Annotated in this window: 48 protein-coding genes, 1 tRNA gene and 1 pseudogene (1 of these 50 only partly in view); 20 read left to right on the top strand and 30 right to left on the bottom strand. The window is 73.4% G+C overall.

Annotated features, from left to right (window positions below; genetic code table 11):
- The first annotated feature begins 259 nt into the window (after positions 1-259).
- Positions 260-2,548, top strand: a complete 2,289-nt coding sequence (locus STTU_RS26130; protein WP_007828431.1) for an FdhF/YdeP family oxidoreductase — start codon at positions 260-262, stop codon at positions 2,546-2,548.
- A 40-nt stretch (positions 2,549-2,588) separates the two neighbouring features.
- On the opposite strand, the gene STTU_RS26125 is transcribed toward STTU_RS26130, so the two are convergent.
- Positions 2,589-3,539 (bottom strand): aldo/keto reductase, encoded by a 951-nt coding sequence (locus STTU_RS26125; protein WP_007828430.1) that lies wholly within the window; start codon positions 3,537-3,539, stop codon positions 2,589-2,591.
- A 203-nt stretch (positions 3,540-3,742) separates the two neighbouring features.
- Here STTU_RS26125 and STTU_RS26120 point away from each other — a divergent pair, with 203 nt between their 5' ends.
- The 6 genes from STTU_RS26120 (at position 3,743) to STTU_RS26095 (ending at position 10,485) form a co-directional block, all read left to right on the top strand.
- Positions 3,743-4,216: a PaaI family thioesterase gene (locus STTU_RS26120; protein ID WP_007828429.1), complete on the top strand. Its 474-nt coding sequence runs from the start codon at positions 3,743-3,745 to the stop codon at positions 4,214-4,216.
- A 555-nt stretch (positions 4,217-4,771) separates the two neighbouring features.
- Entirely contained in the window at positions 4,772-5,998 is a 1,227-nt protein-coding gene (locus tag STTU_RS26115; RefSeq protein ID WP_043256396.1) for a branched-chain amino acid ABC transporter substrate-binding protein, read from the top strand.
- A 146-nt stretch (positions 5,999-6,144) separates the two neighbouring features.
- A complete protein-coding gene (locus tag STTU_RS26110) occupies positions 6,145-7,074 on the top strand; it encodes a branched-chain amino acid ABC transporter permease (RefSeq protein ID WP_007828426.1) in 930 nt (309 codons plus the stop codon).
- A 5-nt stretch (positions 7,075-7,079) separates the two neighbouring features.
- Positions 7,080-8,873 (top strand): branched-chain amino acid ABC transporter permease, encoded by a 1,794-nt coding sequence (locus tag STTU_RS26105; RefSeq protein ID WP_007828422.1) that lies wholly within the window; start codon positions 7,080-7,082, stop codon positions 8,871-8,873.
- Between the two features lie 5 nt (positions 8,874-8,878).
- A complete protein-coding gene (locus tag STTU_RS26100) occupies positions 8,879-9,772 on the top strand; it encodes an ABC transporter ATP-binding protein (protein WP_007828421.1) in 894 nt (297 codons plus the stop codon).
- Positions 9,769-10,485, top strand: coding sequence for an ABC transporter ATP-binding protein (locus STTU_RS26095; protein ID WP_010261231.1), 717 nt, complete (start codon positions 9,769-9,771; stop codon positions 10,483-10,485). The genes STTU_RS26100 and STTU_RS26095 overlap by 4 nt, the downstream gene beginning before the upstream one ends.
- A gap of 109 nt (positions 10,486-10,594) precedes the next feature.
- Here the strand turns inward: STTU_RS26095 and STTU_RS26090 are convergent, their stop codons facing one another.
- A complete protein-coding gene (locus STTU_RS26090) occupies positions 10,595-11,269 on the bottom strand; it encodes an ANTAR domain-containing response regulator (RefSeq protein ID WP_007828417.1) in 675 nt (224 codons plus the stop codon).
- A 95-nt stretch (positions 11,270-11,364) separates the two neighbouring features.
- Here STTU_RS26090 and STTU_RS26085 point away from each other — a divergent pair.
- Together STTU_RS26085 and STTU_RS26080 are read left to right on the top strand one after the other, a co-directional pair.
- Positions 11,365-11,439: transfer RNA gene (locus STTU_RS26085), tRNA-Leu, on the top strand.
- A 98-nt stretch (positions 11,440-11,537) separates the two neighbouring features.
- A complete protein-coding gene (locus tag STTU_RS26080) occupies positions 11,538-12,296 on the top strand; it encodes a helix-turn-helix domain-containing protein (protein WP_043256394.1) in 759 nt (252 codons plus the stop codon).
- 105 nt (positions 12,297-12,401) lie between these two features.
- Here STTU_RS26080 and pyk read toward each other — a convergent pair whose 3' ends face one another.
- A complete protein-coding gene (pyk, locus tag STTU_RS26075; RefSeq protein ID WP_007828413.1) occupies positions 12,402-13,838 on the bottom strand; it encodes a pyruvate kinase in 1,437 nt (478 codons plus the stop codon).
- 240 nt (positions 13,839-14,078) lie between these two features.
- Here pyk and STTU_RS26070 point away from each other — a divergent pair, with 240 nt between their 5' ends.
- Positions 14,079-15,875, top strand: a complete 1,797-nt coding sequence (locus STTU_RS26070; protein WP_043256391.1) for a bifunctional metallophosphatase/5'-nucleotidase — start codon at positions 14,079-14,081, stop codon at positions 15,873-15,875.
- A 104-nt stretch (positions 15,876-15,979) separates the two neighbouring features.
- Here the strand turns inward: STTU_RS26070 and STTU_RS26065 are convergent, their stop codons facing one another.
- The 3 genes from STTU_RS26065 to pepN all read right to left on the bottom strand — a co-directional run bounded on the left by STTU_RS26065 (position 15,980) and on the right by pepN (position 21,716).
- On the bottom strand, positions 15,980-17,353 hold the full coding sequence (locus STTU_RS26065) for a lysine N(6)-hydroxylase/L-ornithine N(5)-oxygenase family protein (RefSeq protein ID WP_052862424.1): 1,374 nt from the start codon (positions 17,351-17,353) through the stop codon (positions 15,980-15,982).
- A gap of 168 nt (positions 17,354-17,521) precedes the next feature.
- Entirely contained in the window at positions 17,522-18,910 is a 1,389-nt protein-coding gene (locus tag STTU_RS26060) for a pyridoxal phosphate-dependent decarboxylase family protein (protein ID WP_043256389.1), read from the bottom strand.
- Positions 18,911-19,223: 313 nt separating this feature from the next.
- Complete coding sequence (pepN, locus tag STTU_RS26055; protein ID WP_007828401.1) at positions 19,224-21,716, bottom strand: aminopeptidase N; 2,493 nt, start codon at positions 21,714-21,716, stop codon at positions 19,224-19,226.
- A gap of 114 nt (positions 21,717-21,830) precedes the next feature.
- Between pepN and STTU_RS26050 the strand changes: the two genes are divergently transcribed.
- Positions 21,831-22,022 (top strand): hypothetical protein, encoded by a 192-nt coding sequence (locus tag STTU_RS26050; RefSeq protein WP_078519047.1) that lies wholly within the window; start codon positions 21,831-21,833, stop codon positions 22,020-22,022.
- Positions 22,023-22,156: 134 nt separating this feature from the next.
- Here STTU_RS26050 and STTU_RS26045 read toward each other — a convergent pair whose 3' ends face one another.
- On the bottom strand, positions 22,157-22,474 hold the full coding sequence (locus tag STTU_RS26045; RefSeq protein ID WP_010261206.1) for a chorismate mutase: 318 nt from the start codon (positions 22,472-22,474) through the stop codon (positions 22,157-22,159).
- A gap of 50 nt (positions 22,475-22,524) precedes the next feature.
- Between STTU_RS26045 and STTU_RS26040 the strand changes: the two genes are divergently transcribed.
- Positions 22,525-24,249 (top strand): glycoside hydrolase family 35 protein, encoded by a 1,725-nt coding sequence (locus STTU_RS26040; RefSeq protein WP_007828395.1) that lies wholly within the window; start codon positions 22,525-22,527, stop codon positions 24,247-24,249.
- 54 nt (positions 24,250-24,303) lie between these two features.
- Here STTU_RS26040 and STTU_RS26035 read toward each other — a convergent pair whose 3' ends face one another.
- From STTU_RS26035 to STTU_RS26010, 6 genes are all read right to left on the bottom strand, one after another.
- A complete protein-coding gene (locus STTU_RS26035) occupies positions 24,304-25,056 on the bottom strand; it encodes a S1 family peptidase (RefSeq protein WP_007828394.1) in 753 nt (250 codons plus the stop codon).
- Positions 25,057-25,264: 208 nt separating this feature from the next.
- The gene (locus STTU_RS26030) at positions 25,265-26,929 is read right to left on the bottom strand and encodes a DEAD/DEAH box helicase (RefSeq protein ID WP_007828392.1); all 1,665 of its coding nucleotides are present in this window, start codon (positions 26,927-26,929) and stop codon (positions 25,265-25,267) included.
- Positions 26,930-27,071: 142 nt separating this feature from the next.
- Positions 27,072-27,278 carry a cold-shock protein gene (locus STTU_RS26025; protein ID WP_008748518.1) on the bottom strand — a complete coding sequence of 69 codons (207 nt, stop codon included), beginning with the start codon at positions 27,276-27,278 and terminating at the stop codon, positions 27,072-27,074.
- Between the two features lie 461 nt (positions 27,279-27,739).
- The gene (locus tag STTU_RS26020; RefSeq protein ID WP_043256384.1) at positions 27,740-29,203 is read right to left on the bottom strand and encodes a glutamate synthase subunit beta; all 1,464 of its coding nucleotides are present in this window, start codon (positions 29,201-29,203) and stop codon (positions 27,740-27,742) included.
- Positions 29,196-33,833, bottom strand: coding sequence for a glutamate synthase large subunit (gltB, locus tag STTU_RS26015; RefSeq protein ID WP_420713566.1), 4,638 nt, complete (start codon positions 33,831-33,833; stop codon positions 29,196-29,198). Before gltB ends, STTU_RS26020 begins: the two co-directional genes overlap by 8 nt.
- A gap of 481 nt (positions 33,834-34,314) precedes the next feature.
- Complete coding sequence (locus STTU_RS26010; protein WP_007828382.1) at positions 34,315-35,103, bottom strand: VIT1/CCC1 transporter family protein; 789 nt, start codon at positions 35,101-35,103, stop codon at positions 34,315-34,317.
- A 480-nt stretch (positions 35,104-35,583) separates the two neighbouring features.
- Here STTU_RS26010 and STTU_RS35075 point away from each other — a divergent pair.
- The 7 genes and pseudogenes from STTU_RS35075 to STTU_RS25975 form a co-directional block, all read left to right on the top strand.
- Positions 35,584-36,402: pseudogene (locus STTU_RS35075) on the top strand (ADP-ribosylglycohydrolase family protein); the annotation flags it as partial.
- Between the two features lie 433 nt (positions 36,403-36,835).
- Positions 36,836-38,167, top strand: coding sequence for an ADP-ribosylglycohydrolase family protein (locus STTU_RS35070; protein WP_063894622.1), 1,332 nt, complete (start codon positions 36,836-36,838; stop codon positions 38,165-38,167).
- A complete protein-coding gene (locus STTU_RS25995) occupies positions 38,164-39,363 on the top strand; it encodes an ADP-ribosylglycohydrolase family protein (RefSeq protein ID WP_052862423.1) in 1,200 nt (399 codons plus the stop codon). The genes STTU_RS35070 and STTU_RS25995 overlap by 4 nt, the downstream gene beginning before the upstream one ends.
- The gene (locus STTU_RS25990) at positions 39,360-40,901 is read left to right on the top strand and encodes an ADP-ribosylglycohydrolase family protein (RefSeq protein ID WP_043256379.1); all 1,542 of its coding nucleotides are present in this window, start codon (positions 39,360-39,362) and stop codon (positions 40,899-40,901) included. Before STTU_RS25995 ends, STTU_RS25990 begins: the two co-directional genes overlap by 4 nt.
- On the top strand, positions 40,898-41,797 hold the full coding sequence (gene rbsK, locus STTU_RS25985; RefSeq protein ID WP_043256376.1) for a ribokinase: 900 nt from the start codon (positions 40,898-40,900) through the stop codon (positions 41,795-41,797). Before STTU_RS25990 ends, rbsK begins: the two co-directional genes overlap by 4 nt.
- Entirely contained in the window at positions 41,794-43,101 is a 1,308-nt protein-coding gene (locus STTU_RS25980; protein ID WP_043256374.1) for a CaiB/BaiF CoA transferase family protein, read from the top strand. The genes rbsK and STTU_RS25980 overlap by 4 nt, the downstream gene beginning before the upstream one ends.
- Complete coding sequence (locus STTU_RS25975; RefSeq protein ID WP_086021159.1) at positions 43,098-43,958, top strand: HpcH/HpaI aldolase/citrate lyase family protein; 861 nt, start codon at positions 43,098-43,100, stop codon at positions 43,956-43,958. The genes STTU_RS25980 and STTU_RS25975 overlap by 4 nt, the downstream gene beginning before the upstream one ends.
- Positions 43,959-44,088: 130 nt before the next feature.
- Here STTU_RS25975 and lgt read toward each other — a convergent pair whose 3' ends face one another.
- From lgt to hisI, 11 genes are all read right to left on the bottom strand, one after another.
- A complete protein-coding gene (gene lgt / locus STTU_RS25970; RefSeq protein WP_043256372.1) occupies positions 44,089-45,105 on the bottom strand; it encodes a prolipoprotein diacylglyceryl transferase in 1,017 nt (338 codons plus the stop codon).
- A 157-nt stretch (positions 45,106-45,262) separates the two neighbouring features.
- Complete coding sequence (locus STTU_RS25965) at positions 45,263-46,045, bottom strand: DsbA family protein (RefSeq protein WP_043256370.1); 783 nt, start codon at positions 46,043-46,045, stop codon at positions 45,263-45,265.
- Positions 46,046-46,398: 353 nt separating this feature from the next.
- Positions 46,399-47,226, bottom strand: coding sequence for a tryptophan synthase subunit alpha (gene trpA, locus STTU_RS25960; RefSeq protein ID WP_009064296.1), 828 nt, complete (start codon positions 47,224-47,226; stop codon positions 46,399-46,401).
- Positions 47,223-48,521 (bottom strand): tryptophan synthase subunit beta, encoded by a 1,299-nt coding sequence (gene trpB / locus STTU_RS25955; RefSeq protein WP_007828370.1) that lies wholly within the window; start codon positions 48,519-48,521, stop codon positions 47,223-47,225. Before trpB ends, trpA begins: the two co-directional genes overlap by 4 nt.
- Before the next feature lie 133 nt (positions 48,522-48,654).
- A complete protein-coding gene (trpM, locus tag STTU_RS36270; protein ID WP_399048001.1) occupies positions 48,655-48,942 on the bottom strand; it encodes a tryptophan biosynthesis modulator TrpM in 288 nt (95 codons plus the stop codon).
- Between the two features lie 7 nt (positions 48,943-48,949).
- Positions 48,950-49,759, bottom strand: a complete 810-nt coding sequence (trpC, locus tag STTU_RS25945; protein WP_010276994.1) for an indole-3-glycerol phosphate synthase TrpC — start codon at positions 49,757-49,759, stop codon at positions 48,950-48,952.
- A gap of 187 nt (positions 49,760-49,946) precedes the next feature.
- Entirely contained in the window at positions 49,947-50,369 is a 423-nt protein-coding gene (locus STTU_RS25940; protein ID WP_007828366.1) for a DUF2752 domain-containing protein, read from the bottom strand.
- Positions 50,370-50,522: 153 nt separating this feature from the next.
- The gene (locus STTU_RS25935) at positions 50,523-50,747 is read right to left on the bottom strand and encodes an HGxxPAAW family protein (protein WP_007828364.1); all 225 of its coding nucleotides are present in this window, start codon (positions 50,745-50,747) and stop codon (positions 50,523-50,525) included.
- A gap of 91 nt (positions 50,748-50,838) precedes the next feature.
- The gene (locus tag STTU_RS25930; RefSeq protein WP_007828362.1) at positions 50,839-51,513 is read right to left on the bottom strand and encodes a TIGR02234 family membrane protein; all 675 of its coding nucleotides are present in this window, start codon (positions 51,511-51,513) and stop codon (positions 50,839-50,841) included.
- A gap of 7 nt (positions 51,514-51,520) precedes the next feature.
- The gene (locus STTU_RS25925; protein WP_007828360.1) at positions 51,521-53,026 is read right to left on the bottom strand and encodes an anthranilate synthase component I; all 1,506 of its coding nucleotides are present in this window, start codon (positions 53,024-53,026) and stop codon (positions 51,521-51,523) included.
- A 37-nt stretch (positions 53,027-53,063) separates the two neighbouring features.
- Entirely contained in the window at positions 53,064-53,429 is a 366-nt protein-coding gene (gene hisI / locus STTU_RS25920; RefSeq protein WP_007828358.1) for a phosphoribosyl-AMP cyclohydrolase, read from the bottom strand.
- 77 nt (positions 53,430-53,506) lie between these two features.
- On the opposite strand from hisI, the gene STTU_RS25915 reads away from it, so the two are divergent.
- The gene (locus tag STTU_RS25915; protein ID WP_007828356.1) at positions 53,507-54,142 is read left to right on the top strand and encodes a TIGR03085 family metal-binding protein; all 636 of its coding nucleotides are present in this window, start codon (positions 53,507-53,509) and stop codon (positions 54,140-54,142) included.
- Between the two features lie 55 nt (positions 54,143-54,197).
- Here STTU_RS25915 and hisF read toward each other — a convergent pair whose 3' ends face one another.
- The 6 genes in view from hisF to hisB are tightly spaced (at most 7 nt apart) and all read right to left on the bottom strand, a layout consistent with a single transcriptional unit that may run on beyond the window.
- Entirely contained in the window at positions 54,198-54,959 is a 762-nt protein-coding gene (gene hisF / locus STTU_RS25910) for an imidazole glycerol phosphate synthase subunit HisF (protein ID WP_009064312.1), read from the bottom strand.
- Complete coding sequence (locus tag STTU_RS25905) at positions 54,956-55,360, bottom strand: Rid family hydrolase (protein ID WP_043256365.1); 405 nt, start codon at positions 55,358-55,360, stop codon at positions 54,956-54,958. Before STTU_RS25905 ends, hisF begins: the two co-directional genes overlap by 4 nt.
- Entirely contained in the window at positions 55,357-56,088 is a 732-nt protein-coding gene (priA, locus tag STTU_RS25900) for a bifunctional 1-(5-phosphoribosyl)-5-((5-phosphoribosylamino)methylideneamino)imidazole-4-carboxamide isomerase/phosphoribosylanthranilate isomerase PriA (protein WP_007828344.1), read from the bottom strand. Before priA ends, STTU_RS25905 begins: the two co-directional genes overlap by 4 nt.
- Before the next feature lie 2 nt (positions 56,089-56,090).
- Positions 56,091-56,732 (bottom strand): imidazole glycerol phosphate synthase subunit HisH, encoded by a 642-nt coding sequence (gene hisH / locus STTU_RS25895; protein WP_007828342.1) that lies wholly within the window; start codon positions 56,730-56,732, stop codon positions 56,091-56,093.
- A gap of 7 nt (positions 56,733-56,739) precedes the next feature.
- Positions 56,740-56,898 carry a hypothetical protein gene (locus STTU_RS35065; protein ID WP_010277019.1) on the bottom strand — a complete coding sequence of 53 codons (159 nt, stop codon included), beginning with the start codon at positions 56,896-56,898 and terminating at the stop codon, positions 56,740-56,742.
- On the bottom strand, positions 56,895-56,900 hold the end of the coding sequence (hisB, locus tag STTU_RS25885; RefSeq protein ID WP_043256363.1) for an imidazoleglycerol-phosphate dehydratase HisB. Its footprint extends 588 nt past the window's final position; only the last 6 of its 594 coding nucleotides appear in the window; its start codon lies off the right edge, out of view; its stop codon occupies positions 56,895-56,897. The genes STTU_RS35065 and hisB overlap by 4 nt, the downstream gene beginning before the upstream one ends.

The following is a 56,900-nucleotide window of genomic DNA, read 5'->3' as shown; positions in this document are numbered from 1 at the left end:
CCGACAGCCCGGACCGCGCGACGCGGACGGCGGCGGCAAGGGGACGCGGCGGAGCCCTCCGGCACAGGGGCGCCCCCGTCCGCGTACCGCCGCCGGAACAGCGCCGCCGGCCGCGGAAACGCGCCGCCCCGCCCCGGAAAAGCGCCGCCCCGCCCCGGAAAAGCGCCCTCCCTCCGCGGAAAAGCCCAGCCCCGGCCCCGTACGTCCCCCGCCCGCCGTGCGAGGATCGAAGCGGTACGTACGAGCAGCGGAGGGACCCATGGCGACGAAGCCGCCCGCGAGCGACCCGGCCCAGGACGCACCGCGCGTCACCGCCCCGCGACACACCGCGGCCGGGCTGCCGGCCGTCGGGCACTCGCTGCGCATCGCGCAGCAGCAGATGGGGCTCCGGCGCACCGCGCTCACGCTCCTGCGGGTCAACCAGAAAGACGGCTTCGACTGCCCCGGCTGCGCCTGGCCCGAGGGCGACAAGCGGCACACCGCCGAGTTCTGCGAGAACGGCGCGAAGGCCGTCGCGGAGGAGGCGACGCTGCGCCGCGTGGGCCCGGACTTCTTCGCCGCGCACTCCGTCGCGGACCTCGCGGAGCGCAGCGGCTACTGGCTCGGCCAGCAGGGCCGCCTCACCGGGCCCATGCACCTCGCCGAGGGCGCCTCGCACTACACGCCCGTGAGCTGGGACGAGGCTTTCCGCATCGTCGCCGAGGAGCTGACCGCGCTCGGCTCGCCCGACGAGGCCGTCTTCTACACCTCGGGCCGCACGAGCAACGAGGCCGCGTTCCTCTACCAGCTCTTCGCCCGCGAGTTCGGTACGAACAACCTGCCGGACTGCTCCAACATGTGCCACGAGTCGAGCGGTTCCGCGCTCTCCGAGACGATCGGCGTCGGCAAGGGCAGCGTCTCGCTGGAGGACCTCCACCGGGCCGACCTGATCATCGTCGCGGGCCAGAACCCGGGCACCAACCACCCCCGGATGCTCTCCGCACTGGAGAAGGCGAAGGCGGGCGGCGCGAAGATCATCAGCGTCAACCCGCTGCCCGAAGCCGGACTCGAACGGTTCAAGAACCCGCAGACCCCCAAGGGCCTCGCGAGCGGCACCGCGCTCACCGACCTCTTCCTCCAGATCCGCATCGGCGGCGACCAGGCCCTCTTCCGCCTCCTCAACAAGCTGATCCTGGAGACCGAGGGCGCGCTCGACGACTCCTTCGTCGCGGAGCACACGCACGGCTTCGAGGACTTCGCGAAGGCCGCGCGCGAGGCCGACTGGGACGAGACCCTCGCCGCGACGGGCCTCGCCCGCGCCGACGTCGAGGAGGCGCTGCGCCTCGTCCTCGCCTCCGAACGCACCATCGTGTGCTGGGCGATGGGCCTCACGCAGCACAAGCACTCCGTGCCCACGATCCGCGAGGTCGTCAACTTCCTGCTGCTGCGGGGCAACATCGGCCGCCCCGGCGCGGGCGTCTGCCCCGTGCGCGGGCACTCCAACGTGCAGGGCGACCGCACGATGGGCATCTTCGAACGCCCCGCGCCCGCCTTTCTCGACGCCCTGGAGCGCGAGTTCGGCTTCGCCCCGCCCCGCGCGCACGGCTACGACGTCGTCCGCGCCATCCGCGCGCTGCGCGACGGCGAGGCGAAGGTCTTCCTCGCGATGGGCGGCAACTTCGTCGCCGCATCGCCGGACACCGACGTCACCGAGGCCGCGATGCGCCGCGCCCGCCTCACCGTGCACGTCTCCACGAAGCTCAACCGCTCGCACGTCGTCACCGGGGCCCGCGCGCTGATCCTCCCCACGCTCGGCCGCACCGAGCGCGACGTCCGGGCGGGCGGCGAGCAGTTCGTCACCGTCGAGGACTCCATGGGCATGGTCCACGCCTCGCGCGGACGCCTCGCCCCCGCGAGCCCCGCGCTGCTCTCCGAGCCCGCGATCGTGGCCCGCCTCGCCCGCGCCGTGCGCCCCGCTTCGCCGCTGCCCTGGGAGGAGTTCGCCGCCGACTACGGGCGCGTACGGGACCGCATCGCCCGCGTGGTCCCCGGCTTCGAGGACTTCAACGCGCGCGTCGCCCACCCCGGCGGCTTCGCCCTCCCGCACGCCCCGCGCGACGAGCGCCGCTTCCCCACCGCGACGGGCAAGGCCAACTTCACCGCCGCGCCCGTCGAGTACCCGCGCCTGCCGGCCGGGCGCCTCCTGCTCCAGACGCTGCGCTCGCACGACCAGTACAACACCACGATCTACGGGCTCGACGACCGCTACCGCGGCATCACGAACGGCCGCCGCGTCGTCCTCGTCCACCCCGAGGACGCGACCGCGCTCGGGTACGAGGACGGGGCGTACGCGGACCTCGTGAGCGAGTGGCGCGACGGCACCGAGCGCCGGGCGCCCGGCTTCCGCGTCGTCCACTACCCGACAGCCCGGGGCTGCGCCGCCGCCTACTACCCCGAGACCAACGTCCTCGTCCCGCTCGACGCGACGGCCGACACGAGCAACACGCCCGCGTCGAAGTCCCTCGTGGTACGCCTCGAACCGTCCCGTACGGACACGCCCGCCGACTGAGCGGGCGCGTCCGTACGGGGGCGGCGGCGGGCGGGGGCCGTCAGGCGGAGGCCGTGTCCAGGGCCTGGAGTTCGTCCCCGGTGAGCCGCAGGTCCGCGAGGGCCACGAGGGCGGGGACCTGCTCCACCGTGCGCGCGGAGGCGATCGGCGCGGCCACCGTGGGCTGCTGGGCGAGCCAGGCGAGGGCGACGGTGGCGAGCTCCGTACCGTGCGCCGCCGCGATCTCCTTCATGGCGGCGAGGACCTTGGTGCCGCGCTCGGTACCGGCGTAGCCGCCGGCGAGCCCCGGTACGTCGCGCGCGTACCGGCCCGTGGTCCCCGGCTCGTACTTCCCGGTGAGGAAGCCGGAGGCGAGGGCGAAGTAGGGGACGCAGGCCAGTCCCTCGCGGGCGACGAGGTCGCGGCGCTCGCCCTCGTAGGTGTCGCGCGAGACGAGGTTGTACTGGGGCTGGAGCACCTCGAAGCGCGCGAGGCCCTCGGCGCGGGCGAAGCGCAGCATGGCGTCGAGCCGTGCCGGGGAGATGTTGGACGCCCCGAGCGCCCGGGTCTTCCCGGCCCGTACCAGCTCGTCGAACGTCGTGACGATGTCCTCGACGGACACGGACTCGTCGTCGAAGTGCGCGTAGTAGAGGTCGACGTGGTCGGTGCCGAGCCTGCGCAGCGAGTCGTCGAGCGCGGCGCGGATGTTGTCGGGGGCGAGGCCCTTGCGCTCGGGGTGGTCGCCGACCTTCGTGGCGACGACGATGTCGTCCCGGTTGCCGCGTGCGGCGAGCCAGGCGGCGATGATCCGCTCGGACTGTCCGGGGTCGTTCCCGGGGAACTGGTACATGTACGAGTCGGCGGTGTCGACGAAGTTCCCGCCCGCGGCGGCGTAGGCGTCGAGCACGGCGAAGGACTGTTCGCGGTCGGCCGTCCAGCCGAAGACGTTGCCGCCCAGGCACAGAGGGGCTGTGGAGAGATCGGACGCGCCCAACTTCTCGTGATCAAACATCTCTTCATTAAACACGTCCGCGCTTTTCCGGCCGGGGCGCCGCTCGGGCGGGGGCGCGACAGGTTCCGGGGCGCCGGGCACGTGACCAAGCGCACTAAGCGTTCGCTCAGCCCACCTGATAGGACAGAACCGCGCGCGGCACCCGCCGCGGGCGGCGTGGCCGCGCGGGCCACGCGGCAGACGCGACAGAAACGGAGCCGCACATGGGCGAGCACCGCGGTGTGAAGTTCCCCCAGGAAGTCCTCGACCGCTTCAGCAGCCTCGGCGTCGACCTCCCCTCCTACTTCTCGGCGGGCCACCTCGGCACCCGTATGGGCATCGAGGTCGTGGAGGCCGCCCCCGAGAAGGTCGTCGGCACCATGCCCGTCGAGGGCAACACGCAGCCCTACGGTCTCCTGCACGGTGGCGCCTCCGCCGTGCTCGCCGAGACCCTCGGCTCCGTCGGGGCCATGCTCCACGGCGGCCCCGAGAAGGTCGCCGTCGGCGTGGACCTCAACTGCACCCACCACCGCGGCCTCTCCAGCGGCCACGTCACCGGCACGGCGACCCCCGTGCACCGGGGCCGCTCCACCGCCACGTACGAGATCGTCATCACCGACGAGAGCGGCCGACGCGTCTGCTCGGCCCGCCTGACCTGCCTCCTGCGCGACGCTCCGCGACCCCCCGCGACCGCCTGAACACCGCACCCCGCCGCGGCGGGCCCGCCCCAACACCGGGTGCGGGCCCCGCCGTTCGCATTTCCGCACCCGTACACCGCCCACCGGACACCCGACCCCGGAACCCGGCCCGCACCGGCCCGCGGGGCGCCCGTTTCGCGCCCGCCGTTCGTCACGTTGCGTAACACGTACGCAATACGGCCCGCACACCCCGTTCACGCACCAAAACGACCCCCAACCGCCACCCCGGGCACCACGGGACAGACCGCCGCCAGTACCAAAACCCCTTTAAGTTGCTTACACATGCAGGGAGTTCTCAGAATGCGGAACAAACACCCCCCACTCCCGAAACCCCACCCCCTTCTCGCATAACAAGACAGTCACATCCTGTCCGCTCCCCACCCCACACCCCTTCACCTGCGCTTAGAGTCACGGCCAGTCACCATTACGCCGGGCAGCACCACCCCGAGCACCACCGCACCACCGAGCACCACCGTCCTGCCCGGCGCGATCGACACGGCACCTCCAGCGAGGAGGCCGCGCCAGGGAAAGGACCCATCCGTGCGACACCGTTCCTTGCTCATCCTCACCACCGTCCTGACCACCGGGGCACTCACCCTCAGCGCCTGCGGCTCGCGCGACGACGACTCCGGCGACGACAAGGGCGGTTCGAGCGGCGGCAAGAAGACCACCGTCGTCATCGGCGTCGACGCACCCATCACCGGCGACCTCTCCGCCCTCGGCCTCGGCATCCGCAACTCCGCCGAACTCGCCACCAAGATCGCCAACAAGCAGGACCTCGTTCCCGGCTTCCAGTTCAAGATCCAGGCGCTCGACGACCAGGCCCAGCCGACCATCGGCCAGCAGAACGCCACCAAGTTCATCGGCAACAAGGACGTCCTCGGCGTCGTCGGCCCGCTGAACTCCAACGTCTCGCAGTCGATGCAGAAGCCCTTCAACGACGCGAAGCTCACCCAGGTCTCCCCCGCCAACACCGGCACCGAGCTGACCCAGGGCGACAACTGGAAGAGCGGCGACAAGAAGCGCCCCTTCGCCTCCTTCTTCCGCACCGCGACGACCGACCAGATCCAGGGCTCCTTCGCCGCCAAGTACCTCCACGACACGGCGAAGATCAACAAGGTCTACCTGATCGACGACCAGAAGACCTACGGCGCCGGCCTCGCCGCCTCCTTCAAGGACACCTTCACCAAGCTCGGCGGCAAGATCGTCGGCGCCGACCACATCAACCCCGACGACCGCGACTTCAACTCCGTCGTCGCCAAGGTCAAGAAGACCGGCGCCAAGGCCGTCTACTACGGCGGCGAGTACCCCGCCGCCGGCCCCCTGAGCCAGCAGCTCAAGGACAGCGGCGCCAAGATCCCCCTCATGGGCGGCGACGGCATCTACGCCGCCGACTTCATCAAGCTCAACAAGAAGGCCCAGGGCGACCTCGCGACCTCCGTCGGCGCCCCCGTCGAACAGCTCGACTCGGCGAAGAAGTTCATCTCCGACTACGACGCCGCCGGCTACAAGGACGGCTACGAGGCGTACGGCGGCGGCACCTACGACGCCGCCTGGTCCATCATCGAGGCCGTCAAGAAGGTCGCCGCCGACAACGACGGCAAGCTCCCCTCCGACGCCCGTGCCAAGGTCCTCGAAGCCATGAGCACCGTCAAGTTCTCCGGCGTCACCGGCGACATCTCCTTCGACGAGTACGGCGACACCACCAACACGATGATGACCGCCTACCAGGTCGAGGGCGGCAAGTGGGTGCCCAAGAAGAGCGAGGTCTACAAGCCGTGACCCGCTGAGGGGCCCCACCCACGGCCCCCGAGCGCCCGTCACCCCGCCCCACCCGCCCGGCACCGGGCACCCCACCACGCCGCGCGGGATGCACACAGCGTCCCGCGCGGCGCACCCTTATCCGACCACTCCACGGAGGCCCTGCGGTGCACGAACTGCCGCAACAGCTGGCCAATGGACTCATCCTCGGCGCGATGTACGGACTCATCGCGATCGGCTACACGATGGTCTACGGCATTGTCCAGCTCATCAACTTCGCCCACGGCGAGATATTCATGATCGGAGGATTCGGCGCCTACACCGTCTGGACCCTCCTGCCCGACGGCTCCTCGCTCGCCGCCGTCATCCCCCTCATGATCCTCGGCGGCATCCTCTGCTCCGTCCTCGTGGGCACCGCGGCGGAACGCTTCGCCTACCGCCCCCTGCGCGGCGCCCCCCGCCTCGCCCCCCTCATCACCGCCATCGGGCTCTCCCTCTTCCTCCAGCAACTCGTCTGGGCCTTCTACCCCGACGCCAAGTCCGACATCTCCTTCCCCCAGTTCCACGGCGACCCCTTCCACGTCCTCGGCGCCACCGTGCAGCGCGGCGACCTCTTCGTCATCATCGCCGCGCCCGTCTGCATGATCGCCCTCGGCTGGTTCGTCAACCGCACCCGCTCCGGACGCGGCATGCAGGCCACCGCCCAGGACCCCGACACCGCCAAGCTCATGGGCATCAACACCGACCGCATCATCGTCATGGCCTTCGCCATCGGTGCCGCGTTCGCCGCCGTCGCCGCCGTCGGCTACGGCCTGCACAACGGCCAGATCGGCTTCCGCATGGGCTTCATCATGGGCCTCAAAGCCTTCACCGCCGCCGTACTCGGCGGCATCGGCAACCTCTACGGAGCCATGCTCGGCGGACTCGTCCTCGGCATCGCCGAATCCCTCGCCACCGGCTACATGGGCGACGTCCCCGGCATGGACCTCTTCGGCGGCGGCGCCTGGAAGGACGTCTGGGCCTTCGTGCTCCTCATCGTCGTCCTTCTCATCAGGCCCCAGGGTCTCCTGGGCGAACGCGTCGCGGACAGGGCGTGAACACCATGACCGACACCCAGCTGCTGAAACTCCCCGCCCCCGCCGCCCGCTACGGCACCCTCGCGGGCGCCCTCATCGCCTTCGCCGGCACCTTCCTCTCCTGGACCTACACCGAGGAATTCCCCGGCAACCTCACGGTCAACGGCTATCCAGGCGGCCTCCAGCTCATCACCCTCACCGGAGCTCTCCTCACCGCGCTCCTCGCCCTCGCCGCCCTCGGCACCCCGGGACTGCGCTGGCTCACCCCCGGCGGCCCGCACAGCGCCGTACGCCTCATGGCCCTCGGCACCCTCACCGCCACCCTCTACACCGTCATCGCCATCGCCGTCGAACTCGACGGGCTCATCGCCCTCGACCCCGGCGCCTGGATCTCCCTCGTGGGCTCCCTCGTCGCCGTCGCCGCCGCCTTCGGCCTCCCCGACGACACCCCCTACGACCCCCAGCCCGGCGACACCGCACTGGCCCGCCTCACCCACACCCTCAAGGCCCCGGCCCCCCGCGCACCGAGCCGCACCCTCCCCGCCTGGGCCGACATCCTCCTCATCGCCGTCGCCTTCGGACTCGCCCTCTACGTCTTCACGTACGGCATCGACATCGACAGCGCCAACTCCGAACTCTTCATCGGCTACCTCATCCTCGTCGCCCTCGGCGCCCTCTCCCTGGCACGCGCCGGACTCTTCCGCCGCCTCGCCGGCCTCACCGCACGCCACCGCTCCGTCAGCCTCGCCGCGATGTTCGTCGCCGCGATCTGCTTCCCCTTCACCCAGGACAACGACACCTACGCGCTCATCGGGACCAACATCCTGATCTTCGCCACCGTCGCCCTCGGCCTCAACGTCGTCGTCGGCCTCGCCGGACTCCTCGACCTCGGATACGTCGCCTTCCTCGGCGTCGGCGCCTACACCGCCGCACTCGTCTCCGGCTCGCCCCAGTCCAGCATCGGCGTCCACTTCCCCTTCCCCCTCGCCGTCCTCACCGGCGCCGCCGTCTCCCTCATCTTCGGCGTCGTCATCGGCGCACCGACCCTGCGCCTGCGCGGCGACTACCTCGCCATCGTCACCCTGGGATTCGGGGAAATCTTCCGGATCACCATGAACAACCTCAACGGCAACAGCGGCCCCGACCTCGTCAACGGTTCCCAGGGCGTCCCCAACATCCCCGACCTCGAACTCTTCGGGTTCAAGTTCGGCGAGGCCCACGACGTCCTCGGACTCCCCCTCGGCAGGTCCGGCAACTACTTCCTGCTGATGCTCCTGTTCACCGCGATCGTCCTCCTCGTCTTCCACCGCTCCGGGCAGTCCCGCATCGGCCGCGCCTGGGTCGCCATCCGCGAGGACGAGACCGCCGCCTCCGCCATGGGCATCAACGGCTTCCGCCTCAAACTCCTCGCCTTCGCCCTCGGCGCCACCCTCGCCGGACTCGCGGGCACCGTCCAGGCCCACGTCAACTACAGCGTCACCCCCGAGCAGTACCAGTTCGCCGGGACCGCCCCGCCCAACTCGGCCTTCCTCATCGCCGCCGTCATCCTCGGCGGCATGGGCACCATCACCGGCCCCCTCATCGGCGCCGCACTGCTCTTCCTCATCCCGGAGAAGCTCGAATTCATGCAGAAGTACCAGCTTCTGCTCTTCGGCCTCGCCCTCATCCTCCTCATGCGCCTGCGCCCCGAGGGCATCGTCCCCGACCGCCGCAAGCAGCTCGAATTCCACGAGAACGACCAACTCGCCGTGCCGGAACAACGCCTGACCGGGGAGAACGCACCCGAGGCCGCGACCGGCGTCACCAAAGCGGGGGCCTGACCACCATGACCACCACGACGACAACCCCCGCCCCCACCGGCACCGCGGTCCTCGAAGCCACCGGCGTCACCATGCGCTTCGGCGGCCTCACCGCCGTACGCGACGTCTCGCTCACCGTCAACACCGGCGAGATCGTCGGCCTCATCGGCCCCAACGGCGCCGGGAAGACCACCTTCTTCAACTGCCTCACCGGGCTCTACGTCCCCACCGAGGGCCGCGTCGCCTACAAGGGCACGACCCTCCCGCCCAAACCCCACCTCGTCACCAAGGCCGGCATCGCCCGCACCTTCCAGAACATCCGGCTCTTCGCCAACATGACCGTCCTGGAGAACGTCCTCGTCGGCCGCCACACCCGCACCCGCGAAGGGCTCTTCTCCGCCCTCCTGCGCGGCCCCGGCTTCCGGCGCGCCGAAGCCGCCTCCACCGCACGCGCCATGGAACTCCTGGAGTTCATCGGCCTCGCCCACAAGGCGGACCACCTCTCGCGCAACCTCCCCTACGGTGAGCAGCGCAAGCTGGAGATCGCCCGCGCCCTCGCCAGCGACCCCGGACTCCTCCTCCTCGACGAACCCACCGCCGGGATGAACCCCCAGGAGACCCGCGCCACCGAGGAACTCGTCTTCGCCATCCGCGAGCAGGGCACCGCCGTCCTCGTCATCGAGCACGACATGCGGTTCATCTTCAACCTCAGCGACCGCGTCGCCGTCCTCGTCCAGGGGCAGAAACTCCTCGAAGGCACCCCCGACATCGTCCAGGCCGACGAACGCGTCATCGCCGCCTACCTCGGCACCCCGATGGACACCGCCCCCGAGGACGAGGCGCTCGCCGAGGTCCAGGCCGCCGAAGCCGCGGCCACGAAGACCGAGACCCCCCGCACCACGAAGGAGGACGGCAAGTGACCGCGCTCCTCGAAGTCGACAACCTCCGCGTCGCCTACGGCAAGATCGAAGCCGTCAAGGGCATCAGCTTCACCGTCGAGGCCGGGCAGGTCGTCACCCTCATCGGCACCAACGGCGCCGGCAAGACCACGACCCTGCGCACCCTCAGCGGACTCCTCAAACCCCTCACCGGCACCATCACCTTCGACGGGCAACCGCTCCACAAGTACCGCGCCGACCAGATCGTCGCGCTCGGCCTGGCGCACTCCCCCGAAGGCCGCCACATCTTTCCCCGCATGACCATCGAGGACAACCTCCGCCTCGGCGCCTTCCTCCGCAAGGACACCGAAGGCATCGCCAAGGACATCCAGCACGCCTACGACCTCTTCCCCATCCTCGGGGAACGCCGCAGGCAGGCGGCGGGCACGCTCTCCGGCGGCGAACAGCAGATGCTCGCCATGGGCCGCGCCCTCATGTCCAAGCCGAAGCTCCTCATGCTCGACGAACCCTCCATGGGCCTCTCGCCGATCATGATGCAGAAGATCATGACGACCATCCGCGAACTGCGCGAACAGGGCACCACGATCCTGCTCGTCGAGCAGAACGCGCAGGCCGCGCTCTCCCTCGCCGACCAGGCGCACGTCATGGAGATCGGCACGATCGTCCTGAGCGGCACGGGCTCCGACCTCCTCCACGACGAGTCCGTCCGCAAGGCGTACCTCGGCGAGGACTGACCCGCCCGCGGCGGTACCCGCGCGGGCTGCTCGCCGGTACGCGAAAGGGGCGCCCACCACGCGGTGGGCGCCCCTTTCGCCGTCCGTGCCCGCGGCGGCGTACGGGCGGCTACTTGTCCTTCTGCTCCTTTGCCGCCTTCTTCTCCGCCGCGTCCTCGATCACGGCCTCGGCGACCTGCCGCATCGACATCCGCCGGTCCATCGACGTCTTCTGGACCCACCGGAACGCGGCCGGCTCCGTCAGCCCGTACTCCGTCTGCAGCACCGACTTCGCCCTGTCCACGAGCTTGCGCGTCTCCAGCCGCTGCGAGAGGTCCTCGACCTCCTTCTCCAGCGCCCGCAACTCCGTGAACCGCGAGACCGCCATCTCGATCGCCGGGACCACGTCGCTCTTGCTGAACGGCTTCACGAGGTACGCCATCGCGCCCGCGTCCCTGGCCCGCTCCACGAGGTCGCGCTGCGAGAACGCGGTGAGCATCAGCACGGGGGCGATGGACTCCTCGGCGATCTTCTCGGCCGCCGAGATCCCGTCGAGGACGGGCATCTTCACGTCCAGGATCACGAGATCCGGCTTGTGCTCACGCGCCAGCTCCACCGCCTGCTGCCCGTCCCCGGCCTCCCCGACGACGGTGTACCCCTCCTCCTCCAGCATCTCCTTGAGATCGAGCCGGATGAGCGCCTCGTCCTCGGCGATGACGACACGGGTGGTGAGGGGCGGCACATGCGACGACTCGCCGTGGGCGGCGGCGGCAGCGGAAGACGACTCGGGCTCGGGGGCGCTCACGGGGGCTCCTCTATAGGGCAGGGGACTGCTGGAAACAGGGTACCTACGTGGGGTAGCCTTACGGCCAGTGGGGCGAGGGAGCCTTCGACCCATAAGCCCCGGTAGTCCAATTGGTGAGAGACAATGGATTCAAAACCCATCCAGTGTCGGTTCGAGTCCGACCCGGGGTACGTGTCTCGCTGAGCGAAGCCCGATCGAGGTTCACTCGATCGGGCTTTTTCATGCCCTTTTTCTCTTTCGCCCGCACCGGGCACCGCATTGTTTTTCCATGTACGCCCGAGCAGTCCGCACCCATGCCTTGGCCCTCGTGGATCAAGGCCGCAGCATCAACTCCGTGAGCAAACAGACCGGCATATCCCGCTCCTCGCTCCGCGGTTGGCGCGAGCGGGGCGAGCCGGTACGGGCGGCGGCGACCTGCTGCCGCTGCCAGGACCTCCCCACCGCGCCGGCCGACCCCGCCGCCTACTCCTACCTGCTCGGCCTCTACCTGGGCGACGGCTGCCTCAGCCGCTCCGCCAAGGGCGTCCACACCCTCCGTATCGCCTGTGCCGACGCCTGGCCCGGTCTCCAGGACGCCTGCGAGGCGGCCCTCCGCGCCGTGCTCCCGCAGAACAGCGTGTGGCGCACGCCGTGTGCGGGCTGCACCGCCGTCTCCAGCAGCAGCAAACACTGGGCCTGCCTCTTCCCCCAGCACGGCCCGGGAAAGAAACACGACCGCACGATCAGCCTCGCCGACTGGCAACAGGACGTCGTCACCGAATTCCCCTGGGAATTCGTGCGCGGCCTCGTCCATTCCGACGGCTGCCGCGTCACCAACTGGACTGTACGGACGGTGAACGGGGAACCGAAGCGGTACGAATACCCGCGCTACTTCTTCACCAACAAGTCGGCGGATATCCGTCGGCTGTACTGCGCCACTCTCGACGAACTCGGCGTCGCATGGAAAGCGGCCAACAAGTACAACATCTCCGTCGCCCGCAAAGCCTCCGTCGCCCTCATGGACGCTCACATCGGTCCCAAGTACTGAGACCGGTACCGGAGCAGCGACCGGGACGGCTGTCGGGAGAGGTGCCCGGGGGAACGGCAAAGGGGGTGACCGCGAGCCCGGTCACCCCCGCCTCGCCGCTCTCGGCTACTTCGGGGCGTCGTCCTCGCCGATGTGGTGCACCCGCACCAGGTTCGTCGTGCCCGCGACGCCCGGAGGGGAGCCCGCCGTGATCACGACGACGTCGCCCCGCTCGCAGCGGCCGAGCTTCAGGAGCATGTCGTCGACCTGCTCGACCATCGCGTCCGTGGAGTCCACGTGCGGCCCGAGGAACGTCTCCACACCCCAGGAGAGATTGAGCTGCGCCCGCGTCGCCGGGTCGGGGGTGAAGGCGAGGAGCGGGATCGGGGAGCGGTAGCGGCTCAGGCGGCGGACCGTGTCGCCGGACTGCGTGAAGGCGACGAGGAAGCGGGCGCCGAGGAAGTCGCCCATCTCGGCCGCCGCGCGGGCGACCGCCCCGCCCTGGGTGCGGGGCTTGTTGCGGTCGGTGAGGGGCGGCAGTCCCTTGTCGAGGATCTCCTCCTCGGCGGCCTCCACGATGCGCCCCATGGTGCGGACGGTCTCGACGGCGTACTTCCCGACGCTGGTCTCGCCGGAGAGCATGACGGCGTCGGTGCCGTCGATCACGGCGTTGGCGACGTCGGAGGCTTCCGCGCGGGTCGGCCGGCTGTTCTCGATCATGGAGTCGAGCATCTGGGTCGCGACGATGACCGGCTTGGCGTTCCGCTTGGCGAGTTTGACGGCCCGCTTCTGCACGAGCGGCACCGCTTCGAGGGGCATCTCGACGCCGAGGTCGCCGCGGGCGACCATGATGCCGTCGAAGGCGTCGACGATCTCCTCGATGTTCTCGACGGCCTGCGGCTTCTCGACCTTGGCGATGACGGGGAGGCGGCGGCCTTCCTCGCGCATGACGCGGTGGACGTCGACGATGTCGCGAGCGCTGCGGACGAAGCTGAGGGCGATGACGTCGGCGCCGGTGCGCAGGGCCCAGCGGAGGTCTTCGATGTCCTTCTCGGAGAGGGCGGGGACGGAGACGGCGACGCCGGGGAGGTTGAGGCCCTTGTGGTCGGAGACCATGCCGCCCTCGACGACGGTGGTGCGGACGCGGGGGCCTTCGACGGCGGTGACCTGGAGGCAGACCTTGCCGTCGTCGACGAGGACGCGTTCGCCGGGGGTGACGTCGGCGGCGAGTCCGGCGTAGGTGGTGCCGCAGCTGGTGCGGTCGCCCAGGTAGCCGTCCTCGGTGGTGATGGTGAAGGTGTCGCCGCGTTCAAGGAGTACGGGGCCTTCGCTGAAGCGGCCGAGGCGGATCTTCGGTCCTTGAAGGTCGGCGAGGATGCCGACGCTGCGGCCGGTCTCCTCGGCGGCCTCGCGGACGCGGTGGTAGCGCTCCTCGTGTTCGGCGTAGCTGCCGTGGCTGAGGTTGAAGCGGGCCACGTCCATTCCGGCTTCGACCAGGGCTTTGATCTGGTCGTAGGAGTCGGTGGCTGGGCCCAGGGTGCAGACGATTTTCGCTCGGCGCATGGTCTGAGCCTAGGGCTTACCGGTGGGTAGGGGGCTGGGCGGGGGTGACGAGCCAACGGCCTCTGGGTGCACGGGATTTGACAAATGTTGAATGAGCGGGTGCGGCCTCCGATGAGCGGGGGGCGGGGTGGTGCCGGTGGTGGTCATCTGATCGCAACGTGGCGGGGGTGTTGCGGGATTGGCGTTTCGGGCCATCATCTACGCGCGTTGTTCCGGATTCTGGACGAGAGGGTGTGCGTGATGAGCGTGGAGCGCAGGGTGTTCCTGGGGGCTTCGGCGGCGACCGGGGCGGCGGTGGCGCTGGGCGCGGCGGCGCCGGCGGAGGCCGCGAAGGGGGGTGGAGGGGGCAGGGAGCCGCGGCGGTACGGGTTTTCGGTACTCGGGACGACGGATCTGCACGGCAATGCGATGAACTGGGATTATTTCACCGATAAGGAGTACGACGACGCGCAGCACAATGACGTGGGCCTCGCGAAGATCTCGACGCTGGTGAACCGGCTGCGGAAGGAGAAGGGCCGGGGGAACACGCTGCTGATCGACGCGGGCGACACGATCCAGGGCACGCAGCTCTCGTACTACTACGCGCGGATCGACCCGATCACGGCGCGGCGGGGTCCGGTGCACCCGATGGCGAAGGCGATGAACGCGATCGGGTACGAGGCGGCGGCGCTGGGGAACCACGAGTTCAACTACGGGATCGAGGTGCTGCGGAAGTTCGAGGAGCAGTGCGATTTCCCGTTGCTGGGCGCGAACGCGGTGGACGCGCGCTCGGGGCGGCCCGCGTTCCGTCCGTACGTGATGAAGCGCTTGCGAACGCCGCACGGGCGGGATGTGCGGGTGGCGGTGCTCGGGTTGACGAATCCGGGGATCGCGATCTGGGACAAGGTGAACGTGCAGGGGAAGCTGAAGTTCCCGGGGCTGGAGGAGCAGGCGGCGTACTGGGTGCCGAAGCTGCGGTCGATGGGCGCGGACGTGGTGCTGGTGGCGGCGCACTCGGGTGCGGACGGTTCCTCGTCGTGGGGTGATCAGCTGCCGTACGTGGAGAACGCCGCGGCGCGGGTGGCGGAGCGGGTGCCGGGGATCGACGCGATCCTGGTGGGTCACGCGCATGTGGAGATCCCGGAGCGGCGTGTGGTGAACGCGGAGTCGGGGCGTGAGGTGGTGCTCTCGGAGCCGTTGAAGTGGGGGCAGCGGCTGTCGGTCTTCGATTTCTCGCTGGTGTGGGAGCGGGGGCGGTGGTCGGTGGAGCGGGTGGCTTCGCGGGTGCTGAACTCGAACGAGGTCGAGGAGGACGTACGGATCACGCGGCTGCTCGCGAAGGAGCACCGTGAGGTGGTCGCGTACGTGAACCAGGTGATCGGTTCGTCGGTGGTGGAGATGTCGACCGCGGAGGGGACGTACAAGGACGTTCCGATGGTCGATCTGATCAACCATGTGCAGGCGGAGACGGTGCGGGGCGCGCTGGCGGGCGGGGAGTACGCGGAGCTGCCCGTGCTGTCGCAGGCGTCGCCTTTCTCGCGTACGGCGCGGTTCCCTGCGGGGGACGTGACGATCCGGGACGCGGCGGGTCTGTACACGTTCGAGAACACGCTGGAGGCGCGGCTGATCACGGGTGCGCAGTTGAAGGAGTACCTGGAGTACTCGGCGAAGTTCTTCGTGCGGACGGCGGTGGGGGCGCCGGTCGATCCGGCGGCGCTGACGAACGCGGACGGGACGCCGGACTACAACTACGACGTGGTGTCGGGTGTCGCGTACGACATCGACGTCTCGAAGGAGGTGGGCGCGCGGATCGTGGGCCTGTCCTTCGGGGGTGCGCCGGTGGCGGACGACGCGCGGTTCGTGCTGGCGGTGAACAACTACCGGGCGAGTGGCGGCGGGAACTTCCCGCACGTGCCGACGTCGACGCAGGTGTGGGCGAATTCGGAGGAGATCCGCAACACGATCATCGCGTGGGTGCGGGAGGCGGGGACGATCGATCCGGCTGATTTCGCGGGGGTGGACTGGCGGTTGGTGCGGGAGGGCGTGCCGGTGTTCTGAGCCGGAGTGCCGGTGTCCGGTCAGGGAGGCCGGTGTTTCTGAGCCGGAGTGCGTGCGGCCCCGGGGGTTTCTCTCCCCCGGGGCCGTTCGCGTGTGCGGCGTGTTCAGGGCTGTTCGTTGAGGCGGACGAGGTGGTGCGGGCGGGGGGTCGGGGCGGCTTGGGGGGTGAGGCCGAAGGTGGTGAAGGCGGTGCGGGTGGGGAGGGGGTAGGGGGTGGTGCCGGTGAGGGCGTTGAGGATGGTGGCGCTGCGGTGGGCGGCGAGGCCGAGGTCGGGGGCGCCGACGCCGTGGGTGTGGCGTTCGGCGTTCTGGACGTAGACGTGGGAGCCGGTCGCGGTGATGGCCTCGTCGAGGTGGAGGCGGTAGTGGGCGTCGACGCGGGGGCGTTCGGCGTTGTCGCGGCGCAGGTAGGGGTCGAGTCCGGCGAGGAGCTGGTCGAGGGGGCGTTCGCGGTAGCCGGTGGCGAGGACGACGGCGTCGGTGGTGAGGCGGGAGCGGGTGCCTTGTTCGCGGTGTTCGAGGTGGAGTTCGATCTGTGTGGTGGCGACGCGTCCGGCGGTGCGGACGCTGACGCCGGGGGTGAGGGTGGCGTCGGGCCAGCCGCCGTTCAGGGTGCGGTGGTAGAGCTCGTCGTGGATGGCGGCGATGGTCTCGGTGTCGATGCCCTTGTGGAGTTGCCACTGCCGGCCGGTGAGCTGGTCGCGGGTGGCCTCGGGGAGGGCGTGGAAGTAGCGGGTGTAGTCGGGGGTGAAGTGTTCGAGGCCGAGTTTCGAGTACTCCATGGGGGCGAAGGCGGGGGTGCGGGCGAGCCAGGTGAGGCGTTCGTGGCCGGGGGTGCGGTGGCGGAGGAGGTCGAGGAAGATCTCGGCGCCCGACTGTCCCGAGCCGATGACGGTGATGTGCCGGGCGGTGAGGAGTCGTTCGCGGTGGCCGAGGTAGTCGGCGGAGTGAACGACGGGGACGTGGGGGGCTTCGGCGAGGGGGCGCAGGGGTTCGGGGATGTGGGGTGCGGTGCCGACGCCGAGGACGAGGTTGCGGGTGTGGGTGCGGCCGAGGGCGTGGGCCTCGCCGTCGGCGTCGAGCTGGGTGTAGTCGATCTCGAAGCAGGAGCGGTCGGCGTTCCAGCGGACGGCGTCGGCCTGGTGGGAGAAGTGGAGTCCGGGGAGGTTCTCGCTGACCCAGCGGCAGTAGGCGTCGTACTCGGCGCGGTGGATGTGGAAGCGCTCGGCGAAGTAGAAGGGGTAGAGGCGGTCGTTCGCTTTGAGCCAGTTGAGGAAGGTCCAGGGGTTGCCGGGGTCGGCGAGGGTGACGAGGTCGGCGAGGAAGGGGACTTGGAGGGTGGTGCCGTCGATGAGCTGGCCGGGGTGCCAGTGGAAGGCGGGGCGTTGCTCGTAGAAGGCGGTGCGCAGGGGGGCGGTGCCGGTGGGGAGGTGGTGGGCGAGGGCGGCGAGGGAGAGGTTGAAGGGGCCGATGCCGATTCCGGCGAGGTCGAGGGGGGTCTCGGTGGGGGTGGGGGCGGGCGGTTCGGGGGCGGGGGCGGTCTCGGGGGGGTTCGGGTTCCTCGGTGGCGGCGGCGGGTTCCGCGGCGCGGGGCGGGGGGACGGCGGGGGTGTCGTGGTGGCTTCGGAAGGGGCGGGGCTGGAGGTTCATCGGGGGGTGTGTCCTTCCACGAGGTCGAGGAGGGCGGTGAGGTCCTGGGGGGTGGTGTGGGGGTTGAGGAGGGTGGCCTTGAGCCAGAGGCGTCCGTCGGCGCGGGCGCGGCCGAGGACGGCGGTGCCTTCGGTGAGGAGGGTGCGGCGGAGCCGGGCGAGGTCGTGGTCGGTGGCGTGGGCGGGGCGGAAGAGGACGGTGCTGAGGGTGGGGGGTGCCCAGAGGTCGAGGTGGGGGCGGGCGGTGATGAGGGCGGCGAGGGTGCGGGCCTGGTCCTGGACGGTGTCGACGAGGTGGGCGAGTCCTTCGCGGCCGAGGGTGCGGAGGGTGACGGCGACCTTGAGGATGTCGGGGCGGCGGGTGGTGCGCAGGGAGCGGCCGAGGAGGTCGGGGAGTCCGGCGTCGGTGTCGTCGTCGGCGTTGAGGTAGTCGGCCTGGTGGGTGAGGGGGGTGAGGTCGTGGGGGTCGCGGGTGGTGAGGAGTCCGGCGGCGACGGGCTGCCAGCCGAGTTTGTGGAGGTCGAGGGCGACGGTGTGGGCGCGGTCGAGTCCGGTGAGGTGGTGGCGGTGGGTGGGGCTGAAGAGGAGGGGGCCGCCGTAGGCGGCGTCGATGTGGAGGCGGGCGCCGGATTCCTCGCAGAGGTCGGCGAGTTCGTCGAGGGGGTCGATGAGTCCGGCGTCGGTGGTTCCGGCGGTGGCGGCGACGAGGAGGGGGCGGCCCCGGTGGGTTTCGAGGGCGGTGCGGAGGTCGGCGGGGTGGAGGCGCCCGGTGGGGGTGGGGATGCGGTGGGCCGGGGGGAGGCCGAGGAGCCAGGCGGCGCGGGGCAGCGAGTGGTGGGCGTTGGCGCCGTGCAGGAGGAGCGGGGCGCGGTCGGGCGCGGCTTCGCGGGCGAGGAGGACGGCGAGTTGGTTGGCCTCGGTGCCGCCGGTCGTGACGAGGGCCTGGGCGGCGACGGCCTGGGGGTAGATCTCGGCGGCGAGGGTGTGGGTGACGTGCTCTTCGAGCGCGGTCGCGGCGGGGGCCTGGTCCCAGGAGTCGAGCGAGGGGTTGAGGGCGCTCGCGGCGAGGTCGGCGGCGGTGGCGACGGCGAGCGGGGGGCAGTGCAGGTGGGCGGCGCAGTGCGGGTGCGCGGGGTCGGCGGCGCCCGCGGCGAGGGCGGTGACGAGGGTGGCGAGGGCGGTGTGCGGGTCGGTGCCGGTGTCGGGGAGTACGGGGGTCGCCGCGGCGTGGAGCGCGGTGGCGACGGGCGCCGGGCCGCCGGCGGGGAGGGGGCCCTTGCGCTGGTGGGCGCCGTCGGTGAGGGCGGTGAGGACGGTGTCGAGCAGGGGCCGCAGGGCCTCGGGTCCGTGCGGGCCGCCGGACAGCGGCGGGAGGGTGCGGGGCATGACGGCTCGTCCTTCGGGTCTGCGGGTCGGCGGTCAGCCTGCCCGGCGCTGCGCGTGCGAGGTCCACAGAGCCCAACGAACGGAACCCGAAAGGGGTATGGGGGCGAGTCGAATCCGCCTCGGGACGGGTTCGGTCTGATATAGGGACGGGGGTGGCGGGCCGTGCCCGCCCGACGTCCCGGCCCGCCCCCCTCCGCCACGAAAGCGGGGCCGCACAGGAGCACCTTCCCGCTCCCGTACAGCCCCGCTCCCCCGCGGCCGGCCCCTGCGTCCGGCCCCGTACGGTCCGCTCGGCGCGGACCGTGACCGTCCCTCAGTCCTTCGCCCCCTCCCGCACCCGCAGTGCGCGGCGCATGTCGTCGAGCTGGTCGGCGAGGGCGCGGCGCAGGGCCGGGGTCGCCTCGGTGGCCGTGCGGAGGGTTTCCTCGCCGAGGGCGAGGTGTGCGGGGGTGACGGCGCTCGTGGGGAAGGCGGTCTTGCCCGCCGCCTGGGCGAGAGCGGGGCCGCGGCGGGCGGCGAGGGCGAGCGCGGCCGGGTAGTAGCGGTCCACGTAGGGGGCCAGGAGGGCGGCCTGTTCGGGCTGCCAGAAGCCCTGCGCGGTGGCGGTGAAGAGGTAGTTGGAGAGGCTGTCGTCCTCGAAGAGGGAGCGGAACGCGGCTTCCTTGGCCTCGGGGACCGGCAGCGCGGCGCGGCAGCGGGCGGCGCCCTCGTGCCCGGTGGCGCTGGGGTCGCGGTCGAGCGCGGCGGCGATCGCGGCCTCGTCGGTGGCGCCGAGGACGGCGAGGCGGGTGAGGAGCGTCCAGCGGAGTTCGGGGTCGAGGGCGGGCCCGCCGGGGACGGTGCCGTTGTCGTACCAGTCCTGGAGGGTCTCGGGGCGCGTGGCGAGGTGGAGGAGGTTGCGCACGGCGGTGAGGCGCAGCGAGGGGTTGTGGCCGTCCTCGGTGCGGCGCAGGAGGTCGCGGCACGTGTCGCCGAGGAGGGCGAGGGCCTCGGGGCGCCGCTCGGCGGTCGTGTACTGGTCGGCGACCTGGGTGTGGGCGAACTGGAGGACGCCGCGGACGACGGCGGCGTCGTCCTCGTGCGGGAGGTGGGCGCGGACGACGGCGAGGTAGTCGGCCGGGGCGAGGCGGTTGTCGCGAACGGCGTTGCGCAGGGCGGTCCAGACCACGGCGCGGCTCAGGGGGTCCGTGATGCCGGAGAGGTGTGCGGTGAGGGTGGCGTGCGAGACGTCGTCGAAGCCGGTCTTGGCGTAGGTGTGGTCGTGGTCGTTGAGGAGGACGAGGGCGGGGCGGGGGGCGTCGACGGTGACGGTCGTGGGGGTGCCGGGGGTGAGGTCGAGCCAGGTGTCGGGGCGGCGGCGGGGGGTGCCCTCGGGGTCGAGGTCCCACAGGCCGAGGCGGACGCGGTGGGGGCGGGTGCCCTCGTGGCGGACGGTGAGGCGGGTGCCGGTCTCGTCGGGTTCGGGGGTGAGGGTGTCGACGCCCGTGGTGCGCAGCCAGGACTCGGCCCAGGCGTGGACGTCGCGTTCGGTCGCGGAGGCGAGCGAGTCGAGGAAGTCGGCGAGGGAGGCGTTGGCGAACTTGTGGCGGGCGAAGTGGGTGTTGATGCCCGCGAGGAAGTCCTTCTCGCCGAGCCAGGCGACGAGCTGGCGGAGCGCGGAGGCGCCCTTGGCGTAGGAGATGCCGTCGAAGTTGAGGAGGGCGGCGGCGGTGTCGGGGACGTCGTCGGGGGCGACGGGGTGCGTCGAGGGGCGCTGGTCGGCCTCGTATCCCCAGGTCTTGCGGGAGACGGCGAACTCGGTCCAGGTGTCGGCGAAGCGGGTGCTCGCTTCGGCGAGGGTCTGGTAGCCCATGTACTCGGCGAAGGACTCGTTGAGCCAGATGTCGTCCCACCAGCGCAGCGTGACGAGGTCGCCGAACCACATGTGGGCCATCTCGTGGGCGATGACCATGGCGCGGGTCTGGCGTTCGGTCTCGGTGACGGCGGAGCGGTAGACGAACTCGTCGCGGAAGGTGACGAGTCCGGGGTTCTCCATGGCGCCGGCGTTGAACTCGGGGACGAATGCCTGGTCGTAGGAGTCGAAGGGGTAGGGCTCGGTGAACTTCTCGTGGTAGCGGTCGAAGAGGGCGCGGGTGACGTCGAGGATCTCCTCGGCGTCGGCGTCGAGGTGGGGGGCGAGGGAGCGGCGGCAGTGGATGCCGAAGGGGAGGCCGCGGTGCTCGGTGCGTACGGAGTGCCAGGGTCCGGCGGCGACGGCGAGGAGGTAGGTGGAGATGAGGGGGGTGGTCGCGGCGGTCCAGGTGCCGTGGCCGTCGTGGGTCGTGACGGTGTTGGCGAGGACGGTCCAGCCTTCGGGGGCGGTGACGGTGAGGTCGAAGACGGCCTTGAGGTCGGGCTGGTCGAAGGCGGTCAGGACGCGCTGGACGTCCTCCATGAAGAGCTGGGTGTAGAGGTAGGTCTCGCCGTCGCTGGGGTCGGTGAAGCGGTGCATGCCCTCGCCGGTGCGCGAGTAGCGCATGGTGGCCTCGGCGGTGAGGGTGTGCGCGCCCGCGGCGAGGCCGGGCAGGGGGTAGCGGTTGCCGTCGAGGCGGGCGGGGTCGAGCGGGGTGCCGTCGAGGGCGATGCTGTGGAGCGTGTCCGGCTTCAGCTCGACGAAGGTGTCGCCTTCGGTGCGGGCGGTGAAGTGGATGGCGGTGGCGGAGCCGAAGGTCTCGGGACCCTGGGTGAGGTCGAGGCGGACCTCGTAGCGCTGGACGTCGAGGAGGGCGGAGCGGGTGTGCGCTTCGTCGCGCGTCAGTACGGACATGGGGACATGCTGCCGGAGAGGGGTGGGGGTGCGGGCGGCAGGGCGCGGCATGGTGGCGCGCGGGGGTGGGGAGGTCTACTGTGCGCGTCCGGCTGTGTGGGAGGAGTGAGCGGTGTGACGGTGGTGGAGCTGTTCGGCGGTCCCCTGGACGGGAAGCGGCACGAGGTGGAGGGGGAGCCGGGGGCGGAGCTGCGGTTCTCGGCGGTGCCGAAGTGGGAGGGGGCGCGGGAGGACGAGGCGGTGACGATCGTCTACCGGCGGGAGGAGGGCGTGTACCGGTACGTGGAGTCGGTGCCGGGGGCGTAGGGGGTACGGGGGCGGAGCGGCGTCCACGCGCGGCCCACCCGAGCCGTGCGCCGCGGCCCACCCGAGCCGTACGGCTCCGCCCCGCCCGCCCGGACGCCGGGGCCCGTGCGCCTCGCCCCCGCCCGCCCCGTGCCTCAGCTCTTGCCGCCCGCTTCCTCCGCGATGCGCTCGTGGTGCCGGATGACCTCCGCGACAATGAAGTTGAGGAGTTTTTCCGCGAAGGCCGGGTCGAGTTTGGCGCTTTCGGCGAGGCGGCGGAGGCGGGCGATCTGCTGGGCCTCGCGGGCCGGGTCGGCCGGGGGGAGCTGGTGGGCGGCCTTGAGGTGGCCGACCTGCTGCGTGGCCTTGAAGCGTTCCGCGAGCATGTAGATGACAGCGGCGTCGATGTTGTCGATGCTGTCCCGGAGCCGGAGCAGTTCGGCGCGGGCGTCCTCGGCGTTGCTGGTGGTCATGGACACGGAGCCTACGGTGGCCGGGGCACCGGGGCGGACAGGGGTAGGCGATGTTCGAGATCGGCGAGCGGGATTTCCTGGTGGACGGGCGGCCCGTGCGCTTGCTTTCAGGGGCTTTGCACTACTTCCGGGTGCACGAGGGCCAGTGGGCGCACCGGCTGGGGATGCTGCGGGCGCTGGGGCTGAACTGCGTCGAGACGTACGTGCCGTGGAACCTGCACGAGCCGGAGCGGGGCCGGTACGAGGACGTGGCGGCGCTCGGCCGCTTCCTGGACGCGGCGGCGGAGGCGGGCCTGTACGCGATCGTCCGCCCGGGGCCGTACATCTGTGCCGAGTGGGAGAACGGCGGGCTGCCCGCGTGGCTGCGGGGCCCGCTGCGGACGCGGGACGCGGGCTTCACCGAGCCGGTCGCCGCGTGGTTCCGGCGGCTGTTGCCGCAGGTCGTGGAGCGGCAGGCGGACCGGGGCGGTCCCGTGGTGATGGTGCAGGTGGAGAACGAGTACGGGAGTTTCGGCTCGGACGCGGTGTACCTGGAGTGGCTGACGGGGCTGCTGCGCGAGGTGGGGGTGACGGTGCCGTTGTGCACGTCGGACGGTCCCGAGGACTGGATGCTGTCGGGCGGCACGGTGCCGGGGGTGCTCGCGACGGTGAACTTCGGCTCGGGGAGCGAGGAGGCGCTCGCGACGCTGCGGCGGGCGCGGCCCGAGGGGCCTTTGATGGTCATGGAGTTCTGGTGCGGGTGGTTCACGCACTGGGGGGACAAGGAGGTGGAGCGCAGGGACGCGGCGGACGCGGCGGCCGAGCTGCGGGCGATCCTCGACGCGGGCGCGTCGGTGAACCTCTACATGGCGCACGGCGGTTCGAACGGCGGCTGGGAGGGCGCGAACCGGCTCGGCGAGTGGCACGACGGGGCGTACACGGCGACGACGACCTCGTACGACTACGACGCCCCGATCGACGAGGCGGGCCGCCCGACGCGGAAGTTCCACCTCATGCGCGAGGTCTTCGCACCGTACGCGGACGGGCCGCTCCCGGAGCTGCCCGCCGCTCCCCCGGCGCTCGGCGCGGAGGTGTCCGTGCGGCCCGCCGCGTGGGCGCCGCTCGGCGCGGTCGTGGACGCGGTGGGTGGCGGGGAGCGCGAGGCGGCGTGGGCCCCGTCGTTCGAGGACCTGGGCGTGGACCGGGGTCTGGTCCGTTACCGGCTGCGCGTCCCGGGTCCGCGCGCGCCGCGCCCGTTGCGGCTGCCGGAGATACGGGACCTGTGCGAGATGTACGTGGACGGGGTCCGCGTCGCGCCGGGCACGCCGGTCGGGGGCGGGGCCGAGGTCGAGCTGTGGGTGGAGTCCCTGGGGCGCGTCAACTACGGGCCGCGCGTGGGCGAGTCGAAGGGCCTGCCCGGCGGTGTCCTGCACGCGACCCAGTACCTGCACGGCGTCCGCGCGACCCCGCTGCGCCTGCGGGACCTGGACGCCGCGCTGCCCGCGCTGCCGTTCACGGCGCCGCCCGCGCCGGGGGCGCGCGGCCTGCACCTCGCCGTGTTCACGGCCGCCGCTCCGGGTGACGCCTGGCTCTCGCTGCCGGGCTGGGGCCGGGGCTTCGTGTGGCTCAACGGCGTGTGCCTGGGCCGCTACTGGTCCGAGGGCCCGCAGACCGAACTGTTCGTCCCCGGGCCGGTGCTGCGCGCCGAGGGCGGGAACGAGCTGCGGGTCCTGGAGCTGGCGGGCCCGGAGGGCGAGGAGGCCGGGGAGGTGCGGCTGCGGCCGGTCGAGGGCTGAGCGGGCGGGGCGGCCCCGTACCCCCGAGGGGCCGGGAGCCCCGCTCCCCCGGCGTCACAGCGTCTGCGCCGCCTTCGCGATGTCCTCGCGGAAGTGGCTCAGTTCGGTGTAGACGCCGGGGGTGCGGGCGCGTCCGCAGCCCTGGCCCCAGCTGACGATGCCGATCTGGACGGGTTCGCGCGAGGGGCCGGGGCGGAAGAGGGGCCCTCCGGAGTCGCCCTGGCAGGCGTCGGCGCCGCCCCGGGGCCTGCCCGCGCACAGTTCCTCGGCGGGGACGAGGTCCTTTCCGTAGGCGCGGGCGCAGGTGCGGTCGTCGACGAAGGGGACGTCGACGCCGCGGAGTCGGCGCACCTCGGTGCCGTTCTCGCTCGTGGCGCCCCAGCCGGCGACGGTGAAGGTGCCTTTGTCGTAGCGCGTGGACGGGGTGAGCGGGAGGGTGGGGAGGTCGACGGGCGCGGCGAGTTTGAGGAGGGCCCAGTCCTTGCCCGCTCCGTCGTAGCCGGGGGCGAGGACGGCCTTCGTGCCGCGCACCCTGAGCGCGTCGGGGCTGTCGAGGTCGGTGCTGCCGAGGGTCGCGGTGACCTGGTCGGGGCTGACGGTGCCGTCGAGGCAGTGCGCGGCGGTGAGGACGAGGTCCTCGGCGTAGAGGGAGCCGCCGCAGCCCATCGAGAGATGGACCGCCCAGGGGTAGGCGCCGGGGGCCGCCTCGGAGCCGCCGATGACGGGGCGGGGCGCGGCGTGGGCGGCGGTGCCGGCGAAGGTGAGCGCGGCGGCGGCGAGGACGGCGCCGAGGGTGCGGTACGGCAACGGGGGCCCTTTCGCTGGGGGTGCTCCGGTGACGGGGGTGCCGGTGGGGAGCCTGCCCAACGAGACGGGCGCGGATGCGTGACGGGCGGGACGCCGCAGGGGCGCCCTGCAGGGTGATCCCGGGACGCGGAAGGGGTGCCTCGACGTGTTCCCGGGACGCCGCAGGGGCGCCCCGGGATGGTCCCGGGGCGCCCCTGCGAAGGCTCGTTCAGCTTGCCTGCGACCGCGGGCCGCGTCCCCGGCCGCGTCGGCTCGCACCGCCGCCGGCCCCGCCGCCGCTCCCGGCGCCGCGCCGCCTGCCGGAGCCGGTGCGGGTGCCGCCGCCGCGCTGGGCGGGCGGGGTGGCGCTGACGGGCGGGGCCAGGGTCACGGGCACGCCCGAGGGCTCGCGGGCGCCGGTGACGCGGGCGAGTTCGGGGTCGCTCGCCGTGACGTTCGCGGTGTGCGGGCGGATACCGGCCGCGGAGAAGAGCCGCTGCGTGTCGCGCTTCTGCTCGGGCAGGACGAGCGTGACGACGCTCCCCGACTCACCGGCGCGGGCGGTGCGCCCGCCGCGGTGCAGGTAGTCCTTGTGGTCGACGGGCGGATCGACGTTGACGACGAGGTCGAGCGCGTCGATGTGGATGCCGCGGGCGGCGACGTTGGTCGCGACGAGCGCGGTGACCTGCCCGTTCTTGAACTGGTCGAGGGTGCGGGTGCGCTGCGGCTGGCTGCGTCCGCCGTGCAGCGCGGCGGCGGGGACGCCGTCGGCGAGGAGGCGCTTGGCGAGCCGGTCGGCGCCGTGCTTGGTGTCGACGAACATGATCAGGCGGCCCTCGCGGGCGGCGATGTGGTGCGTGACGGCACGCTTCACGGTCGCGTCGGCGACGTACAGGAGGTGGTGCTCCATCGTCGTGACGGCGCCCGCCGAGGGGTCGACGGAGTGGACGACCGGGTCGTCGAGGAAGTCGCGGACGAGGCGGTCGACGTTGGCGTCGAGCGTCGCCGAGAACAGCATCGTCTGGCCCTCGGGCTCGACCTGGTTGAGCAGCCGCGTGACCTGGGGCAGGAAGCCCATGTCGGCCATCTGGTCGGCCTCGTCGAGGACGGTGGTGCGCACGTCCTGGAGGGTGCAGTCGCCGCGGTCGATGAGGTCCTTGAGGCGCCCGGGGGTCGCGACGAGGAGTTCCGCGCCGCGTCGCAGGGCGTTCGCCTGCTTGGTGAGCGAGAGCCCGCCGACGACGGTCGTCAGGCGCAGGTTCACCGAGGTGGCGTAGGGGGTGAGGGCGTCGGTGACCTGCTGGGCCAGCTCGCGGGTGGGCACGAGGACGAGGCCGAGCGGGGCACGTGGCTCGGCGCGGCGGCCGGCCGTCCGGGCGAGGAGCGCGAGGCCGAAGGCGAGGGTCTTGCCGGATCCGGTGCGGCCCCGGCCGAGGATGTCGCGGCCCGCGAGGGAGTTCGGGAGGGTCGCGGCCTGGATCGGGAACGGCGTCGTGACGCCCTGCGCGGCGAGGGTCTTCAGGAGCGCCTCGGGCATGTCGAGGTCCTCGAAGGCCGCGACGGGCGGGAGCGCGGGGGTGCGGGGCTCGGGCGCGGCGAAGTCGCGGGAGGCGCTGCCGGGCTTGGCTCCGCCGCGCGAGCCGCTGCCGCGCGGGGCGCCGGAGGCGGGGCCGCGGCGGCGGGGCTGGGGGGCGCGGGCCGCGTCGCCGCGGGCGGTACGGGTCTCGCCGCGCGCGGCACGGGGCGCGTCGCCGCGGGCCGTGCGGGAGCCGTCGGCGCGGGGGGCGCGGGGGGCCTCGGTGCGGGCGGTGGCGCCGGAGTTCCCGCCTCGGCGGCGGGCGGGGCGGCGGGAGTCGCGGGCGGGGCGGCCTGCGGGGTCCTGGGGGGTGGTCATACGGGTGCCTTCCTCTGGGGGCGGCGGGCGGATGGGTGACGCCCGTGCGCGGAAGGCGTCGGCACGGAAACGGGGCCCGCACCTGCTGGTGCGGACCCCGCTCACGCGGCGTTCTCGGCCCCCGAGGGGGCCGCGCGCAAAATCAGCCCTTGGGCGTGATGTTCTCCGCCTGCAGGCCCTTCTGGCCCTGCGTGACGTCGAACTCGACCTTCTGGCCCTCGATGAGCTCACGGAAGCCCGAGGACGCGATGTTCGAGTAGTGGGCGAAGACGTCGGGGCCGCCGCCGTCCTGCTCGATGAAGCCGAAGCCCTTTTCGCTGTTGAACCACTTCACGGTACCGGTGGCCATATCAATCTCCTGAGGAGTCGAGAGATGAGAGCGGTACGTACCCTGTGCACGCACCGTGTCGCACCATGAGCCCCACCCGGAGAACCGGGACCAAACAAACGATGCGCCCGACGAAGCATTCCGTCAGGCGCACATAAGAAAGTTCTATGGGTACCAAAACTGCAACATCGCCAGCCTAACACGCACAGCCCGTCCCGTGCGTGAGTCAGGCCACTCGGGCGTGTCGCGGCGCAGGTCAGGGGGTGGGACCGGCGGCGGGGCGCGTGACGACGGGGGTGCCTCGGGAAGCGCCGTGGCGGGGGTCGCGGGACGTGCGGCGGCGTGGTGCCGCGAGACGGGCGGCGGCGCGGGCGCGGGACGTGCGGCGGCGCCCGCCGTCCGGTCGGGGACGAGGCGGGCGCCGCGCTCAGTTCCGTACGCCTTTGTACGGGACAGTGAGGGCCCCTTCGCGGGGCGGGCCGTCAGACCGTGAGGGAGCGGTCCGTGGGGCGGATCGGGGCGGGCAGGGAGCTGGCCCCGGTGAGGTAGCTGTCCACGCCGCGCGCCGCGGAGCGGCCCTCGGCGATGGCCCAGACGATGAGGGACTGGCCGCGACCGGCGTCGCCGGCGACGAAGACGCCGGGGACGTTGGTCGCGAAGTGCTCGTCGCGGGCGATGTTGCCGCGCGCGTCGAGGTCGAGGCCGAACTGCTCGACGAGGCCGTTGGACTGGTCGGTGCCGGTGAAGCCCATCGCGAGGGTGACGAGTTCGGCGGGGATCCTCCGCTCGGTGCCGGGCTTCTGGGTGAGCTTGCCGTCGACGAACTCGACCTCGGCGAGGTGCAGGAACCGCACGTTGCCGTCCTCGTCGCCCTCGAAGTGGGTGGTGCCGGCGGAGTAGATCCGCTCGCCGCCCTCCTCGTGCGCGGAGGTGACCTTGTAGAGCATGGGGAAGGTCGGCCAGGGCTGCGAGAGCGGGTTCCGGTCGGCGCCGGGCTGCGGCATGATCTCCAGCTGCGTGACCGAGGCCGCGCCCTGGCGGTGGGCGGTGCCGACGCAGTCGGCGCCCGTGTCGCCGCCGCCGATCACGACGACGTGCTTGCCCTCGGCCGAGATCGGCGAGGCGACGAAGTCGCCCTCCTGCACCTTGTTGGACAGGGGCAGGTACTCCATCGCGTAGTGGATGCCCTTGAGGTCGCGCCCGGGGACGGGCAGGTCGCGCGAGACGGTGGCGCCCGCGGCGATGACGACGGCGTCGTAGCGGCGGCGCAGCTTCGCCGCGTCGAGGTCGCGGCCGACCTCGACGCCGGTGCGGAACTTGGTGCCCTCCGCGCGCATCTGCTCGATGCGGCGGTTGATGTGCCGCTTCTCCATCTTGAACTCGGGGATGCCGTAGCGCAGGAGCCCGCCGATGCGGTCGGCGCGCTCGTAGACGGCGACGGTGTGCCCGGCGCGGGTGAGCTGCTGGGCGGCGGCGAGTCCGGCGGGGCCCGAGCCGATGACGGCGACGGTCTTCCCGGAGAGGCGCTCGGGGATGCTCGGCGCGACGTCGCCGGTGTCCCACGCCTTGTCGATGATGGAGACCTCGACGTTCTTGATCGTCACCGGCTGCTGGTTGATGCCGAGGACGCACGCCGACTCGCACGGGGCGGGGCAGAGCCGCCCGGTGAACTCGGGGAAGTTGTTCGTCGCGTGGAGGCGCTCGGCCGCGGCGGACCAGTCCTCGCGGTAGGCGTAGTCGTTCCACTCGGGGATGAGGTTGCCGAGCGGGCAGCCCTGGTGGCAGAAGGGGATGCCGCAGTCCATGCAGCGGCCGGCCTGCGTCGAGACGATCGGCAGCAGGGAGCCGGGGACGTAGACCTCGTTCCAGTCCTGGACGCGCTCGGCGACGGGACGGGTGCGGGCGACCTCGCGCCCGTGGGTGAGAAAGCCCTTGGGGTCAGCCATTGGTCGCCGCCTCCATCATCTTGTCCTGGGTCTCGTTCTCCGAGAGCCCGGCCCGCTCGGCGGCGTCCTTGGCGGCGAGCACGGCCTGGTACGTACGGGGAATGATCTTGCTGAAGCGGTGGACGGCGCTGTCCCAGTCGGCGAGGAGCTTGGCGGCGACGGTGGAGCCGGTCTCCTCCTGGTGGCGGCGCACGGTCTCGTGCAGCCACGCGGTGTCGGCCTCGTCGAGCACGTCGGTGACGGAGGCGAGGGACTCGCCGTTGACGTTGTCCCGGTCGAGGTCGATGACGTACGCGATGCCACCGGACATCCCGGCCGCGAAGTTGCGCCCGGTCGCGCCGAGGACGAGGGCGCGGCCCCCGGTCATGTACTCGCAGCCGTGGTCGCCGACGCCCTCGGAGACGACGGTGGCGCCCGAGTTGCGCACGCAGAAGCGCTCGCCGGAACGGCCGCGCAGGAACAGCTCGCCGCCGGTCGCGCCGTAGGCGATCGTGTTGCCCGCGATCGTGGAGTACTCGGCGAGGTGGTCGGCGCCCCGGTCGGGGCGGACGACGACCCGGCCGCCGGAGAGGCCCTTGCCGACGTAGTCGTTGGCGTCGCCCTCCAGGCGCAGCGTGACGCCGTGCGGGAGGAAGGCGCCGAAGGACTGGCCCGCGGAACCGGTGAAGGTGATGTCGATGGTGTCGTCGGGCAGTCCCGCGCCGCCGAAGCGGCGGGTGACCTCGTGGCCGAGCATCGTGCCGACGGTGCGGTTGATGTTGCGGATCGCGAGCTGGCCGCGGACCGGCGGGGCCGCTTCGGGCGAGGAGGCGGCGAGGGCGTCGGCGGCGAGCTTGATCAGCTCGTTGTCGAGCGCCTTGGCGAGGCCGTGGTCCTGCTCGGTGACCTGGCGGCGGGCGGTGCCCTCGGGCAGCTCGGGGACGTGGAAGAGCGGGGCGAGGTCGAGGCCCTGCGCCTTCCAGTGGTTCACCGCGCGGGTCGTGTCGAGGTACTCGGCGTGGCCGATGGCCTCATCCAGGCTGCGGAAGCCCAGCTCGGCGAGGAGCTCGCGGACCTCCTCGGCGATGAACTCGAAGAAGTTGACGACGAACTCGGGCTTGCCCGCGAAGCGCTCGCGCAGGACGGGGTTCTGCGTGGCGATGCCGACGGGGCAGGTGTCGAGGTGGCAGACGCGCATCATGACGCAGCCGGAGACGACGAGCGGGGCGGTCGCGAAACCGTACTCCTCGGCGCCGAGGAGCGCGGCGATGACGACGTCGCGGCCCGTCTTGAGCTGTCCGTCGGTCTGCACGACGATGCGGTCGCGCAGCCCGTTGAGGAGCAGGGTCTGCTGGGTCTCGGCGAGGCCGAGTTCCCAGGGGCCGCCCGCGTGCTTGAGCGACGTGAGGGGGGACGCCCCCGTGCCGCCGTCGTGGCCGGAGACGAGGACGACGTCCGCGTGGGCCTTGGAGACACCGGCGGCGACGGTGCCGACGCCGACCTCGGAGACCAGCTTGACGTGGACGCGCGCCCTGGGGTTGGCGTTCTTCAGGTCGTGGATGAGCTGGGCGAGGTCCTCGATGGAGTAGATGTCGTGGTGCGGGGGCGGCGAGATGAGGCCGACGCCGGGCGTGGAGTGCCGGGTGGTGGCGACCCACGGGTAGACCTTGTGGCCCGGGAGCTGACCGCCCTCGCCGGGCTTGGCGCCCTGGGCCATCTTGATCTGGATGTCGTCGGCGTTGACGAGGTACTCGCTCGTGACGCCGAAGCGCCCGGAGGCGACCTGCTTGATCGCGGAGCGGCGCGCGGGGTCGTAGAGCCGGTCGGCGTCCTCGCCGCCCTCACCGGTGTTCGACTTGCCGCCGAGCTGGTTCATCGCGATGGCGAGGTTCTCGTGCGCCTCCTTGGAGATGGAGCCGTACGACATGGCGCCGGTCGAGAAGCGCTTGACGATCTCGGAGACCGGCTCGACCTCGTCGAGCGGGACGGGGGTGCGCCCGGTGCTGAAGTGGAAGAGGCCGCGCAGCGTCATGAGCCGCTCGGACTGCTCGTTCACGCGCTCCGTGTACTTCTGGAAGATGTCGTAGCGGCGGCTGCGCGTGGCGTGCTGGAGGCGGAAGACCGTCTCGGGGTCGAAGAGGTGCGGTTCGCCCTCGCGGCGCCACTGGTACTCGCCGCCGATCTCCAGGGCGCGGTGCGCGGAGGGGATGCCGGTGGGCGGGTACGCCTTGGCGTGGCGGGCGGCGACCTCCTCGGCGACGACGTCGATGCCGATGCCGCCGATCTTGGAGGTGGTGCCGGAGAAGTAGGTGTCGACGAAGTCGGCGGCGAGGCCGACGGCCTCGAAGACCTGTGCGCCCCGGTAGGAGGCGACGGTCGAGATGCCCATCTTCGACATGACCTTCAGGACGCCCTTGCCGAGCGCCTTGATGAGGTTGCGGATGCCCTGCTCGACCTCGGTGTCGGGGAGGAAGGTCCCGGCGCGCACGAGGTCCTCGACGGACTCCATGGCGAGGTAGGGGTTGACGGCGGCGGCGCCGTAGCCGATGAGGAGGGCCACGTGGTGGACCTCGCGGACGTCCCCGGCCTCGACGAGCAGGCCGACCTCGGAGCGCTGCTTGGTCTTGATGAGGTGGTGGTGGACGGCCGCGGTGAGCAGCAGCGAGGGGATCGGGGCGTGCTCGGCGTCGGAGTGGCGGTCGGAGAGCACGATGAGGCGCGCGCCCGCCTCGATCGCGGCGTCCGTCTCGGCGCGGATCTCCTCGATGCGCGCGGCGAGCGAGGCGCCGCCGCCGGAGACGCGGTAGAGGCCGGAGAGGGTGACGGCCTTCATACCGGGGAGGTCGCCGTCGGCGTTGATGTGGATGAGCTTGGCCAGCTCGTCGTTGTCGATCACCGGGAAGGGCAGGGTCACGCCGCGACAGGAGGCCGCGGTGGGCTCCAGGAGGTTGCCCTGGGGGCCGAGCACGGAGCGCAGCGAGGTGACCAGTTCCTCGCGGATCGCGTCCAGCGGCGGGTTGGTGACCTGCGCGAAGAGCTGCGTGAAGTAGTCGAAGAGGAGCCGGGGGCGGGCGGAGAGCGCGGCGATCGGCGAGTCCGTGCCCATGGAGCCGATCGGCTCGGCCCCGGCCTTGGCCATGGGCGCGATGAGGACGCGCAGCTCCTCCTCGGTGTAGCCGAAGGTCTGCTGGCGGCGGGTGACGGAGGCGTGCGTGTGCACGACGTGCTCGCGCTCGGGCAGGTCGGGCAGCTCGATCTCGCCGGCCTCGACCCACTCCTCGTAGGGGTGCTCGGCGGCGAGCGCGGCCTTGACCTCGTCGTCCTCGATGATGCGGTGCTCGGCGGTGTCCACGAGGAACATGCGGCCCGGCTGGAGGCGGCCCTTGCGGACGACCTTGGCGGGGTCGATGTCGAGGACGCCGACCTCGGAGCCGAGCACGACGAGGCCGTCGTCGGTGACCCAGTAGCGGCCGGGGCGCAGGCCGTTGCGGTCGAGGACGGCGCCGATCTGGACGCCGTCGGTGAAGGCGACGGCGGCGGGGCCGTCCCAGGGCTCCATGAGCGCCGAGTGGTACTCGTAGAAGGCGCGCCGTGCCGGGTCCATCGAGGCGTGGTTCTCCCATGCCTCGGGGATCATCATGAGCACGCTGTGCGGGAGCGAGCGGCCACCGAGGTGGAGGAGTTCGAGGACCTCGTCGAAGGACGCGGAGTCGGAGGCGTCGGGGGTGCAGATCGGGAAGATCCGCTCCAGGGACTCGCCGGGGAAGAGCTCGGAGGCGAGCTGCGACTCGCGGGCGCGCATCCAGTTGCGGTTGCCCTTGACGGTGTTGATCTCGCCGTTGTGCGCGATGAAGCGGTACGGGTGGGCGAGCGGCCAGCTCGGGAAGGTGTTCGTCGAGAAGCGCGAGTGGACGAGGGCGACGGCGCTCGCGAAGCGGCGGTCCGAGAGGTCGGGGAAGAAAGGTTCCAGCTGCCCCGTGGTGAGCATGCCCTTGTACACGATCGTGCGGGCGGAGAGCGAGGGGAAGTAGACGCCGAGTTCGCGTTCCGCGCGCTTGCGCAGCAGGAAGGCGCGGCGGTCGAGCGCGATCTCGGTGGCGGGTGCGCCGGTGGCGGGGTCCGTGCCCGCGTCGGCGACGAAGAGCTGCCGGAAGACGGGCATGGTGGCGCGGGCCGCCGCGCCGAGGAGCTGGGGGGCCACGGGGACCTCGCGCCAGCCGAGGACGTCGAGCCCTTCCTCGCGGGCGAGGATCGCGACGGCGTCGGCGACCTCGTCGGGCTCGTTGTCGGGGAGGAAGGCGATGCCGACGGCGTACGCGCCCGGGGCGGGCAGCTCGAAGCCGGCCACCTCGCGCAGGAAGGCGTCGGGGATCTGGGAGAGGAGGCCCGCGCCGTCGCCGGAGTCGGGCTCGGAACCGGTCGCGCCGCGGTGCTCCAGGTTCTTGAGCACCGTGAGGCCCTGCTCGACGAGCGTGTGGCTCGCCTCGCCGGTGAGGGTCGCCACGAAGCCGACGCCGCAGGCGTCGTGCTCGTTGCTGGGGTCGTACAGTCCCTGGGCGGCAGGGCGGGCGTCCATGTGGGCCCAGGAGGTCGAGGTGACCGCGGAGCCCTTGGCCGCTGTCCGCGGGGACTGCGGGCGCGGAGTACGCATCGGCTCTCCCGTCGTCGTCGGTGGCATATGACATGTGCCGAGGGACGACGTTGGCCCTCTGCGAAATTTCGAGCAGGTTACATGATGGAAGCAATCCCGGAAACCGGATACTGCGTTCCACCATGCGGACAGTCACCCGGAGGAACCCGCAGCTCGGGCGGGGTGGTGACGGTCCGGCTTCGGTACGGCGGGGGTGTCGACGAGACACGTACGGCGACCGTTCCACGGGCGTGGTCCGGCCGCCTGCGGCGGTCTGGTGGCCGCGTCGATCAGGGTGCTGGTCGAGCGGGGGCGATCGGGGGCCTGAAAAGCCCGGCGGAGCCGGGCGGGGGGGGCCTGCGAGGTGCGGGGGTCGTGCCCGGCAGGCCGTGGAACGGGCGACGCTGCCCGTGGCGCGTACGGCTCATGCCCTGCCGTCGCCTGACTGAAACCGCCAAGTAACGACTACTTATGCGAAGTTCCGTATAGGCGCTCAGTCACCTCATCCTAGAGCGGCGCCGAAGAGATTGCCCAGGAGGTAGGTCACACCGGCCGCCGCACCGCCCAGGACGAGCTGGCGCAGCCCCCCGTACCACCAGGTGCGCGCCGTCACGCGGGCCACGACCGCGCCGCAGCCGAAGAGGCCGAGCAGCGCGAGCACCACGGCGGGCCACAGGGCGCTCGCGCCGAGGAGGTACGGGAGGACGGGGAGCAGCGCGCCGAGCGCGAAGGAGACGAACGAGGAGCCCGCGGCCACGAGCGGCGAGGGCAGGTCCTCGGGGTCGACGCCCAGCTCCTCGCGCGCGTGCACCTCCAGGGCCTGCTCGGGGTCGGCCGAGAGCTGGCGGGCCACCTCGGCGGCGAGGCGCGGCTCGACGCCGCGCGCCTCGTAGACGGCGGCCAGCTCCGCCAGCTCCTCCTCCGGGTTGCGCCGCAGCTCGCGCCGCTCGACCTCCAACTCGGCGAGGACGAGTTCGCGCTGCGAGGCGACCGAGGTGTACTCCCCCGCCGCCATCGAGAACGCCCCGGCCGCGAGCCCGGCGAGCCCGGTCAGCACGACGGTGTGCGGCGCGACGGACCCACCGGCGACACCGCTCATGAGCGCGAGGTTCGACACGAGCCCGTCCATGGCCCCGAACACGGCGGGCCGCAGCCAGCCCCCGTTGACGTCGCGGTGGTGGGGGTGCGGCGGCACGTGCGGCGCTGCGGCGGAGGCGCCGTCCTCGGGGGCGGCGGCGAGGGGGACGGCGGGGTCGGGCTGGGGCGGGGTGGTGGTGTCGAGCGGCGTCATGCCCGGGGGTCCTTCGCGGGTCGAACGAGTGGAGCGGGACGCTCGAAAGTACGCGCGAAAAACGGCGACTGCCAGCAAGGAAGGCCGTACTTACCGGGGCGGGCCCGGCCGCTCCGGGCCTTTCCCGGGGCGGGACGGCGGCGCGTGCGGGTGTGCCGGGACGGCGTCGGGGCGGCGCACGCGGCGAGGGGACGTGGGAGAGGGGGCGACGTCGGGCGAACGACCCGCGAGAGCGGGCGGCACCCCCCGACGTCGTGGGGTCGCCCGGCACGTGGGAGGCGCGGGGAGGGCGCACACCGCCGGGCCGTGCGCCCGCCTCCTGCGGCCCCCTGCTCCCGCGACCGCCGAACGAGTGATTCCCCTCCCGCAGCCGTCCTCCTTCGCCTCGAACGTCGTCCGAACAGCGCGGGGGATGGCGCAGGATCAGCGGACGGAGGGCGGAACGAGGGTCCCGCCGCAGGTCGCCCGAGGAGGCACACGATGGCCACCACGGTGAGCACGGCACCGGCCGGGGTGGAGGCACGGGCGCGGGGCGCGCTGCTCGGGCTCGCGGTCGGGGACGCGCTCGGCGCGCCCGCCGAGAACCTCAAGCCGAGCGAGATCCGGCGGCGCTGGGGGCGGATCACGGGGTACGTGGCGGAGCGGCCCGCGGGCACGGACGACACCGAGTACGCCCTCTTCTCCGGCCTGCTGCTCGTGCGGCACGGGGCCGGGCTCACCGTGGCGCACGCGGAGGCCGCGTGGCGCGAGTGGCTCACCGACATCGACGAGGGCGCCTTCCGCGGGGCCGGGTTCAGCGAGCGCGGCACGGTGGAGAACCTGCGGCGCGGGCTCGGCGCCCCCGCGAGCGCGCAGCACCGGCACCCGTGGAGCGACGGCCTCGCGATGCGGGCCGCGCCGTTCGGCGTGTACGCGGCGGGCGACCCGGCCGAGGCGGCGCGGCTCGTCGCGGTGGACGGCGCGGTGAGCCACGAGGGCGAGGGCATCCACGGCGGCCAGGCCGTCGCCGCCGCGGTCGCCGTGGCCATGACGGGCGCGGGGCCCGGCGAGGTGACCGAGGCGGCGCTCGCCTCCGTACCGGCCGATTCGTGGACGTACCGCTCCCTGCGCCGCGCCCTCGTGGCGGCGCGCGAGGGGGAACGGGCGCTGCGCGCCGCCGTCGTGGTGCGCGCGTACCCGTGGACGGATCTCGCGCCGGAGGCGGTGGGTCTCGCGCTCGGCGCGTACGCGCTCGCGGGCGGCGTGTTCCGCACGGCGGTGCTCGCCGCGGTGAACATGGGCCGCGACGCCGACACGACCGCCGCGATCGCGGGCGCGCTCGCGGGCGCGGCGGGCGGCGTCGAGGCGATCCCCCCGGAGTGGGCGGGGCGCATCGGGCCCGCGCGCGGCTCCTGCCTCCCGGCGATGGCGGGCCGCCACGTACTCGACCTGGCCGACCAGCTCGTCCGGGCCGGACACGCCGCCGACCCGCGCGACACCCCGCACACCGCCGCCCCGCCCGTGCGGGGCCCGCACACCGCCGACCCGCTCGACCGGGCCCGGCGTCCCGCGGACCCGCTGGTCACAGGCCGGACCGCGCCCGCTTCCCCGCCGCCGCGCCCCACCGGGAGCGGGCGGCCGGGGACGGTCCCGGGAGCGCCGCCGCACCCGGCCGTGCCCTGCCGGACCCCGCCGCCGCGCCCCCGGCCGGAGGACCTTCCGTCCCCTTCCCGCCCTCCTCCGGAGCCACCCCATGAGCGCCCCCGCAGAGTCCGCGACCGTTCCCGTCACGCCCGCCCGCGCGCACCCCGCCGACGACCCGCGCTCCCCCGCCGCCCGCGTGCTGCTCGGGATCGCCGCCGGGGACGCGGCGGGCTGGCCCGCCGGACGGCACCGGGCGCACGGGATGCCCGCCTGGACGCGGCGGCTCGCGCGCGAACTCGACCTCTTCGCCGAGCAGGGCGGGGTGACGACGCTCCCGGTGCCCGTGGCGCTCAACCAGGCCCCGGGGCCGCTGCGGCTCGGGCCCTCGGACGACGCGGAGTGGGCGGCGCTGACCGCGTACGCGCTGCTCGACGCCGCGACACCCGCCGAGGACGCGGTGCGCGCGGCACTCGACCGGCACTGGACAACGCTCGCGGCCCAGCTCACCGCGCCGCCCGCCGAAGCGGCGGCCGAGACGCCCGCCGACCCGGCGTCCGGGGCGCCCGCCGAGCCGCCCCCCGCCTTCCGCGCCCGGATCTCGGTGCGCACCTCGCTCGCCAACCTCGCCGCCGGGCTCGCGCCCCCGGCCTGCGGGCACGACAACCCGCACTACTTCGACGACGCGGCGTGCGTGCGCGCCGCCGTCCTCGCGACACGGCACCCCGGCGCACCAGCCACTGCCGCCGCGCTCGCCGAGTACGACGCCCGCTACACGCAGGACGGGGACGGCGTGCTCGGCGCGCGCGCCGTCGCGGCGGCGGTCGCGGCGGGACTCGGCGGCGCGGACGCGGAGGGGGCGGTCGGCGCGGCGCTCGCCGAGCTGCCCCCTGGCACGGCGATCGGGCGGGCCGCGCGCGAGGCGGTCGCGCACGCGCGCCGGGTCCTGGGCGAGGGCGACGACGGCGGGAGGGACGAGCCCGGCGGCGAGGCGGGCGCCGCCGCCTTCGCGCTCGTCCCCCTCCTGGAGCACGAGATCGTCGACCACGTCTACAGCTACGGGGTCGCCGCCGCCGAGACCGTGCCCGTCGCGCTCGCGCTCACGCTCGCCGCGCGCGGCCGTCTCGACGCCGCCCTCCCCGCCGCCGCCTGCCTGGCCCGCGTCGCCGACTCGGCGCCCGCGCTGACCGGCGCGCTCACCGGGGCGCTCGGCGCCGTCGTGCCCGCCCCGTGGCGCGCGGCCTGCCGGTGGCTCAGCGGCTGCGCCGTGCCCCGCCTCGCGGGCACCGACCTCCTCGCGCTCGCCGCACGGCTCGACGCCCTCGCGACGGCCCGGCACGGGGAGCCCGCGCGCGGTCCGCTCCGTGAGGCCGCGCAGACCCCCTTCCGAGAGAAGACCACCGCGCCCCCCGCGGGCGCGGGAAAGGACGGCACCGCCTCATGACCGCAGTCTCACCGCTCCCCCCTCCCCGGGACGTCCCCGCCACGGGCCCCGGACTCGCCGACCGTGTGCTCGGCGCGCTGCTCGGCGCCGCCGTGGGCGACGCGCTCGGCGGCCCCGTCGAGGGGTACAGCCCGGAGCAGATCGTGGCGCGGCACGGCGGCAGGGTGACCGGGATCGTCGGCCCGTGGGCGGGCGAACAGTGGCGTACGGCACGCCCCTTGGCGCCGTACCACAAGGGCGACGGGCACGTCACCGACGACACCCTCATGACGCACGCGCTGATCCGCGTCTACGGCACCGTCCGCGACCACCTGGACGCGCACGCGATCGCCGCGCACCTCGTGCCCGAACTCACCGAGCGGCCCCGGTGGATTCCCGAGCTGGAGGCCGAGGCGCTGCCGCTGCAACGCGTGTTCCTCGCCGAGAAATGGCTCGTGACGCGGCTGCACTACGCGCACGCCGACCCCCGCGAGGCGGGCGTCGGGAACGTCGTGAACTGCGGCGCGGCGATGTACATGGCCCCGGTCGGGCTCGTCAACGCGGGCGATCCGGAGGGGGCTTACGCGGAGGCCGCCGAGATCGCGGGCGCGCACCAGTCCTCGTACGGGCGCGAGGCCGCCGCGGTCTTCGCCGCCGCCGTCGCCGCGGCGTGCCGGCCGGGCGCGGGCCCCGACGACGTCGTGGAGGCGTGTCTGCGGCTCGCGAAGGACGGGACGCGCGCGGCGATCGAAGCGGTGTGCGCGGTCGCCGCGCGGCACGGCGAACCGGAGGCGGCGCAGGCCGGACTGCGCGCGGCGATCGCGCCGTACGACACGGTCGGTGAGGAGTACCGGGCGCCCTCGCTCGGCGCGCGGCGGCCCTCGCGGCTGCACGCGATCGAGGAACTGCCCATCGCGCTCGGCATGTTGCTCGTGTGCGCGGGGCGGGGCAGGGACACGATCCTCGGCGCGGTGAACTACGGCAGGGACTGCGACTCGATCGCGACGATGGGCGGGGCGCTCGCGGGAGCGCTCGGCGGCGCCGCGGCGATCCCCGCCGAGTGGGCCGAGGAGGTGAGCCGCGCGAGCCGCCTCGACGTGCGCGGCCCGGCGGCCGAACTCACGGCGGTGGCGCGGGAGATCCACGGCAGGGACGTGGCGCGGCGGCGCGCGCACGAGGCGGCGTTCGCCGCGCTGGAAGCGGGGGATCAGGCGTGAGCGGTACGGGCGGAGCGGGGCTGCGCCTCACGTGGGTGCAGCCCGAGGACCTGATCGGCCACGAGCTGCGGCAGGCGGGCGAGGAGGGGCGCGAGGTCGCGGGCATCGCGGCGCGCTGGTACGCGGCGGGCGGCCTGGCGGCTCCCGTACGGGCCGGGGCGTCCTCCGCCCCCGTACCACGTGAACTTCGCGCGCTCGCCGAGGAGTTGATGGCCCGGATCGCGCACGTCCCCGAGGCGGGCGGCCGCGCCGAGCCGACGGACTTCGACGGGATCGTCGCGGCGTGTCCCGAGTGGCCCGGGGCGGGCGCGTACGACGGCGATCCGGTCGCGCTGGAGGAGCGGCTCGAAGCGGCCTGGCGCGGGCGCGCGGCCGGGTGCGTGCTCGGCAAGCCCGTCGAGAAGCTCCCGCTCGACGGGATCAGGGCGCTCGCGCGGGCGGCGGGGAACTGGCCGCTGCGCACGTGGTTCACGGCGCGCGGCGTCCCGGCGGACCTGCTCGCCGCGTACCCGTGGAACCGGCGCAGCGCGGGGAACTGCCTCGCCGAGAACATCGCGGGGACGCCCGAGGACGACGACCTCGACCACCCCGTGCTGACCGTCGAGCTGCTGCTGCGGCACGGGCGGGACTTCACGACGGCCGACCTCGCGGCGCTGTGGCTGGAGCAGTTGCCCGCCGGGAAGGTCTTCACGGCCGAGCGGGTCGCGTACGCGAACCTCCTGCGCGGTGTCGAACCCCCGGAGACCGCCCGGCACCGCAACCCCTTCCGCGAGTGGATCGGGGCGCTCATCAGGGCCGACGTGCACGGCTGGACGCACCCGGGCGACCCGGCCGGCGCCGCGGAACAGGCGTGGCGGGACGCGGTGCTGAGCCACACGGGCAACGGCGTGTACGGGGCGATGTTCGTGGCGGCCGTGCTCGCGGAGGCGACCGCGCACGGCGGGGACGCGCACCACTGCCTCGCGACAGGCCTGCGCGTCGTGCCGCGAGGGTCCCGCCTCGCGCGCGCGATCCGCGCGGCGATCGCCCTCGCCCGTACCCACGAGGACTTCGCCACCGTCGTCGACGCGCTGCACGCCGCCCACCGGGGCACGCACTGGGTGCACGTCGTCCCGAACGCGGCGCTGCTCGCCGCCGCGCTCACGCACGCGGCGCTCGCGGTCGACGCGGGCACGGAGGAGGACTTCTTCACCGCCGCGGTGACCCGTACCGTCTCCGGCGGCTGGGACACGGATTCGAACGGAGCGACGGCCGGGTCCGTCGCAGGAGTGCTCCACGGGGTCCCCGGGGTGTGGACCGCTCCGCTGGGGAACCGATTGAGGACAGCGGTCAAGGGGAGCTGGAACGACCCCGGCGGGACCGGCGCGGACTACGACACGCTCGCCCGGCTCACGACGGGACTCGCCCTCGCCCCCGGGGCCGCCCCCGACCAGCCCGCCCGCCGCCCCGCCGCCCGGGAGCGCGTCCTCGTACGGGACGTGCCCGCCACGGACGGCGAGGCGCCGCCCCCGACCGCCACCAGGAGCCCCACGCCATGAGCCACATCGTGGTCCTCGGCAGCACGAACATGGATCTCGTCGCCCACGTCGCCCGCGCCCCCGAGCGCGGCGAGACCGTCACCGGGCACAGTTTCCGCACCCATCCCGGCGGCAAGGGAGCCAACCAGGCCGTCGCCGCCGCGCGCGCGGGCGGGACCGTCGCGATGATCGGCGCGGTCGGCGAGGACGCCTTCGGCACCCGGCTGCGGCAGGAACTCGCCGACGCCGGGGTGGACACCGAACTGCTCCGCCTCGTCCCCGGCCCGAGCGGCACCGCGCACATCGTCGTGGACGACGCGGGGGGCAACGCGATCGTCGTCGTCCCGGGCGCCAACGGGAGCCTGACCGGGCTCGCGCCCGGCGACGAGCACCTCATCGCGGCGGCCGACACGCTGCTCCTGCAACTGGAGATCCCGCTCGGCACCGTCCTCGCCGGGGCCGAGGCCGCGCGCCGCCACGGCGTGCGCACGGTCCTCACGCCCGCGCCCGCGCAGACCCTGCCCCCCGGGCTCCTCGCCGCGACCGATCTCCTCGTCCCCAACGAGCACGAGGCCGCGGCCCTGACCGGGAGCCGCGACCCGGCCGAGGCCGCGCGCGTCCTGCTCGACCGCGTGCCCGAGGTCGTCGTGACGCTCGGCGCGCGCGGCTGCCTGTACGCGGCGAGAGGCGCGGACCAGCTCCTCGTCCCCGCGCCCGAGGTGGACCCGGTGGACACGACGGCGGCCGGGGACACCTTCGTCGGCGCCCTCGCGGTCGCGCTCGGCGAGGGCCGCGCGATGCCGGACGCGCTCGCGTGGGCGGGCACCGCGGCGGCGCTCTCGGTGCAGCGCGCGGGCGCGGCGCCCTCGATGCCGCACCGGTCCGAGATCGACGCGAGCGCGGGGGTGGTGGCGTGACACGGGAGCCCTACGAGGGCGGGCGGGAGCCCGGCCCCGAGGCGCGCGAGGCGGGGTCCTACGAGGCGGGCCCGGCCCCGAGCCCGTACGAGCCCGACACGCCGGAGGCGCCCGAGGAGCCGGGGCCCCTGCACGGCACCCGCGTGCTCGATCTCGCGACGCTCTTCGCCGGGCCGCTCGCCGCCACGATGCTCGCGGACTTCGGCGCGGACGTCGTGAAGATCGAGCATCCGACGCGGCCCGATCCCTCGCGCGGGCACGGGCCCGGCAAGGACGGCGTGGGGCTGTGGTGGAAGCTCCTCGGGCGCGGGAAGCGGAACGCCACGGCGGACCTGTCGCGCCCGGAGGGACGCGAGGTGCTGCTGCGGCTCGTCGCGGACGCGGACGTCGTGATCGAGAACTTCCGTCCGGGGACGCTGGAGCGCTGGGGCCTCGGCTGGGCGGAGTTGAGCGAGGTCAATCCGCGGCTCGTCCTCGCGCGCGTGACGGGCTTCGGGCAGTTCGGCCCGTACGCGCGGCGCCCCGGCTTCGGGACGCTCGCGGAGGCCATGAGCGGGTTCGCGGCGATCACCGGGGAGCCGGACGGGCCCCCGGTCCTGCCGCCGTTCGGGCTCGCCGACTCGATCGCGGCGCTCGCGACGGCGTACGCGGTCATGACGGCGCTCGCGGGGCGGGAGCGCACGGGACGCGGCCAGGTCGTCGATCTCGCGATCATCGAGCCGATCCTCACGGTGCTCGGCCCGCAGCCCCTCTGGTACGACCAGCTCGGCTACGTCCAGCCGCGTACCGGCAACCGCTCCACGAACAACGCGCCGCGCAACACCTACCGCACGGCGGACGGCCGCTGGGTCGCGGTCTCGACCTCGGCGCAGTCGGTCGCCGAGCGGGTCCTGCGGCTCGTCGGGCGTCCCGAGCTGATCGACGAGCCGTGGTTCGGGAGCGGCGCGGGGCGCGCCGCGCACGCGGACGTGCTCGACGAGGCGGTGGGCTCCTGGATCGCGGCGCGCGAGAGCAAGGAGGTCGTGGACGCCTTCGAGGAGGCGGAGGCGGCGATCGCGCCCGTGCAGGACGTCGCCGACGTCATGGCCGATCCGCAGTACGCGGCGCTCGGCTCGCTGCCCGTGTTCGACGACCCGGAGCTGGGGCGCCTGCGGATGCAGAACGTGCTCTTCCGGCTCTCGGAGACGCCGGGCCACATCCGGTGGACGGGCAGGCCGCACGGCGCGGACACGGACGCGGTGCTCGGCGAGGCCGGTTTCGGCGCCGGGGACATCGCGCGACTGCGGGCGGCGGGGGCGGTATGACGAGCGAGGCGAGGGAGAACGGTCTGTCCAGCACTCCGCTGACCTGGCTGTACGTGCCGGGCGACCGTCCCGCACGGGTCGAGAAGGCGCTCGCGGCGGGCGCCGACGTGGTGCTCGTCGATCTGGAGGACGCGGTCGCGCCGGACGGCAAGGAGTACGCGCGGGCCGCCGTCGCCGAACTCCTCTCGGCCCCGGTCCCGGTTCCGGTGCACGTGCGCGTGAACCACCTGGACGGCCCCTGGGGCGCGCACGACGTGGCGGCCCTCGTCGGGCTGCCGCACCTGTCGGGCCTGCGGCTGCCGAAGTCGCGCGGCCCGGAGGACGTGCGGCGCGCGGCGGTCGCCTGCGGCGGGGCGCCGATCCCCGAGCTGTACCCGATCCTGGAGTGCCCGCTCGGCGTCGAGCGCGCCTTCGAGGTCGCGACGGCGCACCCGGCGGTACGGGGCGTGGCGCTCGGCGAGTCGGACCTGCGGGCGGCGCTCGGGGTGCGCGGGGACGCGGGGCTCGACCACGCGCGCGGGCGCGTCGTGCTCGCGGCGGGCGCGGCGGGGCTCGCGCCGCCCGCGCAGTCGGTGTACCCGGACGTGCGGGACGAGGAGGGCCTGGCGGCCTCGTGCCGCCACGGCAGGGACCTCGGCTTCTTCGGGCGCGCCGCGATCCATCCCCGGCAGCTCGCGGTCATCGAGCACGCGTGGCGCCCCGGCGGCGCGGAGGTCGCGGCGGCGGACGAGGTGCTGAGCGCGGCGGCGGAGGACGGTGGCGCGTTCGCGCTCCCGGACGGCCGCTTCGTGGACGCGGCGCTCGTCGCGGTCGCCCGCCGCACGAAGGCGCTCGCGGAACGGCTCGGGGTGGGGTGAGGGGCTTGGGGTGAGGGGCGCGGCGGGGGGACGGATACGGGGGCAGGGCGGGACGGAGGTGATCCGTCCCGCCCTGCCGGGTGCCGTGCGGGTGCCGTGGGCGGTGGCCCCCGGGCTCAGCTCTTCGGGCTCAGCTCTTCTTGAGGGAGGCGGTGGGGCCGGAGGGCTCGGCGTCCTCGGCGGCGGTGTCGCCCGGCTCCCCGGCCTCGCCCGCCGCCTCGTCCCCGTCCTTGTCCGCCTTCGCGCCCTCGCCCTCGGCGTCCTTCGCGTCCCCGCCGTCCTCGAGGGTCTTCGCGTCCTCTGTGTCCCGCGGCTCCGGGGTCTCCCCGTCGCCGCCCTTGTCGTGGATGGTCTCGCGGCCCGGACGGAGGCGGGCGGAGAGCACGAAGTAGGCGACGGCCGCGACGAAGACGACGATCGCCGTCCACACGTTGAGCCGGACCCCGAAGATGTGGTGCGCGCTGTCGACACGCATGTACTCGATCCAGCCGCGGCCCGCGCAGTACGCGGCGACGTAGAGCGCGAAGGCGCGCCCGTGGCCCAGGCGGAAGCGGCGGTCGGCCCAGATCACGAGGAGGCCGACGCCGACGCACCACAGGAACTCGTAGAGGAACGTCGGGTGGTACGTGCCGGGGATGCGACCGCCGCTGTCGCTGGTGATCTTCACCGCCCAGGGCAGGTCGGTGGGCTTGCCGTACAGCTCCTGGTTGAACCAGTTGCCCCAGCGGCCGATCGCCTGGGCGAAGGCGATGCCGGGGGCGACCGTGTCGGCCCAGGCCGGGAGCGGGATGCCGCGCCTGCGGCAGCCGATCCAGGCGCCGAGGGCACCGAAGGCGATCGCGCCCCAGATACCGAGGCCGCCCTCCCAGATCTTGAAGGCGTTGACCCAGTCCTTGCCCTCGGTGAAGTACAGCTCGTAGTCGGTGATGACGTGGTAAAGCCGTCCGCCGACGAGCCCGAAGGGCACGGCCCAGACGGCGATGTCCGCCACCGTGCCCGCCCGGCCGCCGCGCGCGATCCAGCGCCGGTTGCCGATGAGCACGGCGACGAAGACGCCGATGATGATGCAGAACGCGTATCCGCGCAGCGGGATGGAGCCGAGGTACAGCACTCCGCGCGACGGGCTGGGAATGTAGGCAAGGTCCATGACGTCGTCCACGCTATCGCGGGGCGGGAGGGGGACGGGCCGGAGTGTTGGCAACGTCTCCGTAACAGCGCCCTTCGGCGGGGCCGGTCCTCCGCCGCCTCCGGCCGTCTCCTCAAGCGCCGGACGGGCTTGATTCGTGGGCCTCGGGCGAAGGGGTTCAGCCCTTGGCCGCCTTCTCCTCCACCAGCTCCTTCAGGCGCTCGGGCGTGAAGGCGGGCTTCGGGTTCTTGAAGACGTCTTTGCCGTCGAGGATCACCGTGGGGGTGCCGCGGAAGTCGCCCTGCTGGAACTTCTCGTTGGACTTCGCGACCCAGGCGCGGTGGGTGTTCCCGCTCACGCAGTCGCGGAAGGCGGGCGTGTCGAGGCCCTTGACCTTCTTGGCGAGGGCGAGGAGCTTGTCCGGCTCGGCGTAGGGGTCGGTCGTCTCGGCGGGCTGGTTGGCGTAGAGGACGTCGTGGTACGCGGGGAACTTGCCCTCGTCCTGCGCGCAGAGCGCCGCGTTGGCCGCCGTCGCCGAGCCGCTGCCCCCCATGTTGCCGTCGATGAGGGTGGCGAGGTGGTACTCGACGCGGAGCTTGCCCGAGGCGGTCAGCTCGTGGACCGCGGACCGGAAGCCGTTCTCGAACTGGGCGCAGGCCGGGCAGCGGAAGTCCTCCCAGATGGTGAGGACGGAGGGGGCCGACTTCTCGCCGAGCGGGATGGCGAGCCCGTCCTCGCCCGTCGCGCCCTTGGGGGCCACGACGGGCCCCGCGGAGTCCGTACTGCCCTTCTTGCCGATCGTGACGGCGGCGCCGACGCCCCCCACGACGACGAGCACCCCGAGGACGACGGCGCCCATCACGAGGCTCTTGCGCCGCTTCTCGCGGGCCTCCTCACGACGGCGGTCGGCCGCGATGCGGTCCCGCGCGGACAGCTTTCCCTGACGATTCTTCTCGCTCACACCCCCGCCAACGAACCGGAACGGCACGCGTGCCTGCCGCACCGCTTCTTCACGCGGACGAGTGAAGCGGGACGCACGAGGTTGCCGGAAACCGGTCGGACCATCGGCTCATCGCCCACGCGCCGCGCCGCGCCGCGCCGCGCCGCGCCGAGAACTCATCGCCCACCCGCCGCGCGGAAACATCCGAGGGGTCGGTCCAGGGGCACCGCGACCCGGCCCGCACGCCGAGCGACGCGCCCCGCCCGGTCGCCGCGAGAACCCCGGAAAGGCCGCGGGCCGGGCACAGCCGGGAAAATCCCCGCCGTGCCCGGCCCCCGGCCGTGCCTCACGCCTGCCGGAGCGGCCTCATCGGCTCAGCCCCGCCGCCGGACGCCCTTCGCCAGCTCGCCCGCCAGTTCCCGTACCGCAGCGAGTCCCGACTCCTCGTCGGGCGCGTCCAGGAGGCGCTTGACGAAGGCGGAGCCGACGATGACGCCGTCCGCGAAGGCGGCGACCTCGGCGGCGTGGGCGGGGGTCGAGACGCCGATGCCGACGCAGACCGGCAGGTCCGTCGTGGCGCGGGTGCGGGTCACGAGGTCCTTGGCCTGTTCGCCGACCGAGTCGCGCGTGCCCGTGACGCCCATGAGCGAGGCCGCGTAGACGAAGCCGCTGCCCGCCGCCGTGATCTCGCCGAGCCGCTTGTCGGTGCTGCTGGGCGCGACGACGAAGACCGTCGCGAGACCGTGCTTCTCGGCGTGCGCGCGCCACTCGGCGGACTCCTGCACGGGCAGGTCGGGCAGGATGCAGCCCGCTCCCCCGGCCTCGGCGAGTTCGCGGGTGAAGCGCTCGATGCCGTAGCGGTCGATCGGGTTCCAGTAGGTCATGACGAGGACGGGCTTGCCCGTCGCCTCGAACGCCTGCCGGACGGTGTCCATGACGTGCCGGATCTTGAGGCCGCCGCGCAGCGCGATGTCGTCGGCGGTCTGGATGACCGGGCCGTCCATGACCGGGTCGGAGTGCGGCAGCCCGACCTCGACGACGTCGGCGCCGCCTTCGAGCGCGGCCCGCACGGCCTTCGCCCCGCCCTCGATGCTCGGGAAGCCCGCCGGGAGGTACGCGACGAGCGCGGCGCGGTTCTCGGCGCGGGCCCCCGCGAGGGTCTCGCTCAGAAGCGCGGACTGTCCAACGTGGTGCTGACTCACTGGGGCTCCCCCTCCGCGTCGGCGCGGACGATGCCGTCCACGACGACCGATTCGTCGTCGTAGAGGCCGAAGTACTTGGCGGCGGTGTCCATGTCCTTGTCGCCGCGGCCGGACAGGTTGACGAGGACGAGCCCGTCGGGGCCGAGTTCGCGGCCGATGTCGAGGGCGCCCGCGAGGGCGTGCGCCGACTCGATGGCCGGGATGATGCCCTCGGTGCGCGACAGGAGCCGCAGCGCCTCCATCGCCTCGCGGTCGGTGACCGGGCGGTACTCGGCGCGCCCGGACTCGCGCAGGTGCGCGTGCTCGGGGCCGATGCCGGGGTAGTCGAGCCCGGCCGAGATCGAGTACGGCTCGGTGATCTGGCCCTCCTCGTCCTGGAGGACGTAGGAGCGGGAGCCGTGCAGTATCCCCGGCTCGCCCGCCGTGAGGGTCGCCGCGTGCTCGCCGGAGGCGACCCCGTGGCCGGCGGCCTCGCAGCCGACGAGCCGGACGCCCTCGTCGGGCAGGAAGGCGTGGAACAGGCCCATCGCGTTGGAGCCGCCGCCGACGCAGGCGACCGCCGCGTCCGGGAGCCTGCCGGTGCGCTCCAGGAGCTGGCGGCGGGCCTCGACGCCGATGACGCGGTGGAAGTCGCGGACCATCGCCGGGAAGGGGTGCGGGCCCGCGACGGTGCCGAAGAGGTAGTGCGTGTGCTCGACGTTGGCGACCCAGTCGCGGAACGCCTCGTTGATGGCGTCCTTGAGGGTGCGGCTGCCGGACTTCACGGCGACGACCTCGGCGCCGAGCATCCGCATGCGGGCCACGTTGAGGGCCTGCCGCTCGGTGTCGATCTCGCCCATGTAGATCGTGCAGTCCAGGCCGAAGAGGGCGCAGGCGGTCGCGGTCGCGACGCCGTGCTGTCCCGCGCCGGTCTCGGCGATGACGCGGGTCTTGCCCATGCGGCGGGTGAGCAGCGCCTGCCCGAGCACGTTGTTGATCTTGTGCGAGCCGGTGTGGTTGAGGTCCTCGCGCTTGAGGAACACGCGGGCGCCGCCCGCGTGTCCGGCGAAGCGCGGCACCTCGGTGAGGGCGCTGGGGCGCCCGGTGTAGTTGAGGAGGAGGTCGTTCAGCTCGGCGGCGAAGGCGGGGTCGCTCTTGGCCTTGTCGTAGGCGACGGCGACCTCGTCCACGGCGGCGACGAGCGCCTCGGGGATGAAGGCGCCGCCGAAACGGCCGAAGTAGCCCTCGGTGTTCGGGCTCAGGCCCTCGGGATCGGGCACGAAGAAGTCGTGCGCCGGGGATGCCTCGTATGACATGGATGGACGCTCCGGTACCGGGGCGCGCGCGGGCGACCCGGGAGAGGTGGTCAGGGACGGCACGGCGGCCACGAGGGTACGGTGTGCGCACGCCCGGACACGTACAGTGCGGGCGGCACGCCGCGTCAGGCCCTCAGCGGCCGGTGCGACGCCATCGCATGCCGTTGACCTGGCCCGGCTCGTCCCCGATCACGTACCGCACGCGGCGGCCGTGGACGCGGCGCGCGGGGGCGCGGCAGCCGCGCGGGCGGCAGCCCCGGGCGAGTCGCGCGTACGGGTCGCGGGCCGGCGCGCACGCCGCCCGCTCCCCCACGGGGCCGGGCCGGGCGGGAACCGCGAGACCGCTGCCCGCCGCGCACGCCGCGGACCCGGACGGGCACGGGGCCTGCCGGGTCGCGGGGGCGGGGGAAGCGGGGGTCATGGGGGTGTCAGTCCCGTCCGTGGCGCAGCGCGGGGTGGGCGCCCGCGGCGACGAGGTCGGCGACGGCGGTCTTCGGGTCGCGCCCGGTGACGAGGGACTCGCCGACGAGGACGGCGTCGGCGCCCGCGTTGGCGTAGGCGATGAGGTCGTGCGGGCCGCGAACGCCGGACTCGGCGACCTTGAGGACCCCCGCGGGCACCTCGGGGGCGACGCGCTCGAAGGTGTTGCGGTCGACCTTGAGGTTCTTCAGGTTGCGCGCGTTGATGCCGATGAGGCGGGCGCCCGCGGCGACCGCGCGCTCGACCTCCGCCTCGTCGTGCGCCTCGACGAGCGGCGTGAGGCCGATCGAGACGGCGCGCTCGATGAGCGATTCGAGCGCGGGCTGCTCCAGGGCCGCGACGATGAGGAGCGCGAGGTCGGCCCCGTAGGCGCGGGCTTCCCAGAGCTGGTACGAGGTGACGATGAAGTCCTTGCGCAGGACGGGGATGTCGACCTTGGCGCGGACGGCTTCGAGGTCGGCGAGCGAGCCGCCGAAGCGGCGCTGCTCGGTGAGCACGGAGATGACGGCGGCGCCGCCCGCCTCGTAGTCCGCCGCGAGCGCGGCGGGGTCGGCGATTGCGGCGAGCGCGCCCTTGGAGGGGCTGGAGCGCTTGACCTCGCAGATGACCTGCACGCCCTCGCCGCCGAGCGCGGCGAGCCCGTCGCGGGCCTCCGGGGCGCGGGCCGCACGCTCCTTCAGCTCGTCGAGGCTGACGCGCGCCTGCCGTTCCGCGAGGTCGGCACGCACTCCGTCGATGATCTCGTCGAGCACACTCACTCCGGCGGACTCCTCTCAAGCCTCCCCGCGCGGGGAGGGGGAACGTGGTACGGGCCCGGCCCTGCCCGGTGGAACGGGGGCGGGGAACCTCATGCGATGGTAGCCGCCACAAGGCGTAAGCGGCGCATCCGGTTGACGGTGGCGAGGCTGACCAGCGGATTCCCCCGGCCTCCGGGCGTGGACGGGCTCAGGGGTGCAGGAAACCGCCGAGCGGCAGGTTCCGTACGAGCGTGAAGACGAGGACGACGGCCCCGAGGGCCCAGCGCAGCCGGGCCGGGGGCTGGAGCACCGCGAGGTCCCGGCCCCGCGCGGCGCGTACGGCCCACACGAGCCAGAGCACGGCGGCGAGCCCGTAGCCGAGCACGGCGAGCGCGTTGTCCTGGAAGGCCGCCGCGAGGTCCCCGTGCGCGACGGCGTGCGCGCTGCGCAGTCCCCCGCAGCCGGGGCAGTAGATCCCGGTGAACCGCAGGAGCGGGCAGGCGGGGTAGTGCCCGGGTTCGTTCGGGTCGACGGCCCCCACGTACGCGAACGCCCCCGCCACGCCGACGAGGGCGAGAGCGGGGGCGGCGAGGCGGCGGGCGGGACGCGCGGAGGGGGCGGAGGTGGTCACGGGCTCATTGTGGAACCAGGCGGCCGACGGCGCACGCCTTCGGCGATCCGTGCCCGCGCCTTCCCGCCGATGCCGCCGCGGAGCGGCGGTCGGACCGCTCCGGCGCGCGCGGCGGGGTCCGGGGCCGCGCCCCGGACCCCCGCGTCACCGGGGTCAGTGGTGGCCGCCGCCGAGGGGGGCGTTGCCCTTGGGCATCCCCAGGCCGGCCGCGCTCATCACGCCGCCCACGATCGCCGCGAGCAGCAGGATGCCGATGCCGACCCAGAAGCCGACCGGCACGGCCATCACGGTGAAGACGCTGCACACGATGAACCCCACGAAGGCGATCAGAACGCCGGTCCACGCCGCCGGTGTGTGTCCGTGGCCCTGTTGCGACATGACTTGCTCCTCGATGCGGTGGATCTACGTGTTCATTGTCGCGCACCGGGCCCGGGGACGCTCACCGGGGTGGGCCCCTGAGCCGCGCGGCTCAGCGCTCGCCCGTGGGGTCCTCGCCCCGGTCGATGGCCTTCCACAGGTCCTCGGGGCGGTCCGGGTCGAGCGCGCGGCGCGGGGCGCGGGGCCGGGGCGCGGCGCCCCCGCGCTCGTACCGTCCGGACATCGCGGGCCAGCGGCGGCCGTGGAGCAGCGCGAGGACACCCGCGACGAGGAGGAGGGCTCCGGCGCCCGTGGAGACCCAGGGCCAGGCGGTGGCGCTGAAGGCGTGGACGGTGGCCGCCGCGTGCCCGGAGGCTTCGGCGGCCTTGTCGTCGAGCGCGCCGTGGTCGCGGGCGCCGAGGACGCCGGCGACGACGGTGCCGACGCCGCTGAGCGCGAGGAGCGCCGCGACGAAGACGCGGCCGGCGTGGCGGACGGCGAAGACGGCGAAGAGCGAGGCGAGGCCGACGATGGCGAGGGCCGCGGGGGCGCCGGTGACGTCGCCGCCCTTCACCGAGAGCGGCAGGGTGCCGCCCACGACGGTCGCGGTGCCGTGCGCCCAGGTCTGGCGCGAACACAGGAGGGCGAGCGCGGCACCCGCGGCGCCGAGCACGAGCGCGGCGGCGAGGCTCCGGCGCGCGCCGCGCTGGGCGCGCGCGCTCGCGGGAGCCGCCGGGCTCGCGGGCGCGGGCGGCGCGTCGGTACGGGGATGCGGGACAGCAGTCACCCGTCCACTATCCCTCACCGCCCCGCGCGGCCCGCAGGCGGTCGGCGCTGTGGACGGCGCGGAGCACGGCGGCGGCCTTGTTGCGGCACTCCTGGTCCTCGGCGAGCGGGTCCGAGTCGGCGACGACCCCGGCCCCGGCCTGCACGTACGCGGTGCCCTCGCGGAGCACGGCGGTGCGGATCGCGATCGCGGTGTCCGAGTCGCCCGCGAAGTCGAGGTAGCCGACGGCGCCGCCGTAGACGCCGCGCCGCGAGGGCTCCAGCTCGTCGATGATCTCGAGGGCGCGCGGCTTGGGGGCGCCCGAGAGGGTCCCGGCGGGGAAGCAGGAGGTGAGGACGTCGAAGGCGGTGCGGCCCTCGGCGACCTGCCCGGTGACGGTCGAGACGATGTGCATGACGTGCGAGTACCGCTCGACGGACATGAAGTCGACGACCTCGACGCTGCCGGGCGCGCAGACGCGGCCGAGGTCGTTGCGGCCCAGGTCGACGAGCATGAGGTGCTCGGCGCGCTCCTTGGGGTCCTTGAGCAGTTCCTCGCCGAGTTCGCGGTCCTCCTGCGGGCTCGCGCCGCGCGGCCTCGTGCCCGCGATGGGGTGGACCATGGCGCGGCCGTCCTCGACCTTGACGAGCGCCTCGGGGCTGGAGCCGACGATGTCGAAGCCGTCGAGGCGCAGGAGGTACATGTACGGCGAGGGGTTGGTGGCGCGCAGGACGCGGTAGACGTCGAGGGCGCTCGCGGCGCACGGGGTCTCGAAGCGCTGCGAGGGCACGACCTGGAAGGCTTCCCCGGCGCGGATGCGCTCCTTGATCGTGTCGACGGCGGTACGGAAGTCGGGGCCGCCCCAGCGCGCGGTGTACTCCGGGAGCGCGGACTCGGGGAGGGCCGCGGGCTCGGAGGCGAGGGGGCGGCGCAGGTCGGCCTCCATCGCGTCGATGCGGGCGACGGCGTCCGCGTACGCCTCGTCGACACCGGTCGCGAGGTCGTTGTGGTTGATGGCGTTGGCGATGAGCCGGACGGTGCCGTTCCAGTGGTCGAGGACGGCGAGGTCGGAGGTGAGGAGCATGGTCAGCTCGGGCAGGCCGAGTTCGTCGGGCGTGTCCTCGGGGAGCTTCTCCAGGCGGCGGACGACGTCGTAGCCGAGGTAGCCGACCATGCCGCCGGTGAAGGGCGGCAGTCCGGGAGCGAGGTCGCGAGGGGTGTGCAGGGTCTCGACGGTGGCGCGCAGGGCCGCGAGCGGGTCGCCCTCGGTGGGGACGCCGACGGGCGGGGTGCCCGTCCAGTGCGCCTGACCGTCCTTCTCGCTGAGCACGGCGGCGCTGCGGACGCCGATGAAGGAGTAGCGGGACCAGGACTGCCCGGCGCTCTCGGCCGATTCGAGCAGGAAGGTGCCGGGGCGCTCGGCGGCGAGCTTGCGGTAGAGGCCGACCGGGGTGTCGCCGTCGGCGAGGAGGGTGCGGCTGACGGGGATGACACGCCGGTCGGCGGCGAGAGCGCGGAAGGCTGCGAGGTCCATGGGGCAGGACCCTACTGGCCTGCGGGGGCCGCTCGGGTCAGGTGTCCTCGCGGAGCAGCACGTCCGCGTCGAAGCACGTGCGGTCGCCCGTGTGGCAGGCGGCGCCCACCTGGTCGACCTTGACGAGGAGCGTGTCGCCGTCGCAGTCGAGGGCCACCGACTTGACGTGCTGGACGTGCCCGGAGGTGTCGCCCTTGACCCAGTACTCCTGGCGCGAGCGCGACCAGTAGGTGCAGCGCCCGGTGGTGAGGGTGCGGCGCAGCGCCTCGTCGTCCATCCACCCGAGCATGAGCACCTCGCCGGTGTCGTACTGCTGGGCGACGGCGGGCACGAGCCCGTCCGCCGTCCGCTTGAGGCGCCGGGCGAGGTCCGGGTCGAGGGGGCTGTCGGCCGTACTGTTCATACCGCCATTGTCGCGCAGCGCGGCGCGTGCGGGCGCGGGGCGTTTGCCGGGCACCGTACCGGGCTAGGCTGACCTCTATGTCCAGTCATGCGAAGCGTGAACGGCTGCTTCTGGCCGATCTGTTGGAGGCGTCGGGTCCCACCGCGCCGACCCTGTGCGAGGGGTGGCTCACGCGGGACCTGGCCGCCCATGTGGTGGTGCGCGAGCGGCGCCCGGACGCGGCGGGGGGCATGTTCGTCAAGGCGCTCGCCCCGCGCCTGGAGCGGGTGCAGGCGGAGTTCGCGGAGAAGCCGTACGAGGAGCTGCTCCAGCTCATCCGCACGGGCCCGCAGAAGTACTCGCCGTTCAAGCTCAAGCAGGTCGACGAGCTGGCGAACGCCGTCGAGTTCTTCGTCCACTCCGAGGACGTCCGCCGGGCCCAGCCCGACTGGACGCCGCGCACGCTCGACCCGGTCTTCGCCGGGACGCTGTGGACGCGCCTGGAGAAGATGGCGCGCCCCCTCGCCCGGCGCTCCCCGGTCGGCCTCGTGCTGCGCCTGCCCGACGGCCGCACGGCGGTCGCCAACCGCGAGACCCCGGTCGTGACGGTGACGGGCGAGCCGGGCGAGCTGACCCTCTTCCTCTTCGGCCGCCAGGAGCAGGCGGACGTCCAGCTTGAGGGCGAGAAGGCGGCGGTCACGGCGGTCTCGGAGACGGACAAGCTGGGGTTCTGAGCGGCTGCCGCCCCGCGCGGGCCCCTCTGGGGGGCGGGGCGGCCTGGCCGACGTGTCAGCGCACCGGCAGGCCCGCGGCGCGCATCGCGGTTTTGACCTCGTCGACGCGCAGGTCGCCGAAGTGGAAGACGGAGGCCGCGAGGACCGCGTCGGCGCCCGCTTCGACGGCGGGGACGAAGTCGGCGAGTTTTCCCGCGCCGCCGCTCGCGATGACGGGGACGTCGACGCGGCGGCGGACCTCGGTGATCATCTCCAGGTCGTAGCCGTCCTTGGTGCCGTCCGCGTCCATGGAGTTGAGCAGGATCTCGCCCGCGCCCAGCTCCGCGGCGCGCTCCGCCCACGCGAGCGCGTCGAGCCCGGTGCCCGTGCGCCCACCGTGGGTCGTCACCTCGTAGCCCGGGGTCCCGTCGGTGCGGCGGCGGGCGTCCACGGAGAGGACGAGGACCTGGCGGCCGAAGCGCTCGGCGATCTCGCGGATCAGCTCGGGGCGGTTGATCGCCGCCGTGTTGACGCCGACCTTGTCGGCGCCCGCGCGCAGTAGCCGGTCCACGTCCTCGGCGGTGCGGACGCCGCCGCCGACCGTGAGCGGGATGAAGACCTGTTCGGCGGTGCGGCGCACGACGTCGTACGTCGTCTCGCGCGAGCCGGACGAGGCGGTGATGTCGAGGAACGTCAGCTCGTCGGCGCCCTGGGCGTCGTAGAGCTTGGCGAGTTCGACGGGGTCGCCCGCGTCGCGCAGGTTCTCGAAGTTGACGCCCTTGACGACACGCCCCGCGTCCACGTCGAGGCAGGGGATCACGCGTACGGCGAGGCTCATGCGCCCCCCTCGGGGGCCCGGTACGCCTCGACCTCGATCTCGACCGACATCTCCGGGTCGATGAGCCCGGCGACGAGGACGAGGCTCGCGGCGGGGCGGACCTCGCCGAAGACGTCGGCGTGCGCGCGGCCGACCTCGGCGGTGTCGCCGCCGTGCACGACGTACATGCGGGTGCGGACGACGTCGGCGGCGGTGAGGCCGAGGCGGCCGAGCGCGTCGAGCGCCGTCGCGAGGGCGGCGCGGGCCTGCTCGTAGGGGCCGCCCGCGACGAGGCGCCCGGCCTCTATGCCCGTGCACCCGGAGACCAGGACGAGGCCGTTGGGGAGGGCGACGGCGCGCGAGTAGCCGATCGCGTCCTCGTAGGGGCCCCCGGAGGAGATCCTGCGCACCTCGCCGCTCACGCCTGCCTCACCACGTCGAGCGCCTCCTCCAGCGTGAACGCCTTGGCGTAGAGCGCCTTGCCGACGATCGCGCCCTCGACGCCCTCGGGGACGAGCGTGCTGAGCGCGCGCAGGTCGTCGAGGGTGGCGACGCCGCCGGAGGCGACGACGGGGCGGTCCGTCGCGGCGCAGACGCCGCGCAGGAGGTCGAGGTTGGGGCCCTTGAGGGTGCCGTCCTTGGCGATGTCGGTGACGACGTAGCGGGCGCAGCCCTCGGCGTCGAGGCGCGCGAGGGTCTCGTAGAGGTCGCCGCCGTCGCGGGTCCAGCCGCGCCCGCGGAGCGTCGTGCCGCGCACGTCGAGCCCGACGGCGATCCGGTCGCCGTGCTCGGCGATGACCTTGGCGACCCACTCGGGGGTCTCCAGGGCGGCGGTGCCGAGGTTGACGCGGGTGCAGCCGGTGGCGAGAGCCGCGGCGAGGGTGTCGTCGTCGCGGATGCCGCCGGAGAGTTCGACCCGGATGTCCATGGCGGCGGTCACCTCGGCGACGAGCGCGCGGTTGTCGCCGGTGCCGAAGGCGGCGTCGAGGTCGACGAGATGCAGCCACTCGGCGCCCGCCGACTGCCACGCGAGGGCGGCTTCGAGGGGGGAGCCGTAGGAGGTCTCCGTACCGGACTCGCCGTGCACGAGGCGCACGGCCTGGCCGTCGCGGACGTCGACGGCGGGGAGGAGTGCGAGCTGCTGGGCCATGGTCAGAGGGTCTCGATCCAGTTGGTGAGGAGCTGGGCTCCGGCGTCGCCGGACTTCTCGGGGTGGAACTGGGTGGCCCACAGGGGGCCGTTCTCGACGGCGGAGACGAAGCGTTCGCCGTGCGTGGTCCAGGTCACGAGGGGGGCGCGCAGGTGGGGGTTGGTGACGTCGAGGGTCCAGTCGTGGACGGCGTAGGAGTGCACGAAGTAGTAGCGCTCCTCGGGGCCGAGGCCGGCGAACATGGCGCTGTCGGCGGGGGCTTCGACGGTGTTCCAGCCCATGTGCGGGACGACGTCGGCCTTGAGCGGGCCGACCGTGCCGGGCCACTCGTCGAGTCCCTCGGTCTCGACGCCGTGCTCGATGCCGCGGCCGAAGAGGATCTGCATGCCGACGCAGATGCCGAGGACGGGGCGGCCCCCGGTGAGGCGGCGGTCGACGATCCAGTCCCCGCGCGCGGCCCTGAGCCCGGCCATGCAGGCGGCGAAGGCGCCGACGCCGGGGACGAGGAGGCCGTCGGCGGCCATCGCGGCGTCGTAGTCGCTGCTGATCTCGACCTCGGCGCCGGTCCGGGCGACGGCGCGCTCGGCGGAGCGGACGTTGCCGAAGCCGTAGTCGAGGACGACGACCTTCTTCTTCGTGGTCATGGGGCGCTCACACCGTCAGGTTGAGGACGCCCGCGATCAGGAAGACCCCGGCGCCGACGGACAGCATCGCGAGCAGGCTCTTCGGCATGCCCTGCTTGACGAAGGACCAGACGCCCCCGGCGAGGAACAGGCCGATGATGATCAGAAGCGTGGAGGTGCCGTTCACAG

The sequence above is a fragment of the Streptomyces sp. Tu6071 genome (genome assembly GCF_000213055.1).
GTDB classification, from domain to species: Bacteria; Actinomycetota; Actinomycetes; order Streptomycetales; family Streptomycetaceae; genus Streptomyces; species Streptomyces evansiae.
Note: the sequence above shows the minus strand (reverse complement) of the source record. Positions and strands in the feature narration are given on the sequence as shown.

Excerpts from the sequence above, each read along its gene's own strand:
- STTU_RS26125 (WP_007828430.1), bottom strand. The coding sequence starts at position 3,539 with ATGTTTGATCACGAGAAGTTGGGCGCGTCCGATCTCTCCACAGCCCCT.
- STTU_RS26120 (WP_007828429.1), top strand. The coding sequence starts at position 3,743 with ATGGGCGAGCACCGCGGTGTGAAGTTCCCCCAGGAAGTCCTCGACCGC.
- trpM (WP_399048001.1), bottom strand. The coding sequence starts at position 48,942 with ATGACCCCCGCTTCCCCCGCCCCCGCGACCCGGCAGGCCCCGTGCCCG.
- hisH (WP_007828342.1), bottom strand. The coding sequence starts at position 56,732 with ATGACCACGAAGAAGAAGGTCGTCGTCCTCGACTACGGCTTCGGCAAC.
- STTU_RS26080 (WP_043256394.1), top strand. The coding sequence starts at position 11,538 with ATGTACGCCCGAGCAGTCCGCACCCATGCCTTGGCCCTCGTGGATCAA.
- STTU_RS26020 (WP_043256384.1), bottom strand. The coding sequence starts at position 29,203 with ATGGCTGACCCCAAGGGCTTTCTCACCCACGGGCGCGAGGTCGCCCGC.
- trpB (WP_007828370.1), bottom strand. The coding sequence starts at position 48,521 with ATGTCATACGAGGCATCCCCGGCGCACGACTTCTTCGTGCCCGATCCC.
- STTU_RS26010 (WP_007828382.1), bottom strand. The coding sequence starts at position 35,103 with ATGACGCCGCTCGACACCACCACCCCGCCCCAGCCCGACCCCGCCGTC.
- STTU_RS26060 (WP_043256389.1), bottom strand. The coding sequence starts at position 18,910 with ATGCCCCGCACCCTCCCGCCGCTGTCCGGCGGCCCGCACGGACCCGAG.
- STTU_RS25975 (WP_086021159.1), top strand. The coding sequence starts at position 43,098 with ATGACGAGCGAGGCGAGGGAGAACGGTCTGTCCAGCACTCCGCTGACC.
- STTU_RS26070 (WP_043256391.1), top strand. The coding sequence starts at position 14,079 with ATGAGCGTGGAGCGCAGGGTGTTCCTGGGGGCTTCGGCGGCGACCGGG.
- STTU_RS25925 (WP_007828360.1), bottom strand. The coding sequence starts at position 53,026 with ATGGACCTCGCAGCCTTCCGCGCTCTCGCCGCCGACCGGCGTGTCATC.
- STTU_RS26025 (WP_008748518.1), bottom strand. The coding sequence starts at position 27,278 with ATGGCCACCGGTACCGTGAAGTGGTTCAACAGCGAAAAGGGCTTCGGC.
- rbsK (WP_043256376.1), top strand. The coding sequence starts at position 40,898 with ATGAGCCACATCGTGGTCCTCGGCAGCACGAACATGGATCTCGTCGCC.
- STTU_RS26100 (WP_007828421.1), top strand. The coding sequence starts at position 8,879 with ATGACCACCACGACGACAACCCCCGCCCCCACCGGCACCGCGGTCCTC.
- pyk (WP_007828413.1), bottom strand. The coding sequence starts at position 13,838 with ATGCGCCGAGCGAAAATCGTCTGCACCCTGGGCCCAGCCACCGACTCC.
- lgt (WP_043256372.1), bottom strand. The coding sequence starts at position 45,105 with ATGGACCTTGCCTACATTCCCAGCCCGTCGCGCGGAGTGCTGTACCTC.
- STTU_RS26130 (WP_007828431.1), top strand. The coding sequence starts at position 260 with ATGGCGACGAAGCCGCCCGCGAGCGACCCGGCCCAGGACGCACCGCGC.
- gltB (WP_420713566.1), bottom strand. The coding sequence starts at position 33,833 with ATGCGTACTCCGCGCCCGCAGTCCCCGCGGACAGCGGCCAAGGGCTCC.
- priA (WP_007828344.1), bottom strand. The coding sequence starts at position 56,088 with ATGGCCCAGCAGCTCGCACTCCTCCCCGCCGTCGACGTCCGCGACGGC.
- STTU_RS26045 (WP_010261206.1), bottom strand. The coding sequence starts at position 22,474 with ATGACCACCAGCAACGCCGAGGACGCCCGCGCCGAACTGCTCCGGCTC.
- pepN (WP_007828401.1), bottom strand. The coding sequence starts at position 21,716 with ATGTCCGTACTGACGCGCGACGAAGCGCACACCCGCTCCGCCCTCCTC.
- STTU_RS35070 (WP_063894622.1), top strand. The coding sequence starts at position 36,836 with ATGAGCGCCCCCGCAGAGTCCGCGACCGTTCCCGTCACGCCCGCCCGC.
- STTU_RS26105 (WP_007828422.1), top strand. The coding sequence starts at position 7,080 with ATGACCGACACCCAGCTGCTGAAACTCCCCGCCCCCGCCGCCCGCTAC.
- hisF (WP_009064312.1), bottom strand. The coding sequence starts at position 54,959 with ATGAGCCTCGCCGTACGCGTGATCCCCTGCCTCGACGTGGACGCGGGG.
- hisI (WP_007828358.1), bottom strand. The coding sequence starts at position 53,429 with ATGAACAGTACGGCCGACAGCCCCCTCGACCCGGACCTCGCCCGGCGC.
- STTU_RS25995 (WP_052862423.1), top strand. The coding sequence starts at position 38,164 with ATGACCGCAGTCTCACCGCTCCCCCCTCCCCGGGACGTCCCCGCCACG.
- STTU_RS26040 (WP_007828395.1), top strand. The coding sequence starts at position 22,525 with ATGTTCGAGATCGGCGAGCGGGATTTCCTGGTGGACGGGCGGCCCGTG.
- STTU_RS26030 (WP_007828392.1), bottom strand. The coding sequence starts at position 26,929 with ATGACCACCCCCCAGGACCCCGCAGGCCGCCCCGCCCGCGACTCCCGC.
- STTU_RS25935 (WP_007828364.1), bottom strand. The coding sequence starts at position 50,747 with ATGTCGCAACAGGGCCACGGACACACACCGGCGGCGTGGACCGGCGTT.
- STTU_RS25915 (WP_007828356.1), top strand. The coding sequence starts at position 53,507 with ATGTCCAGTCATGCGAAGCGTGAACGGCTGCTTCTGGCCGATCTGTTG.